A 53019-nucleotide genomic window follows, 5' to 3' on the forward strand; every position below is an offset into this window, starting at 1 on the left:
CGGTTGGTTGATTTTCTCAGTGCCCTTATAAGGGCTGGTCAGTAACAGAGGCTTTCAGCCGAAGAACAAACCACCCGTTCACACGGGTGGTTTTGATTATCATTTAGGCTGTTTTTTTATTAGGTGTGAGATTGTGATGAAGCAGTTGTGACATATTTGTGATTAATTTCACAAAAGTATTGTAAAACACAAAATATTGACTTATGATAAATTCGAATAAAACGAAACGCGTTTCATTTTGAGAGGATGAAGGAAAATGAATAAAGTCAGTATTATTGGTGCAGGTGCAGTTGGTGCGACAACGGCCTATTTATTGTCTAATACAGAATGGATTGACGAAGTGGTTTTAGTCGACTTAGACAAGGCGCGTGCAACGGGGCAAGCCCTCGATATGATGCATGGTGTCGGGGTGTCGACTTCAAGAAAAGTGACGGCAGGGGATTATGCAGATACAGAGGATTCAGATATTGTGGTTATTACGATTGGGGTACCTGAAAAAGTCGGTGAATCCCGACTCGTTCCTATGCAAAAAAATGCAGATATTTTGAAAGACATCGTACCGCAGATTGTGAACTATAGCCCTAAAACCAAAATTATTACTGTGAGCAACCCGGTCGATATATTAGCGTATATGACCTATCAAGTTGCCCCTATCCCAACTGCCAATGTGATAGGTCTAGGGACTTTGCTAGATACTTCAAGATTAAAATATATTTTGAGTGACTATTTCAATATCAGTCCACAAAGTATTACAGCTTCTGTTGTAGGGGAGCATGGTGATGCACAAGTTGTATTGTGGAGTCAAACACGAATTGGTGGCTTGTCCGTTCAAGATTTTGCTCAAACACAAGGTATGACCTTGCCACATGATTTTACTGAAGTCATTGCGCAACGTGTTAAAGAGACAGCTTTTGATGTTTGGCAAATGAAAGGGCCTAATTGTTTTTGTGTTGCAGATGCGATTAAATGCCTAATCGATGCATTATGTCACTCAGAAAGACGTATTTTACCTGTATCTCACTTATATCAAACGCAAACAGGGAAAGAGGTTTATATCAGCCTACCTAGCATTGTCAGTCGCCAAGGTGTGGAACAACGGTTACCACAGTTGTTAAATGAAAAAGAGCATGCACAGTTATATGCTTCATGCGACGTGATGAGAAGCTACATTGATCAGTTAAAATGACTCGGGTTACGATACTAATAATAAGGAAGTTTTGAAGATGAATAAAAAAGCTAATGCAACTTTAAAAGGGACACGTGATATTAAAAATTTAATTAAATTTATTGTTGCTACGTTAATCGGGATTATAATTGTTTTGATTCCATTCTCATTTGCCAATGGTGTAGATACGATTTTGTTCCATTATATCAAGGTCTTTGTAGGTGCATTTCAATTTCCAATCACGCTACTCATCGCACTTATCTTTTGTATCAGTACGATAATGGCTATCATTGATCAAATTTGGAAGCCTGATTTTATTCGACAAAACCGCACATTAAAACCTTTGTTTTCAACGACACCTTTTTATACAGTCAACCGTATATTAGGAACATTGATTACACTCATGTGTTTGTTCCATATTGGACCGACATTTCTTATCTCTGAAGACACAGGTACAACGATGGTGAATTTAGCTGTTCAACTATCAGTGATTGTGCCCATTATGCTGTTATTTCAAACGTTTATTCTAGAATTTGGCGCTATGGAGTTTATTGGAGAGCTGATTGGTTTCCTTATCAAGCCTATCTTTAAAATCTCTGAAATCTGTGCAGTCAGTGCAATCAGTGCTTGGGTTGGACCGGGTAATGCGGCCATCTTAGCTTCGAAAGAGCTTTTTGAAAAAGGTTACTATACGGTTAAAGAAACCGCAATTTTAGGTAGTCAGTTTTCTACGTCGAGTATTGGTTGGGTTGTCCTCGTCTGCAGTGTGTTAGACGTCGTTGATTACTTTGGATATATCTTTCTTGGAATTACAATTATTGGAATGATTGTTGCATTCATATGTGTTCGTATTCCACCGATTTCGCAGTACCCGGACACGTATGTAGATGGTACGATAAAAACAGAGGAATCAACAGCTACACATCATCAAAAGTTTAAAACAGCTACTGTAATGGCTACAAAACGTGCTTCTGAAGTGACTGCGAGTAACTTTATAAATAAAAAAGACAATATGATGTTTTACGTTGTTTGGTTAATGCCGATTATCGTATGTTGGGGCACATTGGCATTAGCGATCTCGGTTTATACACCAGTTTTAGCATGGATTTCTTATCCAATTCAGTGGATTTTACAGATTGCAGGTATTCCTGAAGCCGCAACAACAGCGAGTGCCATCATGTCAGGCTTTGCAGATAATTATTTGCCAGTTATTTTAGGTTCACATATTACAGAAACTTCAAGTAAAGTTGTTATCGCAATGATGAGTATTTTACAATTAATCTTTTTATCTGAAATTGCGACGTTACTGACTTCAGCGAATGCGATCAAAAAATTTTCACATATTGTCATTATTTTCTTGGAAAGAACGTTCATTGCCCTCCCTTTTGTGATATTATTTGTTAAACTTTTATTTTAGTCATTGCGTGAAAAAAGAAGGAAGTGACTTAAGTTGGCAGATTATACCCCGATTAAAACGGTCGTCCAAGCGTTCGAAATTTTAGATTTACTGTCAGACAATCAAAAGATGGGTATCAGTGAAATGGCAAGGGTACTCAGTTTACCTAAAAGCACCATCTACAGAAATCTACGAACGCTTTCTGATTTGGCCATCGTAGAACAAGATATGAATGAAAATTACCATCTCGGTTACAAAATTTTAACTTATCAAAATCAAATTAAAAGTACAGATGCGCTCGTGAATCAACTGAAAACTTTTATGCAAAATTTAGTTCGAACAACTGGCGAATCTGTAAATCTTGGGATATTGCTTGAGGATGAGGTGCTGATTTTACACACCGAATATGGTGATCAGTACACATTACAAACCCATCTGTCACCGACAACGCCGCTTCATTGTTCTGGAATTGGTAAATTATTTCTGCATGCATGGTCTGATGAAAAACTTACAGCTTATTTTTCTAGGGCTGAACGTCGAACAATTCACACGATAACAGAACTGGAACCATTTAAAGCACATATGGCAGCACGTGCGGATGCCCATTTAGCGATAGATAATGAAGAATACGAATATGGTTTAATGTGTATCGCAACGCCGATTTTAGACGCACATCATCAAATCCGTGCAGCGCTGAGTATCTCAGGTCCGGTCAGTCGTTTAGAGCATAAAGGTTTATCCACGATTAAAACAGCGTTGTTAAATGAAGCCCAAGAAGCGACCGATTATCTTCAAAATATTGGTTATTGGAAGTGAAAGCTAGACGATACAATCTTTTGAAAAGTGAAACAAAAAGAAACACACCCATCTAAGCGGGGGTAAGTTTTTTCTGCTTAGTATGGGTGTGATTTTATTTTTTTATATTATAGACGGTGCTATGTTTAATTTAATGAGTTAAGAGGTTCATTTAAGAATGTTGTGTCTTTTTCTGATAGTAATAAATCGGAATGCCTATCATTGTGACCCCGATACCTACGATTGCAAGAAGGGGCTGTGTGAATAGGGTATTAAGCAAGACAAAAGTACCTGCTAAAAGTGCAATCGCTGGTATAACGGGGTACAATGGCACTTTATATGGACGATGTAATTGAGGCTCTCGTTTTCTAAGTATAAATACTGCTAAGAAAGCCATACAATAAAATGTCCATATGACAAATATGAGCATATTTGTAATTGTGTCAAAAGCACCCAAGAGCATCATAATCGATGCAATGATGATTTGGATGATACCACCTAGCCATGGTGTGCGTGATGGTAATAAGTCTAAAAATAAACGCTTAAACGGAAGTTGATCGTGTTCTGCCATGGCATATGGAATACGCATCCCTGTCATCGTATAGCCATTCATCGTGCCATATACAGAAATCAAAATACCGATTGTGACTAATTTTCCGCCACCTGCACCAAATAATATAGAAGACGCTTCGCTTGCGGCATTCAAATTGCCTTCAATTTGGTGAAGTGGGAGAGTCATTAAAAATGTTGCGTTAATGAGTAAATAAACAATCATAACAAGACCGATACCGAGTGCAATCGCACCTGGTAAATCTTTTTTAGGGTTTTTCATTTCCCCGGCAATATTACCGACGTGGATCCAACCATCATATGCAAACATGGTTGCAAGTAGGCCTGCACCAATCGCTTCAAACCAGTTAGAGTCAGTACCATTTACAACGGGAAAGAGCGAAAATGATACATCACTACTATGAAAGAAACCAATGATGACAATCAGCGCAATTGGGATTAACTTGATGACGAGTGTGATAGATTGTAAAGTCCCGCCTGCCTTAGAGCCAAGAAAATTAATGAGTAGTATGGATACTGCACTGATGATAGCAATCGGTAATAACAAAGATGTCGTTAAATGCAATAAATTAATAATTTGAGTTGCAAATATAATCGCAAGTGCGGCGATATTTGCTGGAAAGTAAATAAATGCTTGCGCCCATCCAGACAAAAATCCCCAAAAGTCTCCATATGTGTATTCAATATATTTCGTGAGGCCACCTGTTTCAGGAATCGCTGCTGCGAGTTCAGCGCCGGTCAAACCTGCGCATATCGTCATAATACCACCTAGCAACCATACAAACAGGGCCATACTCGTAGAGCCAGTGACTTCACTTACACTTGATACTTTAAAAAATACACCCGCGCCAATGACTGAGCCCATCACAAGTGAAAGAGATGCGAAAAAGCCGATGTTTTTCTTTAAAGCTGTATCTGTACTCATGCTGTTGCCTCCAATTCTCTTGTTAGGATGGACTAACCTACGACGCCTTTACTTGTGTCTGCAGGTTTTAATAAGTCATCGATAATATGTGAAACGCGAGTGAGGTCAACGTTACCTCCAGAGACTAAAGCGACAATATTTTTACCTTTAATCCAACGTGGATCGATTTTACCACTTAATAAGGCGGCTGTTGGTAATGCACCTGCACCTTCAGTAATGATTTTTGTCCGTTGCATTAAATGACGCATTGCGTTTGCAATTTCATCTTCTGAAACTAAAACGAATTCATCTACTAATTTTTCAACTACAGCATAAGTTTTGTCACCAGGGATTGCAACTTCTGTACCATCTGCAATCGTGTGTGCTGTGAATTGTGAAGTAATCTCTCCTGCCTTAATCGATGTTGCCATACCGTGCACATTTTCAGATTGTACACCAATGATATGAATGGATGGATTGAATGATTTTAAAGCGGTTGCTAGTCCAGAAATCAAACCACCGCCACCAACCGGTACAATGACAGTATCGACATCCCAAATTTGATCTAATATTTCTAGACCGATTGTTCCTTGACCAGCCATAACTTCACAATCATCATAAGGATGCACAATCGTTTTACCTGTTTCTTGTGCCAACTGCTCCATATAAAGCCGGGAATCATTAAAAGTTTCGCCTTTGAGAATGACTTCAGCGCCGTACCCTCGGGTGGCCTCTTGTTTTGAAATAGGTGCTTCTTCGGGCATCACAACAGTTGCATCAATACCGAGGAGTTGCCCAGTGAGCGCAAGACCTTGTGCATGGTTGCCGGCAGAAGCCGTAATAATACCTTTTGCTTTTTGTTCATCTGATAAATGCAAGATTTTATTAAGGGCACCTCTAAATTTGAATGAACCGGTGTATTGCATATTCTCAAGTTTTAAAAAAACGTTACCACCTGTAATATTGTTACTTAGAAACATTGATTTAATGAGGGGTGTTTCGCGAACGTAATCTTGAATTTTCATTTTTGCTTCTTTAACGTCTTGAATATTACAGTATTTTTCAGTTTGTATCATGACAGCATTTGTTGCCATAATCATCAACCTCTTTTCAAATTTATAATGGACGCGCTAGATTAGATCTTCTAATTTTTCATACGGCATATCATGTGATTCGGCCAAGCCTTGATTTGTAATGTGGCCTTGATAAATATTGACGCCGGATGCTAAAACAGGATTTTCTTTAATCGCTTGTTCAATGCCTTTGTTGCTAATTTCAGATAAGAAATCAATGTTACCAGCTGCTAACACCATTGTTGAGGTACGAGGGACAGCGCCAGGTTGGTTAGGTACAGCATAGTGAATAACACCATCTTCAACATATATTGGATCACCAATTGTTGTTGGACGAATGCCTTCAACGGTACCACCTTGATCAATGGCAATATCAACAAGAACGGAGCCTTTTTTCATACGACGTACCATCTCTCTAGTGACAAGTTTAGGTGGTTTTGAGCCTGGGATTAAAATTGTTGAAATAAAGACATCAGCTGTTTGGATTTCACGGGCTAAGTTGGCTTCATTAGATTTCACGACAGTGACGTTATCGTTTTTGAAGTGTGATTCAAGCCAAGCAATACGTTCATCTTTTAATTCAATTATGACGACTTCAGCTTGCAGACCTAAAGCAATTGTCGCTGCATTTAATCCCGCAGAGCCTCCGCCAAAGATAACCACTTTACCAGCAGGAATGCCTGAAATGGCATCAATTCCAGAAATTAAAATACCTTCACCTTGGTGTTGTGCTTCTAAATAATAAGCACCCATTAACATTGAACGACGACCTGCAATGGCACTCATAGGCTCTAATAAAATGGCTTTTCCATCTTGTTCAATGGTTTCTCCACCAATCGCAGTAACTCCTGCTTGTTGCATCTTTTCAACTGTTTTTTTAGATGATGCAAGGTGTTGAAAGCCCCAAATCACTTGTCCTTTTTTGAAATATTGGAATTCTTTTTCATGAGGCTCTTTAACTTTAATAATTAAATCAGCTTCCCAACATTTTTCATGTGAAGCAATTATTGCACCTGCAGCTTCATAAGCTTCGTTTGTAAAACCAGAACCTGCGCCTGCATCATGCTCAACATAGACTTCATGTCCCTGATCTTTAAGAATTTGAGCATTTTCAGGTGTACAGCCGACACGACCTTCGCCAGCTTTTAATTCTTTGACAATACCAATTTTCATGCAAACCACTCCTAGTGAGGAAATTGAAATTGAATTTTGATTGAAATAATAAATAAATACCATTTTTAATATTAAAAATAACGTTATAAAGTGTCTATAGCTATAGAGCATGTGAATTAATTCACGTAAATAGTAAATGCAAAGTTGTACAATGTCAAATAATAATACGATAAATTTAAAATGAAAATATAATCGGAATCATCTGAATGTTCAAATATTTTATTTAACCCTTGATAAGATTGCTTACAAAATGTTTCACGACAAAATATTTAAAAGAATAATATTTCTATATAACTGTCTTTTTAAAAGATATTGTAGGATATTAAAAAGTTTTATGACTATTATATTTGTCATTTTGACAATGATAATGTATATTAAAAAGAAGCATGTGACGATGAGCAATAGATTAAAAGCATTAAGAGCGAGAAAGGGCTATAACCAAACACAATTAGTGAAACGGGCAGGTATCCCAAGACAAACAGTTTTTTTAATAGAGCGGAACGAATTTACACCCTCGATTTTGACAGCAGTTAAAATCTCCCGTGTAATTAAAGAACGTGTCGAAGATGTATTTATTATCGAGGAGGAAGAATGATGAAAGTGAAACGATATATATTATTAATCCTTTTAGGAGCCGTTATAGGTGGGATAATTGGAGTATCAAGTGACTGGATTGATTTAAAAGGGTGGATGAATGCCGATCAATTCGCAACGACTTCCTTTATCATATGGATGACCCTCATTTTTTCAGCACTTATTTTGCTATTGACACTTATTCAGGCCAAAGTACAACATGAAGCGATACGCTATAAAAACCAATTTTCTAGTCATATGGGCGGGGACCAAACCGACCAGATAGAAAGAAAAGCAAACATTAAGTTTCTCACTGCATCAGTCATTGTTTATGGACAATATGTATTAAGTTTTATCAGTTTATTACTTTTAGTAATTGGAGGTGCTGATAGTGAGGGTTTACTTATAGGCATGATTCCGTTTTTACTTGTATCGGTGTCAGCGGTGATGGTCGGGGTGTTTCAACATCGTTTTGACGCTAGAATGCCGAAGTTAGGGGAAGCAAATTATGTTGAAAAAAGTATGCAGATAATGGATGAAGGTGAGCGTCACATTGCGATTGTATCGATGTTTAAAGTGTATCACTTTAATATCTCTTTACTGCTTCTCGGTATCTTAGTGTTAGTGTGGATTTCAATTGTTGGAAATTATAATCAAGCACCAGGCATCATTGCTTTGATCATCCTTTTCGGATACAATGCTTTTGGTTATTTATGGAAGGTGAGTCGCTTTTATCGTGAATAGCAGGAAGTGTGCCGGGGGACTGACCGAACACTGAAGTCACTCTAAAATAGTATGATAAATAGGGCTAGGACGCGTTGGCATCCTAGCCCTAAAAATCCTGATTATTAATCAATTCAATAAAAGTCAATCTGTGATGTAGTAGCTTAATGACTCGAGAGGATAACCTTTAACGTGCCTTCTTTGGCAGCATTGCTGAATACATCATAAGCCTTCAACATTTCATCGAGTTTAAAGCGATGTGTGATGAGTTTTTCAGGTTGGACTTTACCTGATTCTACAGTTTTTAATAATAAAGGTGTTGAATAGGCACTGACAAGACCTGTAGTAATAGAAATATTTTTAATCCACAGCTCTTCTAGGTGGAGGTCGACTTTTGTACCATGTACGCCAATGTTAGCGATGCGACCGCCTGGACTAATAATCTCTTGGCAAAGCTCAAATGTGGCTGGAATTCCTACTGCTTCCATTGCGACATCGACGCCGCGGCCTTCAGTTACCGCTTTGATTTTTTTCCATCACATTTTCTGTTGTGCTGTTGATCAATTGTGTTGCACCTAAATCTTTGGCAGCTTGCAGACGATTGTCATCTAAATCGATCATAATAATTTCTGCTGGAGAATAAAATTGAGCCGTAAGCACGGCTGATAAACCAATCGGACCTGCGCCGACAATAGCAACCGTGTCGCCTGGGTTAACTTTAGCGCTTAAAGTGCCAATTTCAAAACTTGTTGGCAAAATATCGCTTAACATGACTAAAGCTTCCTCACTTACACCATCTGGTACGCGATGCAAACTATTGTCAGCATGTGGAATACGAACATATTCCGCTTGTGTGCCGTCAATCAGGTGGCCTAAAATCCAACCGCCATCTTCACAGTGTGCATAAAGTTGCTTTTTGCAATAGTAACAAGAACCGCATGCTGTTACTGCCGAAATAATGACTTTATCCCCTTTTTTGAATTGTGTCACAGAGTCTCCCACTTCTTCCACAACACCGACACCTTCATGACCTAAAATACGACCATCAGTCACCGCTGGGACGTCGCCTTTTAAAATGTGTAAATCTGTTCCACAAATCGTTGTTTTTAAAATCTTAACAATCACATCCGTTGGCTTCTGCAATGTAGGCTTTTCGACTTCAATCCATTCCTTTTGGCCGGGTCCACGATATACAAGTGCTTTCATTATGGAATCACCTCTTCATAGATTTGCCTTCATTCTGTCATATTTTCAGAAAATTTTCAACTTTTAATTGTATCGGGTTAAATATAAATTAATGCATATTTTAATTATAAAATCAATTAATCTCTATTCAATCAAGCTCTATTTATGGGGGTTTCCCGCTCTACAATATGGATGCTCGATTTCGATGATGATTTGTCGAATTGAAAACAGATTACCCCACATAAGATTAAAAATTTGTCTAATTTTTAAATTTTTTTCGACTCGCTAAATATTAGTGTAGAAAAGTAATCCGTTGATCATGGATGAGTGAAAAGAGCCGCCAGTTATCACAGTGAGATGAGATAAAACGTCAGATAAAAACGGGCGGTCCAATGCGATATCCTAAATATAGTGCAGAGAAATAAGGTTGGACACAGTTAAAAATATTAGGAATGAATGTAATATTCCAAAAAGAAGCGTCAATACGGATTGCTAACAAGTGGTTTTTAAAAGATGTATTTGTGAAAAAATGAATTAAAAGTTTATTTAAAATAGTAAAAAAGTAAAATGAGTGAACAATGCTTTTATTTAAGCTTAAAAATTTGTTTGCAATATAGTATAAAAACGCTTACAATTCTATCGATATAGTCATCTAGTCATTAGATGTCTATTTAAGGAGAAAGAGATATGAGGGGGATCCAAAAATGAATACCTTATTAATGATTGTGGCGTTAAGTGCTGTCATTGCGCCATTTATATGTTTGGTATTATTACGTATGTCTGCACTTGTGGGGATGACGATTAGTGCCATAGTTGTCACTGTATTAGGGTTCTTTGTGTGGGGAATCGATGCAGGTGTCATTGGTGCTTCGCTATTACAAGGGACACATAAAACATTAACGATTATATTAATTTTATTCGGTGCATTAACTTTATTAAATACATTAAGAGAAACAAACGCTGTCGCACGTATTAATGCGAGTTTTCAAAGTATCTCAAGTGATATGCGCATTCAAGTGATTATCGTTGCTTTTTTATTTGGTTCACTCATTGAAGGAGCATCAGGATTTGGGACACCTGCAATGGTGACGGCGCCGTTAATGGTGGCTTTAGGCTTTAGACCTATTGTCAGTGTCACAACGGCATTGATTGCGGATAGTATTTCCGTTTCATTTGGTGCTGTAGGGACGCCAATATTAGTCGGTTTAAGTACACTTAAAAATGCGGATGATACATTGTTTTCACAAACTGCGATTCACATTACACTTATCGATTTATTAAGTGGTGTCTTTATTCCATTGATGATTGTAGCGACAATGGTTATCTTTTTTGGTCAATCTCATAAGTTAAAGGCGATTTTAGAAATGGTACCTTGGACGTTAATTGTAGGGGTGGCTTATGCTGTTTCTGCATGGGGATATGCAACTTTAATCGGTCCAGAATTTGTATCGATTTTAGGTTCATTAACTGCTTTAGTTGTCGCAGTACTTTTGACTAAAAAAGGTTGGTTCGTACCTAAAAATGAATGGAAAGACGCATTAGTGGAGGATCATATCGAAGCGGATTTATCTAAACCACATGAAATGAATTTGTTTTCAGCATGGTCACCGTACTTAATTGTGGTCGCTTTATTACTCTTAACACGTATCGTAGAACCAATTAAAGCTTTTACAACGAAGACGCTCGATTTATCATGGAACCATATTTTAGGTTATGATACGATCTCGTCTAGTTGGCAATTATTGTATTCACCAGGGACCATTTTATTTATAGCTGCAATCTTTGCGGTGATTATTCAACGTAAATCATTTAAAAGCTTAGGGAAGGCGTGTAAAGATTCTGCCAAAACGATTCGCACAACAGGTGTTACACTTGTCGCAACTTTGGCGATGGTCCACGTCTTTAGTAACTCAGGCTTAAATACGAAAGAATTGATTAGTATGCCGGAATACATAGCAAATGGTATGGCGCATACATTTGGTGATATGTGGCTCTTTGTTGCTCCGTTTTTAGGCGCACTGGGTTCATTCATTACAGGAAGTGCAACAGTTTCGACACTTACCTTTGCGCCAGTTCAAGCAAATATTGCGCATACGATTGGTGCAGATCTCTATACCGTTTTAGCCGCGCAAGTCATTGGTGGTGCAGCAGGGAATATGATCTGTGTTCATAACGTTGTGGCCGTATGTGCGGTTGTCAACATGGCAGGTAAAGAAGGTGGCGTCATTCGTAAAACTTTAGGACCTGCACTCCTTTATTGTGCACTCGTTGGATTGAGTGCTTACATTTTCGTTACATTTTTCTTTTAAATTATGAGTGGAATATATGAAAGTCACAGTAGCTCAAATAGAGTCGTCTACATAGACGTCATGACGTAAAACAATAGAATAGCCTTTTTCAAGTGGCTGTGCAGATGCTGTTCAGTTTGCACATCACTTAGGCGGGACAATGAAATCAAATCGATTTCTGTCTCGTCTTTTTTTATATCTTTCAAAAATGATTAGCGCTTAATTGTAAACTTGAATATATAATAAGTTTACAATTAAAAGTGGAATGATTAAGATATGGTTTGTAAAGATTTTTTTAAAGAGGTGAATGAATTTGAAACTTTTTGTGACTGGAACGGCCACAGATATTGGAAAAACATATGTGACAAAGCATTTATTTCATTTTTTACAACAACAGGGGTGGCGTACGACAATCTTCAAGCCTTTTCAGACAGAGGTGCTAGCTGATGGCACTTACCCCGACTTAGAAAGTTACAAAAGGGACTGTGGTTTGAGTTATGAAAGAACGTCACTTTATACATTTAAAGATCCGGTTTCTCCACATTTAGCTTTTAAACGTGAGCCACAACAGCATTTTGATCTTCACTCCGTTATTGATCGTATCCAAACGTTAGACGCACAGTTTGATATTGTCATTATTGAAGGTGCAGGTGGCATTGCTGTTCCGATATATGAAGGAGAAACAGAATTTTATATGACGACAGACTTGATTCGTGAAACAGCAGATTTAGTTCTGACGATTTTACCTGCGCAATTAGGTGCTATTAGTGATGCTGTCGTTCATCATCATTTTATCCAGTCGATGGCCTTACCACCGACGCTATTCATGCTCAATCGCTATCAATATCGTCCATTAGAACAAGACAATTTTGAAACGATAGAAAAATTAACAGGTCAATCTCTTGAAGTGTTCCCAGAAAATGGGACGGCATTAGACTTCTCAGAATCTTTCTTATCAAAAATTAAAGGAGCGGTTAATGATGAAACATAAGGCACTAGTTCAAAAAGATTTAGAGTACGTATGGCACCCTTTTACGCAAATGGGGGTGTATGCTGAAAAAGAACCAATAATTATCGAAAGCGGCAAAGGGAGTTATTTATATGATACGAAAGGACGGCGTTATTTAGATGGCTATGCCTCTCTATGGGTTAATGTACATGGCCATCAAGATCAGCAGTTAAATCGCGCAATTCAAAAGCAGTTAAAGTCCATTGCGCATTCAACCCTTTTAGGTTCATCAAATATTCCTTCCATCAAGCTTGCGGAAAAGTTAGTTCAAATCACACCTGAACGGTTGAAAAAAGTGTTCTATTCAGACACAGGGAGTGCAGCTGTTGAAATCGCCATTAAAATTGCATATCAATATTGGAAAAATAAAGACCCTGAAAAGTATGCGAAGAAAAATAAATTTTTGACCTTACATCAAGCTTATCATGGCGATACAATTGGGTCGGTGAGTGTCGGTGGAATCGATACATTTCATCGCATTTTTAATGACTTAATCTTTGAAAATATCCAAGTGCCATGCCCTTCTTATTATCACAGTGATGCTGAATCAGAAGAAGAGATGATAGCGCACATACTCGACCAAATTGAAAAGCTATTACAAACGCGCGGTGATGAAATTGTAGGGTTTGTTATTGAGCCATTAATTCAAGGCGCAACAGGTTTGTTTGTACATCCTAAAGGCTTTTTGAAAGCTGTGGAACAATTATGTAGAAAGTATAACGTGTTACTGATTGTTGACGAAGTGGCAGTTGGTTTTGGTCGTACTGGTAAGATGTTTGCATGTGAGCATGAAGATGTGCAACCTGATTTGATGTGCTTAGGCAAAGCCATCACAGGAGGCTATGTTCCGCTTGCTGCAACGTTAACGTCACAAGAAATATATGATGCCTTTTTAAGTCATACGCATGCCGAAAAGACATTTTTTCACGGTCATACGTATACAGGAAACCAAGTCGTATGTGCCGTAGCATTAGAAAATATTAAATTATTTAAAAAACGTCATCTTATATCGCAAATTCAAAAAACATCACAAACGCTTGCACAACAATTACATACGCTATCCACTCATCCTTATGTAGGGGATATTCGAGGTAGAGGTTTGATGTATGGTGTAGAGCTCGTCGCAAATCAAGAACAAAAGACGCCGTTAGCAATAGAAAGTGTGGAAGCCATTATTGATCAGTGTAAACAAGAGGGGCTTATGATTCGAAATTTAGAAAATGTCATTACATTTGTGCCCGTTTTGAGTATGTCGAACAAGGAAATTAAAAAAATGGTGCGTATTTTTAAAAAAGTGCTTTTAAATCAGTACCGTGTTGAATCGGTGGGAGGCGCCTCTCGATGAACTTAGAACATAAGCTAGCCAAAATTAAGGCTCAAGGTCATTTTAGAGAACTCAAACCCGTTGAACGGTTAGAAGGAAAATGGCTGACAATGGACGGACAAAAGTTACTTAATTTTACTTCGAATGATTATTTAGGCTTAGGTCAAGCGCCGTTTTCTCTAAATGTCACAGATGAAGAACATTTAGCTGTCTTTGAAAATTTGGCGAGTTCAAGGTGGGTAAGTGGCAACGCTGAAATATATGAAGCAATCGAAACGACAATGTGCCAACATTTTGGTTTTGAAGCAGCGCTCATAACGAATAGTGGTTATGATGCCAATTTAGCTGTATTTCAAGCTTTTCAAGATGAATCTGTTGTTGTCTTTTCTGATGCAGAGAATCATGCGAGTTTGATTGATGGTATTCGCTTGAGTCGTATTGACAAAGAAATCTATCGACATCGAGATGTGCAACATTTGGAAAATTTGTTGGCACAATATCCAAAATCAAAGACTAAAATCATTGTGACAGACAGTGTGTTTTCAACGAACGGTGGACTTGCGGATTTACAACAGCTTGTTCAACTAAAAAAGCACTATCCGAATACATGGCTTTTTGTAGATGACGCCCATGCATTTGGATTAAGGTTACATCCATATTATGAAGATATTGATATTTTAACGACCAGCTTATCGAAAGCAGTAGGTGCACATGGAGGCGCGATATTATGTTCCGCATTGTTTAAAACAGTATTGATTAACACCGCACGGGCACTCATCTATTCAAGTGCACTGCCACTCTTTAATTTATATCGCATTCAAAACAATCTAAGCTTGATGTTGAAAGATACAGAGCGAAGTCAAAAGCTACAACAGTTAAGTCAAAGTTTTAATGAATTATATGCTGAATATACGCAAAAGTGCTATCCAGAGATGGCTTTGTCTCCAATTAAACAAATTACATTTACTGATAATACAAAGGCTGTAAAGGCACAAGAACAATTGAGCGCACAGGGTATATTACTGAGCCTTTTTCGATATCCAACGGTCCAACAGCCAATTTTACGCATTTCACTTTCTTGGTTACACCATAAACATGACATTGAGCGACTTTTTGAAGTCATGGAAGAAATTCAGTAAAGGAGGCCGAGTATGTACAGTGTAAAAATGAGAGCGAATCAAAATGAGCAACATACAAGCGGTGCAGAAACGATTTGTGAAAAAGAGCAGATTGTTGATGTGATTCAAGCATTTTTTGAAAAAGGGTTTCATCATGAAAATGGAGAAGCAGATTTTTTAAATTTAAAAATTGAAAAAGTGACTCAACCGTTACTGCGTTTACCAGCACTACCAATCATCGATCGTCCGGACGATAAGGTTGCGCAATTATGTAATGATAATGGTATTACGCATGAGGCGTTAAATAAAGGGATGGCATATATTTTTAATTCGATTCAATATTCGGGGGCTTTGATTTTAAGTGCAAAAACGGGTGAACGATTAGATAGAAGTGGTGACAGAGGTATACGTGTCACACAATTTTGCTTTGATGACCAAACATCTCAAACCTACACAGCTCGCGTCAAAGATGCACTGGCTATTGCCAGTTGTACGACTGCTTCGCCCTTTGTAAAAGGGGAGCTCTGCGTGTCCGATGATTTGAACTATACAACGGGTTATTTCGCAACACGTCGAACAGGCTATCATCGTATTCATCAAATCAAGGCAGCAGGGACGCGTCAAGGTGGACGTATTATTTTTGTGGATGACCATATTCACCTTGATCACTATGTCACTTTTTTAGAACAGCAGCCAAAACAAATTACGACAATGGATTGCTCAAAGGAAAAATAGGAAGCGGAATAGATAGCCGTTGTTCTTGATTTTCTTAAAGGCACTTTTCAGTTTCAAAGTGAATCATACAATCTATATCACTGCGTCACTATTGATACTGATACACCTTATTATTCTAAAAATCGACGTCTTACTCTCATACCTAAAAACAGGCCTAAAAGAGAGAGTAATACTGTGACACCTTGTGTTTGCCAATGAGCAGTAATATGGAGTGCTGGTAAAAGAACAAAGAGCACGATATAAACAAAAATCATATAAGAAATAATAAATAGGAAAGCGAGTTTTTTCATTTTAATCTCCTTCATTAGATAATTATTTCCCATTTTACCTGAATGATTTGGATGATATCATAAGGCAAAAATAAAGTTACTTTAAGTATATTTTAAAAAATATAGGATGAAAATAAAAGATGCGCGTAAGTAGAAAGGTTCATACTTATAGCGCATCTTTTTAGCTTATTTTATTATACTTTATTCTTATTTAGTCGCACGACGTTTAAGAAGAAGTAAACCGCTACCTAAAGCGAATAAAACGCCGCCAATGATTGCAGGTGTAGCAGAAGTCGTTTCACCTGTTGCTGGTAATACTTTTTGTCCTTGAGATTTGTTCATACCCATAGCCATGTCTGCTTTAGTCGGTTGAACGAATCCACGGTCGTTTGCTGGAGAGTAGTCTTTCTTCATTTCGTCTTTAGTTGGTTGAACAAAGCCGTTGTCATTTTCAGCTAAATAACCTTTTTTCAACTCATCATTCGTCGGTTGAACGAAGCCATGATCATTTTCAGGTGTATAGGCTTGGTATAACTCATCATTTGTAGGTTGAACAAAGCCGTTGTCATTTTCAGCTAAGTAGCCTTTTTTCAATTCATCTTTCGTAGGTTGAACGAAACCGTGATCATTTTCAGGTGTGTAATCTTTGTTAGCACTGTATTGAGTCGGTTGAACGAAGCCGTGGTCATTTTCAGCTAAGTAGCCTTTTTTCAACTCATCATTTGTAGGTTGTACAAACCCATGATCATTTTCAGGTGTATAGGCTTGATATAGTTCGTCATTTGTAGGTTGAACAAAGCCGTGATCGTTTTCAGCTAAATAGCCTTCTTTTAACTCATCATTCGTAGGTTGAACGAAACCGAAATCATTTTCAGGTGTGTAGTCTTGATATAGTTCATCATTTGTAGGTTGAACAAAGCCGTGATCGTTTTCAGCTAAATAGCCTTCTTTTAACTCATCATTTGTCGGTTGAACAAAACCTGGATCGATGACATGTGCCGCTTGATTGTTTTGTGATGAAGCATCTGTTGTTGATGCTTCTGCTGAACTAGGTTGCCCTGCAAGCACTAACGTTGATAATAAAGCTGTTGAACCGAGTAAATATTTCATTTTCATTTTTCATAACTCCTTTATATTAACTTACAATGTTATGGGAATAGTGATGCTATTAAATATTGAAGTGGTGTAGGCTTAAGTATAAAAAGAATGGTATAACTATGAGAGTTTTTAAAATAACTAAATTAATAACATTCTATCCTCTTGTTTGCAATATAACACAGTATATATAAGAATTCATTTATTTGAGTGGTGTTTAATGAAAAGTTAAGAAATATGTTATTTTCAAAAAGGGATTCTGAATCAATTATTAAAAATTTTATGTTTTAAATCATCATAAAAAGTCCCTTTTAGCCGAAAGATTTCGAGCTAAAAGGGTGAGGTAAATCAGGTCATTTCATACTAAATTAGAATGTTTGAGCAACTTCTTCTGCTTTTTGGATTGCAGCGTTTTTGATTTCTTCGCTACGTTCTGGTTCAGCGTTGTGACCTTCGATGATCACTGTTTCATAAGAAGGTACACCATAGAATCCCATCATTGTTCTTACATAGCGATCACCAAGTTCTAATTCTGCACCAGGACCTTCAGAATAGTAGCCACCACGTGCTTGAATGTGTAATGCTTTTTTGTCAGTTAATAAACCAACTGGACCTTCTGAAGTGTATTTGAATGTTTTACCTGCAACAGAAACGGCGTCTAAATATGCTTTAAGTACAGGTGGAATAGACAAGTTCCACATTGGAGAAACAAAAACATATTTATCCGCATTGATAAATGTTTCTACAATGTCATTTAAGCGATTTACTTTACGACTTTCGTCTTCAGTTAATTGTTCGCCATTTTGTAATTTACCCCAACCAGAGAAAACATCTGCATCAATTTGTGGAATATCTTCTTTAAATAAGTCAATGTGTACAACTTCATCTTCAGGGTGTGCTTGTTCGTAAGCTTCTTTGAATGCTTTCCCTGCTGCCATAGATGATGATACAAGTTCATTTAATGGATGTGCTGTAATATAAAGTAATTTAGTCATATTTAATACTTCCCTTTCTTTATCGAATTCATAGTCTTATTATAACAGGTATAAAAAATATATCAATAATAAAATCTCGAATTCGTAATATTTTTTTTGGCTGTTCATCAAAAAGTTCTGTTTCAAGCCTGATATGATGGTGTTTTAATTTAAATATAAACTTTTGTTAGGCGTTGAATTTGAATGCTATACCTACAATTCGTCAGTGAAATGTGCTTATTCAAAAGGGGATTTAAATGTGAACCAACAATGTTTGCATTTTTTTACAATCTGGCTCTATAATGGACACGATTCAAAGTGTAATAAGAAATAAGGGGGTCTTCGAAATGAAGGTTGGAATTATTGGTGCAACAGGAAAGTCAGGTCGCTTGATTACAGAAGAAGCGTTGAAAAGAGGGTTAGACGTTACGGCAATCGTTAGGAATGCATCAAAGTTAGAAGAATCCAAAACCAAAGTGGTTGAGAAGGATATTTTTGATTTGACGACTGAGGATCTATCTGTTTTTGATGTTGTGGTGAATGCTTTTGGCACACCGATTGGACAAACTCAGCCCCATATTGATGCAGGACGTGTATTGATTGAAGCTTTGAGCGGAACAGAAACGCGTTTAGTCGTATTAGGTGGCGCAGGAAGTTTATATGTAGATGCCTCACGCAAGCAAAATGGCTTTTCAGCAGGCACTGTTCCAGATTTTGCATATGAAATTGCAATAGGACAAGCTAAAAATTTAGAAGATTTACAAGCAACTTCGGATTTAAATTGGACATTTGTGAGTCCATCAGCATTTTATGATCCAGAAGGACCACGTACAGGTCGATATCGTATCGGTGGGGACGTCATGTTATATAATTCAGATGGTGAAAGTTATTTAAGCTACCCTGATATGGCGCTTGCAATTGTAGATGAAGTTGAAAGTGGCAATCACAATCGACAACAAATGACTGTAGTAAGCGAAAAACATATTTAGCATAAATGTGAAGTTGGAATTCAATCTTAAAATAAATAGCGCTAAGATGATTATGAATAGAAAATCGTCTTAGCGCTTCTTTTTTATGATTGAGATGTTGTGTATTTTCTTTCTACTATAAAAAACTGATATAGCTGAAATATTACGATTAAGCCCATTGTAATTGTGATCACGATGATATAAGGGATAAAGCTATGTTCACCTTGTAAGCCGACAAGCGGTGTGGCAATTGCACCGATAAAATATTGCATGAGACCGACTAAACTGGATGCACTCCCAATCCCTTTTTGTTGGCCTTCCATCGCAATCGCAAAACCTAAAGTACCAATGCCTGCGACTGGTGCCACAATAAGTAAAAATGACGGTAACAGAATCCATAGGCTGAGATGATTAAGAAGTGCAACAATCGCAATACCAGTTCCAATCAATTGAATCATTGAATAAATGCGAAACATTGTGTGCTGATTGATATGTTCAACGAGATGGCTTGTTAACTGTGCTGTTCCAATTAACCCAATGCCTGTTAGTGCAAAAATGTAGCTATACTGCTGTGCAGTGAGATGATAGATATTTTGCATAATAAATGGAGAAGCTGCTAAATAACCGAAAAACATCGCAAACGTAAAACCTTGGATTAACATTGGAACAACGAAAGAACGCCGTGTTAACAGTATTTTAAAGTCAGTGATGACACTTTTGAAATTACCTTGTCGACGTAACTCAGGTGGTAAGGTTTCATCAATTTTAAAGTGTGCCCCTATCAACATGAAAAGGGTCAAGGTCGCGAGTATCCAAAAAAGAATACGAAAATTACCAAAGCTTAGAATAGCACCACCAAACATCGGTGCTAAAACGGGTGCAGCTCCATTGACAAGCATGAGCATAGCTAAAAATTGTGTTAGTACTTTTCCTTTATATAAATCAGTCGCGATCGCTCTTGCTAAAACAATCCCTGCGCCTCCAGAGACGCCTTGAATAAAGCGGAAAATGATAAGCACTGTAATATTGGGTGTTAGTGCAATCGCTATAGAAGATAAAATATAAATGATTAAGCTCACCATCAAAGGTTTTTTACGTCCAGTACTGTCGGAAAGTGTCCCCAGTACAACATTCCCTACAGCAAGGCCCACCATAAAAAATGTCAGTGTTAATTGCACATGTGCTGTAGTCGTATTCAACATCGATTTAACTTCAGGTAATGCAGGTAAATACATATCAATTGAAAGCGGACCAAATGCAGACAGTCCTGCCATAATTAAGATGAATAAAGGTGACATACGTTTTTCTTTCATCATTGTTTCTCCTTTTTCTATTTAAGATTTGACGCCTTTAGTGTTAAAAAGAACACGGAAATCAAAGGGGAGACTTCCGTGCTAACATTTTCTATATAATGATGACTGTTATTTTTCAGCTTGTAGTAATTGAATGGCTTCTTCGGTTGTCACGATTTGTCCCATGTAAGGAAATGTATGCTCAATAGAAAATTGATGTAATGTGGCCTCTGGTGCAGCCATCATGTCTGAAACAAAGTATTGATTATAGGCATTTTGGTAAGCGTCACGCGCTGTCGTGTCTACGCCCATATGGGTAGAGATACCGCCGATGACTATATTTTTAATACCACGACGGCGAAGTTGTAAATCTAAATCTGTACCAAAAAAACCACTGAAACCTCGTTTGTCTACGATGTAATCATGTGAATCAGCGCCAAGTTCTTCCGCCAACTCAGCAAAGTCAGAATCAGGTGGACCGCCAGGAAGCGGTCGCATTGCATTCGGTTGTAAAGCGTCTTTTCCATCTACAAAATTGACACGAATAAATGCAATAAATCCACTGTTTTCTTTGAAAAGTTGAACCATTTGACTCGCATTATTTAAGACTGAATCAACACTATGTGGTGCCGTTTGCATGTGATTAGCAATACCTTTTTGTAAGTCTACTAAAACTAAAGCTGTATTTTCAAAATTCATTACGAATCTTCCTTTCTTTTTATCTAAATATGAAGTTTTATTTGGATTGCACACCCCGAACGAAAATTTTTAAAATACGATCAACAAATTGTTCTGACGGTATTTTCTTAACGTAATGTTGATATTCAAATACATCTGCCGAAAAAGAATTGAGTAATATATCTGCGTGAAAATCAGGATCCGTCACAATATCGAGTTGGGTAATACAAGATATGACCTCTTCTTTAAGCTTGAGATAAAATGGTGTTTGCATCATCACTCGATTTTGTTTATCTGTACGTTCTACTTCTTTTATCAAGTTGACATGGTCTTCCATTATTGCAATGAGGGATAAAAAGATATAACGTAGGCGCTCTTGTGGATCCTTTTGTTGTCGCTGAACTTTAATTTTTTCGAACATTTGTCGAATATGCTGACCTAACAAAGCAGAACAAATTTCTGACTTATTAGAGAAATGGCGATAAAGGGTCCCCGTTCCAATTTGAGCTGTTTGGGCTATTTTCTTCATGCTGACACTTTCAACATCGTTAGCGTTAAAAAGGTCGTGTGCTGTTTTCATGATATGCTGCTCATTTTTGATGGCATCACTTCGTTTTGACATGGCAGTCATCTCCACTTCATTTAAGAATAATTATATTATAAATGAGAGGGGTGTCCGTTTTCAAGTTTTAAATCTTCAATGTGTTTTCAAGTATTTCAAAGGTATTTAAAAAGAAGGCGGAGGGATAAAAGGGGACATTCTTGTTTAAGATCATAAAGAGGTAATTCCTAACATGTGCTATAAAATGGTGGAGATATAGGAAAGTTTCACAAATTTATGTATTAGATATGAAAGAGAGACAAAAACAGCTAAAGGCAATGTTTAAGCCTTTAGCTGTTGTGAGAAAGATGTGCTATTCAGATTCTGCAATGTTGACTAAAATCTTAGCCTGTGATTTATCATTAACTAATTGTTCGAACCCTTTTTTGACAATATCGTCAAGTTGGATGTGGTCAGTTACGACACCTTTAACATTTAAATTTCCTGCAGCCATAAGATCAATTGTTTGTTGGAAAGTCGTAGGTGTATAGGCAATAGTAGAAGTGAGTTTAACACCGGAATTTGTTAATTGCATCGGATGCCATTCTACAGGTTTACCAAAAATAGAAACGATAACGACTGTTCCACGTGGACGCGTAATATTGATTGAATCTTTTAAGGTTTGTCCAACACCTGCAACTTCAAATGTCACGTCAACACCATTGTCAGTATGTTCAGCAACGTAAGCTTCTACATTTTCTTTACCAGAATTAACAGCGTGCGTTGCACCTAATTCTTTCGCTTTGGCTAAACGCTCTTCGGATAAATCAAAGACAAAGATTTGGCTTGCACCTGCTGCTTTAGCTGCAATGATGTTTAATAATCCGATAGGTCCCGCACCAATAATGGCAACCGTATCTCCGAAGAGAAGACCACTTTCTTTAACGGCTTGTACTGCGACAGCTGTCGGCTCAACAAGTGCACCTTCTTCATCGGATACATTGTCAGGTAAACGATAAATGTTTTCTGCAGGAACATTTGTATATCTTGCAAATCCACCGTCAGCCCCTAATCCAACAAAAGTGTAGCCATCATATAAATCAACATTTTCCTCTTTTTCGTGTTTTGAAACAGTAGGGTTTACGACAACGCGTTCACCAATTTTAAAGTCTTTTACATCTGAACCTAATTCATAAATAACGCCGGCAAATTCATGTCCCAATGTCACTGGGGCAGTTTGTCCTAAAAAAGGATCGGGTTGATCAGTCGAAATAAAAATGGGTCCCTCTAAATATTCATGGAGATCTGTACCACAAATACCTGCCCAATTGACCTGAACTCTTACTTCGTCTTTACCCAATGGACGAAGTTCACGTTCCTCAACACGTACATCTTTTTGTCCGTACCAAACTGCTGCTTTCATCTTAAGCACCTTCTTCTATAATATTTACACTTTTATTATATGCCTATTTTGGGATGAAAACAATGGTTATAAATTGAAATGTTAAAATTATATAAAAAATAATCAATTGTTAGAAATTAAAAAGATAGTTCAATTGAGTTGTGCTGATGGCAATGAGTGTTTGAGATGATTTATGAAGAATCGCATATGAAATAAAGAAATGGAAAACAAAAAGACTGCCCAACACGTTTGAAACGTTTTGGACAGTCTCCGGGCTAGCAAACATAGCAATGATTGTTAACCTCGAGCGTTAGATATATAGAAATGTTAGATTAAATGATCGTATTTAGATGTGTCGAGCCCGTCAGCTTTTGCTTTTTTAATAATGTCGCTCACACTGTGTAAGCCTTGTTTATCAAAATAAGCTTTCACGCGTTGTTTTGAATCAGCACTTGCGTTGTCATCAATTAAGATATCAACGTAAGAAAGTTCATGTTCTAAAAGTTTTGAGTCGTCATGTAAGATGATACCATTTTGTGCTGTTACTTTCGCGTCTGCTTCATGACTTAATGCAAAAGCACCTGTTGATAAAATACCAACTGCTAAAGTTGAAACTAATAATTTCTTCATATTATGCAACTCCTTTATTTTTCTGACACCAATATAACATATTATTTTGGTAAATATTGCGTTAGTAAGTATATTTAATAATAGTTAATAACTATTTAATAATTGAGCAAAATACTTGCATTGTTTTATATTAATAAGTTATGTAAAGCAATTAAGTCAATTTTAAAATATAAATCATCACCCGAATAATACGATATTGACGCCACTCATTTAATATGAAAAGCATGGGTAAGTATTTAAATTTAAAAAAGAAATTACCAAATTATTTTTGAATGAAAATAAATTAAAGTCTAAATCTTAATGAAAAATACATCGACAAATAAAGAAATAGACAAAGGGAAACAAAAAAGAATTGATTTCGTCATCTCTGCTATATATTTTGAAAAGATATGAAAAAAACGAATATTTCACAAATAGCTATGCGTTTATGAGTAAATATAAAAATGAATCACACTATTGAACAATTAACGCTTAATATATTTGAACCCTCTGACAAAAATGGATACTAAAATAAGAACACCAATAGTAAATATGATATCCCAAGGCATTCTTCCCCAGATTAATCCAGCTACAAGTGGATTTTCATAAAAAGTAGCGAGTCTAGAATGCCAATAACCATAATTAAGCGCATCTTTTAATTGGATATAGCCAACAGGAAGAAGGGTAAATAAGACCATTCCAGCTAACCCAATATTTAATGTCCAACATGAAATTTTAATCCATTTCTCAACTTTATGGGACCAAAATGCTTTTTGAGTGATGTTTCTAAAAACGTATAAAGCAATAGCAATAGAAAACATCCCATAGACGCCTGCCATTGAGCCGTGTGCGTGTGCAGCTGTCCATTGGGTGCCATGTTCAAAATAATTGACTGCGGGTGTATTAATCAAAAAGCCTAGGGCCCCCGCACCAATAGCATTCCATAAGCCTGTAGAAGCTAAGAAAATGAATGTACCTTTATATGGAAAAGCCATATCACTTTTTTTGTATAAACGATAATGTGTATATGCTTCCCAAATGAGTAAACAAAGTGGCACCACTTCTAAGGCAGAGAAACAAGAACCTAACGCTAACCAAATGGAATGATCACCCTGCCAGTAATAGTGATGGCCCATACCTACCACGCCTGTACCAAGTAATAGAATGAGTTGAAAATATAAAGCACGAATGGTTGATTGAATAGTTGTAAGTTTCATATTGACCATTAAAAAGCCTATCAGTACAACTGCGAATGCTTCGAATATCCCCTCAACCCATAAGTGCACTATCCACCAACGCCAATAATCAGCAAAAGTAACATGCGTGTTAGGCATGATAAAAAGAGAAGCTAAATAAAATAATGGGATTGCAATCGCACCGATAAAGAGTAGTGAAAGCAAATGTTTCTTATCATAATTGGTTTGTATTTTATTACGAATTGCTGGAATAAAACCACGATATAATATGATAATCCATAGCACCATGCCGATGATGAATAAGATTTGCCAGAATTTCCCCATTTCGATATATTCCCATCCAAAATGACCGAATAACCACCAATGTTGATTAATCACACCTAAAATATTTCCCCATTCACCTAGCATACTACCAATAACTACTACTAATAATGCGTAGAATAAAATATCTACGAGTAAACTTTGATGTTTAGGTTCTGAACCTAAAACTTTAGGAACAATATATATCCCTGCTGCCAACCAAGCTGTGGCAATCCAGAAAATTGCTAATTGTAAGTGCCAAGTTTTAGCAAGATTAAATGGTAAAAACTGTTGTATAGGGATGCCAAAGAAGCTGTTTTCTACATAATAATGAGCCATAAGCTCGCCTAATAAGATTTGAATTAAGAATAAAAGCATCACAATAACAAGATATTTACCTACCTTTTGTTGACTTCGTGTGATGATAGAATCCACTTCGATTTTAGGGAGATATTTTTCAGATTGATAGGTGGCCTTCATATCGAATTCGTAACGTCTTTGAATATAAATAATGAATGCGAGTCCGCCAATTAATAAAGTTACTGAAATGGCTGTCCAAAGCACACCTGAGCTCGGTAACATATTGCCCGCATCAGGATCATATGGCCAATTATTAGTGTATGAAAAATTTTGACTTGGTCTATCAGTGGATGAGAGCCAAGCCCCCCAAAAGAAGAATTGACTTAAATGTTCGATTTTATTTCCAGAAACCATATAGTCATCATTCTTAAATTGTTTAATCATATTTTCAGTAAGGCCTGCTTGTTTAGGATTGTTGATAAATATTTTTTTATAATACTTTTGGATATAATTCAAACCGTATACTTGCGCATCTGTAAGTACAAGTTGATCCTTTTGTTGATCATAGCGATTTACCCGTATTTCTTTAGTTACTTTATCTTTGACAGCAGCGCGTTCCGCCTCATCCAAACGGTTCAATGGTTTATGATACAATGTGTGCGCATAATAAGTCCGCATCCCTCTAATATAATGATGTAGTGTTTCTGCTGTATAATCAGGACCAAGATATGAACCATTACCTAAATATGACCCATAATCAGTAAGGCCATATTTCTCATAAATGGCTTGTCCGCTGATTAACTCAGATTTTGTCACTATTGTGTTTCCGTGTGTATCCACAATTTTTGCGGGACGAGGTGCTTCATTTTGAAATATAAACCACCCTCCTATTAGCAAAATAGAAAACACTAAAGCGAGTATCGTCAATAAAACTCTATTTAAACGTTTATACATATTTCTTTGGAGTGACATGTATAGAATACCTCCTCTTTTCTTAGTTTATCTCCATCATAATCTCTTTTTTATAAAAATAAATATATACATTATTTGTTTCAATATTTCGTAACAAATAAATATTTTTTACTTTAAAATATTAGGGAAAATACTATAAAAATATAGTAAAAAAGGAAGGTTAAGGTATAAAGTGTTTGATGATTTCGTTTATAGAAAGGATGAAGTGTCGTTCATTATGGCAATCATATTGCCATAATGAAAATATAGAAGATAACCCTGTGATATGAGAAAAGTATGTATAGAAAAGCGAGTATCAAAAATTTGAGAAGTCCGTCAAATGGAGTGTCTTTTCAATAAATGTGAATAATTTATCTTTAAATTATTAAGATAAGAGATGAGATATTAACTAGCCCAAATAGATAGGGGGTAAAAATCATCATATTCATACGTACTCACCCGCGCTTGACTAGCGGTCTCGTCTAGATTGATAATCACGAGATTGAAGCTATGGTGCTTGGTCGACTGTTGGTGATTGAATGCGATATCTATTTCTTTGGATGAATGATTAAAAGTTATAGGTACTGATTTTTATAATTTATTTCAAGGCTATTCTAAACGGTACCCAATCAAATAAGGAGGCAGACTTCAACGTCTTGCCTCCTTATTTTAAACAGTTATCCACCGATGTTCCAGACTACATGTCAGTTCTCTTGGTTTACGCTCATTTTAATCATGTAGTTTTCATCATTGTTTATTTTTTAGTTACTAATCGATAGGGATATTTTTATCAGTTTGATTATTACGCATATCTTTAGGAAGTTTTACATTAAGCATGCCATTTTGATAAGCCGCTTTAATTTGAGTAGCATCCACATGATCAAAACTAAATTGACGTTGAACATTGCGATAGCTTCGTTCTTTATGGATGATGCGTCCTTCATCATCTTCATTGTTATTTTCACCCGTATTTTGTGCAGCAATTGTTAAGATATTGTTTTCAAACTGCACACGAATATTTTCTTTGTCCATACCAGGAAGTTCAGCTTCAACGATGTAGGCATCATCTAATTCTTTAATATCAGTCGTAATGGCAGCTTGAGCAAAATTGTCGTCGAAAAAATGACGGCCAAAGTCTTTAAAAAAGTCACTGGGTTCCATATTGAAAAAAGAATTATTGAATGGTTTCATTTCAAATGCCATAATCCATCTCTCCTTGTATTATTAATAATGATTTGAGAAAGGTACTTAGTGAAGATATATTAAGCACCTTTGACTTTATAGTTACAGTATACACCTAAGGTCAAAGATAGTCAAGGTCAAAGTTTGATTAAAAATATTTCTATATTTCTCTGTTTAAAAATAAAAACAATGGAGATACTAATTGATTTGGGTTGAACCGGTATTTACATGCTAAATTCAAGATGAAATGATAAGATGAAAGTAACTACAAATGGATGGAGGGGTCGTTATGAACTTAAGATATCCAATTGGTCAGTTAGAAATACCTGAATCGATTACATTGAAGCATATTCATCAATGGTTAGACGAGATTGAAAGTTATGTACAAAATTTAAAGAAAGTTGTCATACCCCTTAACGAAATAGCATATAACCAAACATATCGTGAGGGCAGCTTTACAGTTAGACAACTTGTCCATCATATCGCAGATTCACAAATCAATCTGTATCAGCGTTTAAAACTAGCATTGACGGATGAACAGCCAAAAATTGCAGAGTTTAAACAAGATGCGTGGGCTCAATTACCAGATTCTCAACTCCCTGTAGAAATCTCTATACAGCTTTTAGAAATGATTAACAGACGTATTACAACGATTGGTCGACAGTTATCAAAAAGTGATTTGTCTCGTACTTTCTTATTAGAAGGTACAGGTGAAATTTCAGTAGGAGAAACAATCGCAAAGTTATCTTGGCACGAGCGTCATCATTTAGCACATATTCAACTAGCTCTCGGCAAGAGTGAGGAATTTTTATAACATTGTAGCTTCTTTAATTAAGAAGAAAGCGATTTTATGACACGATATTCTATCAAAATTAAGAGGAATAATTGAAAATATTTAGCCTATTTTATTAATTAGTTAAAGGCTAAAAATAGGTGTTTAAATCAAGGCATTGTCACAAATTGTTTTTATTTTGGGGTATAATTACTTTGTAATTAATTTAAAGTAATGGTATACTAGATTAAAATAATTCTAAACTAGAGGTGTGAATAACATGAGCAATAACAACGAATCGAAATTGACGGGCTTATTCGGTCATCCTGTGGGTGATCGTGAGAATTCTATGACTGCTGGACCAAGGGGACCTTTATTAATGCAAGACTGGTACTTCTTAGAACAAATGGCACACTTTGATCGCGAAGTCATTCCAGAACGACGTATGCATGCGAAAGGTTCTGGTGCGTTTGGTACATTTACAGTTACGAACGACATCACACAATATACAAGTGCTAAAATTTTCTCAGAGGTTGGGAAACAGACAGAAATGTTTGCACGTTTTTCAACGGTAGCAGGGGAACGTGGTGCAGCTGATGCTGAACGCGATATTCGCGGTTTTGCTTTGAAATTCTATACTGAGGAAGGAAACTGGGATTTAGTGGGGAATAATACACCTGTTTTCTTCTTCCGTGACCCTAAATTATTTGCAAGTTTAAACCATGCTGTTAAACGTGATCCTCGTACAAACATGAGAAGTGCTCAAAATAACTGGGATTTCTGGACATCATTACCTGAGGCATTACACCAAGTAACGATTTTAATGACTGACCGTGGTATTCCTAAAGGATTCAGACATATGCATGGATTCGGTTCACATACTTATGCCATGATTAATGCGCAAAATGAACGTGTTTGGGTGAAATTCCACTTTAGAACACAACAAGGTATTGAAAACTTATTAGATGAAGAAGCAGCACAAATTATCGCTAAAGACCGTGAATCTTCACAACGTGATTTGTTCAATGCGATTGAAGAAGGCAACTTCCCGAAATGGAAAATGTACATCCAAGTGATGACTGAAGAACAAGCCAGAAATCATAAAGATAATCCATTTGACCTCACAAAAGTGTGGTACAAAGGGGAATATCCATTAATTGAAGTCGGTGAATTTGAATTAAACCGCAACCCTGAAAACTATTTCATGGATGTAGAACAAGCTGCTTTTGCACCAACAAACATTGTACCGGGTATTGATTTTTCACCTGACAAAATGTTACAAGGGCGTTTATTCTCTTACGGCGATGCACAACGCTATCGTTTAGGTGTGAACCACTGGCAAATTCCAGTCAACCAACCTAAAGGTGTAGGCATAGAAAACATTTGTCCATTTAGCCGTGATGGTGCAATGCGTTTCTTAGATGGTAACCAAGGTGGTAAAACACATTACTATCCAAATAGCTACGGTGCGCATGAAAGCCAACCTGAATACAAACGTGCACCATTAGAATTGAATGGTACGGCTTATGAGCACGACTTTAGAGAAGATGATGACAATTACTTCGAACAACCGGGTAAATTGTTCCGTCTCCAATCACCAGAGCAACAAGAGCGTATGTTTAAAACAACAGCAAGTGAAATGGAAGGCACAACAGACGAAGTGAAACGTCGTCACATTAAACATTGTTACCAAGCAGATGTTAACTATGGTACAGGTGTAGCGAAAGCACTTGGCATGGAAGATCAATTGGAAAGCATTATTGCTGAAATAGAAGCTTAAGTCTGTCCGATTAAGGACGATGAAAGTAAACCTGGTCAAGAGTTGATCGGTTTGCGTACGCCTTTGTATCTAGGCTTTTGCAAGCCGATTCTTCTTGACCGTTAAGTAATTTTCACATGATTTTAAGATGAGGCAGCGGGCACTTCATTTAAGATGATGGCACGTTGGTAGATTTAGAGGTTTGAGTGAGGGACTTTTAATGCCACTTCACTTTTGTAAGCTATTTTTTAATGAGAGGTTATGACATGATATTAGATAAGATTAATCCTGATGATTTGTTTCCTACTGAACGTGTTGAAACTTCTGTATTAGGTAAAATGCCATACACAGTTAAAGATATGACAAAAATTTATGATGCGGCATATGTGGCAACGAATGAAAGATTAATATTGAATGTGGATATGGATGGGCAATTTTATTATCGTAATATTCAGTTCAATGAAATTAAAGAGATTGAATCGGACGAACATGAATTAAAAATTACATTTGATTATGGCGTATTTACTTTAAAAGAATGTAACGCTGATGATGTCAAAGCAATGTCAGATTATTTACACACGAAAATATCCTAGAACGATGAATGACAAAGTCATGAACTTTGGACGGACGATGTTTAAACCGTATAATAAAGGTTATTTAAATAAGTGAGTGATTTTATAAAAAACTAAACTAAAACGAGAAAGGTGCTGTTTTTCAATGGCTCAAGACAAAAAACAAGTAGTTGAAGACTTAAACTTACAATTATCAAACTTCACTGTATTATGGACTAAAATTCACAACTATCACTGGTATGTAAAAGGACATAACTTCTTCGCATTGCACGAAAAGTTTGAAGAACTTTATAATAAAGTTGCAGTTTATGTGGACGAAATTGCAGAACGTGCATTGGCATTAGAAGGTAACCCAGTGGGTAAAATGAGCGAAGTTTTAGAAGTATCTAGTATTGAAGAAGCTGAGTACGGAATTAGCGCAGAAAAAATGGTAGCGCAATTAGCAACAGACTTCGAAACAATTGTAAAAGAATTGAAAGTCGCACAACGTAACGCAGAAGAAGCTGGCGACGATCGTTCAGCGGATATGTTTATTGAAATTGCGACTGAATTAGAACACAACATTTGGATGTTAAAAGCATATATCGGTTAAAAGTAATTTGAATTGCACGCATGAGAAGTGCAGTGAAAGAGAGAGCCAAACTTCCCTGATAATAGGAGGTTTGGCTCTTATTGTATTTGTGATGTATTTGTGATGTATTTGAGAAACACCTTAAAACTGGAGAGGATAATGAAGTTCGATAGAGGTAAGTGGTTTCTAAGTTTCATGCTTATCGGAAAGTGTTTTTTTATAATGTTATAAGCGATTCTTATGGCAAAGATGACCATAATCACAAATGTAGCAAAGGATTCTTGAATTAACGACCACTCACCGACTTGGACCAAGAGATAAGATTTATAATCTATAACCGAATACTTTAAAAAGTCAAAAGGACGCCTATTTTTTAAATTTACTTTAATTGCTTTAAAGGCGCTATTTGATAGATGATGCCTTGTTATCTAGGGGGAAGAAGGTAAAGTCTATCAATAATCAAACATAGAAGTTAGCATTAACGATAATGAATGATGTGAGATAAATGATTTATCGTATTAAATAAGTAGCGTCACAATAATAGGAAATGTTATCAATACTGCTCAAAAAGCTTAATATGATTCCAATAAGGGAAAGGATAAATAACAGGGCGAGCTGAGGGATCAAATGATGAGTTATCATTTGAGACTGATTGCCGTGTTTAAGGCATAGCTATCAAAATGTTAATGACATGTAGGTAGGATTCTTAAAAGTAAAATAGAACCTTTAAATATTCAGAATCTTCAAATCATTATATTGTTCACTTTGAAAAGTGCGTGATTTAAGAGAGAAGCCTATTCTATTTCAAAGGTTCTCTGCTATTTTGCTTGTTTAGACTGCCACATGTTGTCATTAAAACAAAGAGAGTTGAAAAAGATGGGGACAATTGATTTTATAGTATTTATTGTATATTTTGCTGCATTGATTACGATAGGTATTTTAGGAGTATTAAAAGCGAAATCCTCTGAAAAGTATATGGTTGCTGACCGTAATTTAGGTTTGTTTATGTTGTTTGGTTGTTTGACGGCAGTCTTTTTAGGAGGCTCTTCAACAATTGGTTCGTCACAACTTGGTTATGAAGTCGGTTTGTCGGGGTTTTGGTTTGTTTTTGCTTTAGGTGTTGGGATTACCATTTTTGGTCTATTTTTATTGGATCGTATTATGGATTTGCGTGTGATTACAATCAGTGAATTATTGTACAAGTTGTTTGGTCATCGTGTACGAATTATTGGTGCTGTTGTAACAGCGATGTATACTTTAATGATTTGCGTGACGCAAGTGATTGCGATGGGGTCTGTCGTTTCTCAAATCTTTCATTGGAGTCTGTTTACTTCCATTCTCGTTGGAGGAAGCATTGTATTTGTCTATACGATTTTAGGTGGTATGTGGACATTATCAATTACTGATGTGATTCAATTTCTTGTGATGACTATCGGTATGTTTTTAATCATGTTACCTATGAGTTTATACAGTGTCGGTGGTTTCTCTTCATTATTTGAAAATATGCCCGCTTCACATTTGAGCTTTTTTAATATTGGTTTCGGTGAAATTGCGAACTATTTTATTACGTATACATTAGGGGTAATGGTAGGACAAGATATTTGGCAGCGTTTCTTTACGGGGAAGACGAAACGTATTTCTAAAACATCGGGCCTTTTAGTTGGTGTATATAGTGCGCTCTATTCTATTGTGATGGTCATTATCGGTATGTGTGCGTACGTTTTATTTCCACATATTCAAAATACACAAAATGTTTTTGCGCATATGGCTTTCGAAACATTGCCAGCAGGTCTGTTAGGGATTGTGTTTGCGGCACTCATTGCAGCAATCATGTCCACAGCATCAGGAACTTTATTAGCGTCAGCCACGATTATTTCAAATGATTTGTTGAAACCGTATGTATTTAAAAATTTGGAAGATCATCAATTTTTAGGATTAACAAGGGTAACCACACTTTGTTTAGCTGTCATTGCGATTGTTATATCCATATGGGTTAAAGAAGTGCTTGTTGCCATTGATATCGCTTATGCGATTTTGACAGGAGGCATGTTTATGCCGGTCGTGTTAGGCTTATTTATTAAGTGGCTAACGCCAAAAGCTGCTTTCTCAGCCATTATTGCGAGTGTGGTGTTCATTTTACTTTCAATTTTCATTGTGGGTCCACAATCCACGGCGACGATATTTTACGCCATAGTCATCAATGCTATAATATTGATAGTTGTATCATATTTTGATTCGAAAAAAGGTCGATATGATAGAGGAAAAAACGGACGTCAAGCAACATGATAGATTGATAACGTAAGGGGCGTGTGGCAATGTATTTATTAAATAATCATATTCAAGATATTGAAGTACCGGGAACGAGACAATTTGCGAATAGGGTAGATCAGTATCCGAATTGTTTAGATTTAACACTTGGACAATCTGATTTTCCTGTTGCTTCCTATGTGCAAGAAGCGATGGTGGAAGCGATACAGGCGGGGCAACTCAAATATACACATAACAAAGGATTAATCGAGCTGAGAAAGGCGATATCCGAATACAACGCGTCACGATTTGGTGTAAAGTATAATCCTGAGACAGAAATCGTCGTTACAAACGGTGCATCAGAAGGTATTGACGATGTACTTAGAACAATATTGAATCCCGGAGATGAAGTAATCTTGCCTGGGCCGACTTATTTAGGGTACGAACCGATTGTTAAACTGCAAGGGGCAGAGGTCAAATGGATTGACACGTCTCACACAGGATTTGTACCGACGGCAGAGGCAATCAAAGCAGCTATTACACCGAAAACAAAAGCGGTTATGTTTAACTATCCGACGAATCCTACGGGTATGACATTGAGTTATGCGCAAATCCGTGCACTCGTTGAGGTATTAAAAGAGACATCTGTTTTTATTATTACAGATGAGATATACAGTGAAAATGTGTTTGAGGGCCGTCACCATTCGTTTATGGAATTTCCTGAAATTAGGGAACAGCTTTTTGTTGTTAATGGTTTATCTAAGTCGCATGCGATGACAGGTGCACGTGTTGGTTATGTGTTATCGACACCTGAGTTGATTGAAGAAGTAACTACAGTACATTTGTATAATTCGATTTGTGTTGCAACGCCGAGTCAATATGGTGCGATTCGTGCTTTAAAAGAAGGGGATAAAGATATACAGAAAATGAACGCAGCCTATCGTGAGCGACGTGATTATATTTATGCACGCTTAGTTGATATGGGATTACCTGTAACGCTTCCACAAGGGACATTTTATATTTTCCCTGATGTTTCTGCTTATGATTCAGATTCCTTCCGTTTTTGTAATCAATTGTTAGAAATGGAGCAACTGGCCATTGTACCTGGGAAATCATTTTCTGATTATGCGGAAGGATACGTTAGACTTTCCTTTGCGTGTGATATGGAGACCATTAAAGAAGCGTGTGATCGATTAGAGCACTTTATAAGTCATTATGAGAAGTAAGTCTATTCAACTAAGGTTTTGCACCCTTTTTCGAAAGGGCAATTGCAAAGCCTTTTTTATGTTCAAGCTGAACTCTGCTACGACAGGGTGAATCATGTCAGGTTGTTCACATTGCATTCTCATTAAAGAAGAGATATAATTATAAATCGTAATTATTTCGATTTGAAAAGAAGGATTGTGATGAGCAAACAACATCGACGTGTGATCATCATTGGTGCAGGTGCAGCAGGTATAGGTATGGCTGTAACGATGAAAACATTTCAATTGGATGATGTCTGTGTCATAGAGAGTGGTACAATCGGACATTCATTTAAAAACTGGCCAAAATCAACGCGTACGATTACACCTTCATTTACAACAAATGGCTTTGGCATGCCTGATATGAATGCGATAGGTAAAGATACTTCTCCGGCCTTTACATTTAATGAAGAACATCTATCAGGCGAAACATATGCAGAATATTTAGAAGTAGTGGCTCGGCATTATGAGATTGAGGTTCAAACAGAGACACATGTGCATGCGGTGAATCTGGTCGATGGTGTCTATGAACTCGAAACCTCTCAAGGTACGTTTACTGCAGATTATTTATTTATCGCCACAGGAGACTTTGCTTTTCCAAATCAACCATTTGAACATGGGATTCATTATAGCGAAGTGACAGATTTTACAGAATTACCCGGAAAAGCCTTTACGATTATCGGTGGGAACGAAAGCGCCTTTGATGCAGCCATTCACTTGGCACAACAAGGGGCGGAAGTTACGATTTATACGCACTCAACAGGATTTAACGCAGAAGAAGCAGATCCGAGTATTCGACTTTCTCCATATACACAACAGCGGTTAAGAAAAGCGGTCCAAGAAGGTGCTTCTATTACAATGAAGGTGCATTACCAAGCGGATGCTATTGATTTCCGAGACGGTCAATATGCGATTCTCTTTACGAATGGAGAGGTTGTCTATAGTCAAACAGAACCTATTATCGCGACAGGATTTGATGTTACACGCAACCCACTGATTCAACAACTGTTTACTGTGAATGAGGGTGAAGTCAGCCTCACTGATTTAGATGAATCAACGCGCTATCCTAATGTTTTTTTAATTGGCGCAACAGTTCGTCATGCGGATGCAATTTTATGCTATATTTACAAATTCAGAGCGCGTTTTGCTGTTTTAACTCATGCCATCATGCAACGTGAAGGATTGCACGTGAATCCAGACATCGTTGAAGAATATAAAGCGAATCAAATGTATTTAGATGATTATAGCTGTTGTGGTGTGGATTGCACATGCTAACCGTTGTTTATGATTTTAAGAAAAATCAAATGCCAGAGATTCCTGAGGCGACACATGCGTTTGTCGTTAAAGGTTTTAATCATCTTGGACGATTAGACCAACAACAATTGAGACAGTATATTGTAAAGCATAAATTAAATCTCTCTTTGAACGAAAGTGTCATGCATACGTCTGATGAGACGAAGCATGTGGTCACACATTTGCAAGAATTTATGCAAGCCCGTGAAAATCGACGCCCACAATGGTATCAAAGTCTGATAGGTTGGCTCGCTATCTTTTTCATGTTTGCATTTCCAGTTTATATCGCCTATCATTTTTCAGATTGGCTTCAAAATGAGTATATTGCACCATGGATTGAGCGCGTCTCTCAACATGATCTCTTTCAACAAAGTATTGTGCAAGCGTTGTTATTTGGAGACTATGGTGTTTTATCTTTAGGGACATATTCGCTCGTGTGGGCATTGCCTGTCGTGATTTTGTTGAGTTTTTCTACAGCACTTATTGAACAGAGTCATATTAAACAGTATATGATTTGGTCGATTTCACCGACGATGGAAAAAATGGGTTTAGATGGTACAGATATCATTCCTGTTTTAGAAGGATTCGGCTGTAATGCAGCGGCAATCGTTCAAGCCGGTCATCAATGTCGTGCATGTACGCGATCAAAATGTATGAGTCTGATTAGTTTTGGTTCCTCATGTAGTTATCAAATCGGTGCGACATTATCGATATTCAATGTTTCACATCACTCGTGGTTGTTTGCGCCATACTTAATGCTCGTATTTATCGGAGGTGTCATCCACAACAAAATTTGGTATCGAGATGAAACACCGTTTATTCCTTATAGTGTAGCAGTAGGTCAAAAAATACGATGGCCAGATTTTAAAAATGTAGGTTCGCAAATGTGGGAAACGGTAAAAATGTTTATTTTCCAAGCGATGCCGATATTTATTGGGATTTGTTTAATCGCAAGTACACTAGCACTTACACCTATTTTGACAATGGTCTCAAAAATATTTGTACCGATCTTAATGTTATTACATATTCCGCATGACTTATCGGTTGGTATATTATTTTCGATGATCCGTAAAGATGGAATGCTCCTCTTTAACATGGGTGGCGGTAGTGTGATACAAAGTCTTTCCGCATGGCAAGTGCTATTACTCGTCTTTTTCAGTTCAACATTTACGGCTTGTTCTGTAACAATGACTATGGTAATGCGCCAACTGGGTCTTCGAGAAGGTGGCAAGATGATTTTGAGACAAATGGCAACATCGGTATGTTGTATTGCTTTATTAGGGATTATCACTTTTGTAGTTTTACAATGGACATCCATTTTATAATATAGGCATAGAGAACAAAAGTCGTCATCCGAATCTTCATGGATGTCGCTTTTGTTCTTTTTTATTGCGATATCACTTTTGACTTGTAGTCAGTGAAGATTGACGGTGTGAGCGGCTGCATCATAAAATGAAAGCGTAATGCAATGAACAAATGAGGTGATTTGATGGTGGATACAGACATTCGTGAAGCGATAGAGAAAGGCGACATCACAGTAGGAATCGAACTCGGTTCAACCCGTATCAAAGCAGTTGCGATTGATAATTCGACAAGGTCAATCGCAAAGGGAAGTTATGAATGGACGCAACAGTTGAATGCAGGCTACTGGTCTTTATCGCTCGATGAAGTATGGCGTGGCTTGCAAGAAAGTTATCACCGTATGTCCCAGGAAATATATGATCGGTATCGTATCCGTTTGAAAAAGCTTGCGGCTCTTGGCATCAGTGGGATGATGCACGGTTACTTAGCTTTTGATCAAGAGGGGGAATTATTAGTTCCTTTTCGTACGTGGCAAAATAATTATGCACGAGAAGCAGGTGCAAAGTTAACACATCAATTTCAGTTCAATGTTCCAGAACGTTGGAGTATTGCACAATACTATCAGTGTGTCTGCAATGGAGAAGCGCATGTGAAAAATGTGGCCTATCTGACAACGTTATCCGGTTATGTCCATTGGCAATTAACAGGTGAAAAAGCATTAGGGATAGGCGATGCATCTGGTATGTTTCCCATCGATGCGCAACAACATACATATCGAAAAGATTTAATGGCACAATTTGATACATTGATGGAGGGACAAGGTTTTTCTCAGTCTATTGAGTCGATTTTACCGAAAGTCTATCAAGCGGGTGAGCGTGCGGGTCTATTAACCGCTACAGGTGCCAAACGATTGGATCCTGATGGTTTTTTAGAAGCGGGATGTGTGATGTGTCCGCCTGAAGGTGATGCAGGAACAGGGATGATTGCGACAAATAGCATCGCACCTAAGACTGGAAATGTGTCGGCAGGAACGAGTATATTTTCTATGATTGTCCTCGAACAACCATTAAAGCAAGTAGATCCAGATGTGGATATTGTAATGACACCAGCTGGAGACGAGGTCGCGATGATTCATGCGAATAATTGTACGTCAGATATCAATCAATGGATGCATCTATTTGAAGAAGTTTTCCAAGTTATGGGTGTCTCGTATGATAAAGAAACCCTGTGGACGCGACTGTTTGAACAGGCGACACAAGGGGATGACGATTTAGGTCAGTTGTTATCGTACGGTTATGTTTCAGGTGAATTTATTACTGATATCAAGCAAGGCTTTCCACTGTTTATGCGTTTAGAAGAACGTGAATTGACGCTTGCTAATTTTATGAAAACACATATCTATAGCGCGCTCAGTACGTTGAAAATCGGGGTGGATCGATTAAAAAAACATGAAAATATTGCGCTTGATCGTATGACCGGTCATGGGGGTATTTTTAAAACTAAAAATGTTGTTCAACGCTATTTAGCTGCTGCTTTAGAAACGCCAATCACTGTTATGGAGACAGCCAATGAGGGTGGCGCGTGGGGAATCGCAGTTTTAGCGCGTTACGTATTAGAAAACCACATGACCTTAGATGATTATTTAAACACGATTTTTACAGATAACTTGCATACTTCTACGTGGTCACCGCAACCTCAAGATATTGAAAGTTTTAAAGCGTATATTCAGCGCTTTGAAAAATATTTAACACTTGAACGAGATCTCAATAAAAAGCATTCTAAAACAAAATTTAATAACCATTAAATCGATCGCGTTGGTCCAGAAAAGGACGGTCTCTTTCAACAATTTAAAACGAACACACCTCATTGGATGAAACAACAAAGATAAGGTTGGGATTCTGATAAGTGTGGTATTTAGGAAATATATTTAATTTAGATAGAATATTTTTTGAAATCGCGTTTATTGAGAGTATTCAACAAGATTTTTGTTGTTTTCTATAGAAAGTTATATCAATCAATATGAAATTGGAGTGATTTTCATGAATAACTACGATTTAATCATTATTGGCTTTGGTAAAGGCGGTAAAACTTTAGCGAAGTTTGCTGCACAACAAGGACAAAAAGTGGCAGTCGTTGAGCAATCTTCTGAAATGTACGGAGGGACTTGTATTAATGTCGGTTGCATCCCTTCAAAAGTTCTAGTACATGACGGCTTAACATCTGCTTCATTTGTAGAAAGTATGCATCGTAAACAAAATGTCGTAGAAGGGCTGAACCAAAAAAATTATCATATGCTAGCAGATGAGCCAACAATTGATGTGATTAATTTAAAGGCCAAGTTTGAAACAGATAAAGAAATTAATTTGTTGGATACAGAAGGAAGAACCGTTCAGCGTGTAACAGGCACAAATATTGTTGTAAATACAGGGGCAACACCCATCATGCCACCAATTGAAGGTATCCATACTTCTGAACGTGTGTTTGACTCTAAAGGGATCATGAACCTTACGACTCAGCCCAAACGCCTTGTTATTATAGGTGGTGGTTATATCTCACTTGAATTTGCATCGATTTTTGCTAATTTCGGGACTGAAGTAACCGTATTAGCAAAAGAACATCATATTTTAGGTCGAGAAGATTCAGAAGTTGCAGCACAAGTAGAGCATGATTTGACACAAAAAGGGATTCATTTTGTTTATCAAGTTGAGACAGAAGCAATCGTTGACCAAGACAAAACAACAATCGTAAAAACAAATCAGGGTGACTTTGAAGCAGAAGCTGTGTTAATTGCGACAGGTCGAAAACCGAATACGGCGCATTTAAACCTTGAAGCTGTCGGCGTACAATTGGGAGAACGTGGTGAGATTGTAGTGAATGAGAAGCGACAAACTACGATTGATCACATATACGCAATTGGTGATGTCAATGGCGATATGCAATTTACTTATATTTCGTTAGACGATTTTAGAATTTTAAAGTCTCAACTCTTTGGCGATGGTTCGCGCACAACGGCACAGCGTGGTAATGTGCCTTATACTGTTTTTATCGATCCGCCTCTTGCTCGTGTGGGAATGACGGCTGAACAAGCGCGCCAAAAAGGGAAAGAGATTCTGGAAAACACTGTTGCGGTTAATACGCTGCCTCGTCATAAGATTAATAATGACGCACGAGGCATATTTAAGACCGTTGTAGATAAACAAAGTCAACAAATTTTAGGAGCCACATTATATGGCTTACAGTCAGAAGAGTTAATCAATCTTATTAAATTAGCTATGGATCAAAAACTCCCTTACACCGTTTTGAGAGATCAAATTTATACGCATCCAACAATGGCTGAAGCATTGAATGACTTGTTTAATCTGTAATTCAGTTCAATGATAGAAAATAAATATAAAAAAGAAGCGCTAAGACGATTTTCTAGTAAAAATCATCTTAGCGCTATATTTATTTTGGGGTTTATCTCCCAGTTTCCTTATTATGAGATGATAAGAAAAGTAGCGATTTCGTGTTATACTTTAAAATTGTTTATTCTTGACGATTGATTTCAAAGAATTCTACTGCATTTCCACGTAGAATGCCATCAATTTTATCAGCTTCAATACCGCTGTTTTTAATATATTCAACCGCACGTGTATATTTTTTATCTTGGAAATATGGAAAGTCGCTTCCCATCATTAAGCGCTCAGCACCAAAGGTTTCAATCGTGTTGATTAATGAAGGCCCATGAAAATTGGCTGTATCAAAGTAAAATTGACGATTTAAGATTTCCCAAGGACTTGTTTCAAAAGCATTCCAGTCTTCGTAGTTATCTTCAATACGTTGCATAAAGAAAGGCAACGCCCCTCCTAAATGTGAAATATGAAATTTAATGTTAGGATATTTTTGTGGAATATTGTTTTTGAGTAAATGCAATGCCACAAAAGTCGCTTCTAAAGGAGCACCGATGACCCAATGTAATTGGAAATCATTGACCATTGGTGATTGAGCACCGCAACCCGTAGGATGAACGTAAAGTGTCGCATGTTGGTCATTCATTGCTTTGAAAAAAGGTTCGAATTGTAAATCAGCAACTGACACTTTATCTTTGACGAGTGTCGGAATGGCAATGCCTATAAATTCATCTTTAGCTAATAGCGCTTTAGCTTCTTCAATGGCTTGATTGATATAGGGAAGTGACACGGCGCCATATGCTAAAAAACGTTCTGGATATTTTTGTACGAGTGATTCATACAATCCATTAATCATTTCTGCCGAAACTTTGGCTTCTTCTTGATTTCCCCACTGTGGCGATTGCGGTGTGGCTGAAATGATTTGTTTTTCAACTCCCGCATCATCCATCATTTTAAAACGTTTTTTTAAGTCTTCTTCTGAGTCGGATTGGTTAATCCCTTTTGCAACCTCTGTACCTTGACTGCCGAGTTTGCCTAAACGCTCTAAGTAAGCTTCACTCCATAAGTGTGCATGCGTATCAATTGCTTTTATATTAGTCATGCTCACAATCATCTCCATTTCAAATTTACAATGTATCGTTGAGAATCGAATTTCTCAAAACGATTGTCGAAGCGTCAGTGTCTTATTTTACATGGCTTCTTAGACGTCATGTATACTAACTAAGGTGTAAGGTATTGTAATTATACCCACATAACATACATTTACCCAATAAAGTAGAATAACAATCGCATATTTTACTTTTTGAAAGTATCAATCAGTGTTAACGTATTTAATAGGAAATATTTACCAGCAGATTGTGTTGCTTTATAACCGTGACCGGCTTTAATGTGTTGGTACATTGCAACGCTCATAATGAGATTAATCATTACAGCACCGAGACGTACAAACTTCACACCTGCTTTGCCAAATGTAGAAGTTAATAATAAGATAGAACCTACAATTTCAAATACCCCAGCAATTTGCATCAAGTTTTTGTTTATATTAAATGCTTCTTTAAATTGTGTTGCCATTACTTCATCATTTCTCACTTTTGGCAAACCACTTTTAATAATATCCTTTGCAACGTAAGCGTTAATCGCATGATTTAATAACATCATACAACCTCCTAATTTTTTAATTTGATGATTCTTTTTTTGATACACGAAGGGCAATGAGTGTCCCAATTAAGCTTAGAAATGCAACTACTTTATACGTCCATTGCAATCCAAAAATGTGACTGGCAACAGTGCTACCTCCATGTCCCATAGCGAGTTGTGTTAGTAACGTAACCAGTAACCCCGTTCCAATCGCAGCAGAAATTTGACGTAACGTGTTATTCATTGCAGTCCCATGCGGGATGAGTTTTCTTGGTAGAGCATTAAGTGCTTCAGTTGTCATCGGCACCATAATGCCAGAGTTACCCAACATCATCACTAAAAATGATAAGACGATATAAGTGATAGATGATTCTGCATTTAAAAATGAGAGAAGCAATGTGCCGATAAAAATAAGCGTCATCCCACTCACTGCGAGAATGCGTCCGCCAATGATGTCATACAATTTACCTGTCACAGGTGAAAGGAGCCCCATCACAAGACCACCCGGGAGTAAAATGAGACCGGATTGAAGCGGCGTTAAGCCACGCATCGTCTGCATATAGATTGGAAGTATTGTCAATGTCCCGATAAATATCAAAAACATCAGAATGACTAAACTAATTGGTATCGTAAAAGCCCGATATTGAAACACACGTATTTCAAGCATAGGTGTTTCTAATTTAAGCTGTCTCATAACAAAAGTGACCAATGTCACGACGGCTACGAGAAGTGTTAAATAAATGATAGGATTGCCCCATCCAAATTGACTGGCTGAACTAAAGCCGAATAATAAACCGCCAAATCCAACCGTTGATAATATCACAGATAAAATATCAAGTTTCGGTTTGGATAATTCAGTCAGATTCATCATTTTAAAATAACCGAATAATAAATCAATCACTGAAATGATGAGTATGATTAAAAATAAATAGCGCCAATCAAATGCAGTAACAAACCAACCTGCAGCAGTAGGACCGATTGCTGGCGCAAAACCAATGACTAATCCGAAAAGTCCCATGGCCATACCGCGTTTTTCTAATGGAAAGACAAGGAATAAAAACATTTGTGTCAGTGGCATCAAAATCCCTGCACCCATTGCTTGAATCGCCCGACCTACTAAAAGTAATGTGAAGTTAGGCGCGAGCATACATAATAAGGAACCCACGACGAATAACAGCATAGCTGTAAAGAATAACCGTCTTAATGAAAAACGCTGTGTAAGATAAGCGGTTATCGGAATCATAATCCCGTTTACAAGCATGAAGATGGTCGTTAACCATTGTGCAGTGCCACTTGTAAGACGAAATTCCTCCATTATTTTAGGAATCACAGTCGTCATTAAAGTTTGATTGAGTACTGCGATAAAAGCACCAATCATCATCATTGCGATTGCAGGAATATGATGTTGCATCGAATCGTTCGAAGTAGCCCTATCCGACATATATGTCACCTCTTTCTAAACGGAATTGACTATCACTTATTTTAAGCGGAATGTATTCCATTTGTCAAATTTGCAAATTCCATTTAATATTAGAGGCATAAAAAATAAGGAGGCCATTATGGATATACAAAATATAGAGAAGAAATTAGAAATCAATGAACAAAAACAATTCAAAGGTCGTGTTGAAGCGCTCAATTACTATACACGACAATTTATGTATCATGTCCCGTTTGAAAATTTGGATGTCCAAAATGGTGTTCGTATTTCAACAGAATTGGACGATTTGTATGACAAGCTCATCAAGCGTAATCGTGGTGGGTATTGTTATGAAAACAATACATTCTTTGGTGCTTATCTCGAAGAAAAAGGCTTTGATACGCATTTTGTAGGTGCAACGATTCATACACCTAATGGCGGTCGGAGTCGATTTGGGACGCATATGTCATTGATTGTAGAAATAGAAGGTGAAAGTTACGTTGCTGATGTAGGCTTTGGAGATTTACCTGCAGATGCCCTTCATGTCACACATGACGGTTCAGATATTGTGGAAGATATTGGAGGTACTTATCGTGCAGTATATATTGATGACACTATTCATGTTCAAAAATGGGTCGATGAAGAATGGCAAACGAAATACGAAGCAGAGCCACAAGCACGCGATTTAGACTATTTTTCTGACAACATCGAATACAATCAAACCAATCCTAATTCTGTATTCGTCAAACGACTTATTGTCACAATGCCTAAGCCATACGGTAGAGCAACAATGTCTCACGAAAATTTAACGATTTCAAAAGAAGGCAAGAAAGAAAAACACGATGTGACATCCGAAAATTACAAAGCAATTTTGAAAAAATACTTTGGATTAGACGTTACTGTATCACGTTTGGAGCAAGATACAGAAGAATAAGACAAAGGTGTGTTGCATATGACAAGCAAAGAGACGACAAAACGTTTAGACGCACGTAGAAACGAGAAAATGATATTAGAAACAGCAACAAAAATGATTGGCGAAAATGATGATATCAAATCTATCAGTATGTCGGCGATTGCAAAAGAAGCAAACGTAGGCGTAGGGACATTATATCGTCATTTTGATAGTAAATCGATGCTGTGTCGCGCAGTGATCGATGACCAAATCGATGATATGTTCATAGAAATTGAACATTTTTTGTCACAAAATGAAGATGCACCATTGCATAAAAGGATTTATGGTGCACTAGCCATTTTTTTAGAATTGAAAGAGCGCAATTTAAAATTACTGAGCTTTATTGAAAAGAACGGCTTAAAAGCGAATGCGACAAATGCTGCGCCTTTTTATGGTGACTTGTACCGCATTATACAACAAGAGATTGAAAAATCTAGAAATATTGAAAACATAGAATTGAAGTTGGATATGTTATTCAACGCTTTTTCTTCAGACATTTATATGTATGAACGATTTACACGCGGTTATACAAGAGAAGCGTATTTAGAGAAATTACTCAAAATATATTTAAAATAAATGGAGGCTTTTAAATGATAGACTTTAAAAAAACAGCGTTAATTTTAGTAGATATACAAAAAGGGATTGTCGCTTTAGACGGTGCACCGCATTCAACTGAATCGGTAGTGAACCATGCGAATCAAGTGATTGAACAATTCCGTGCGCATAATGGCTTTATTGCTTTTGTACATGTGGCTTTTTACGATGGTAAAGACAAACTTCAACCGAATGCGATGGTGCAACTGCCTGACGAATCTGATCCTACTTTTTCTGATTTTCCAGAGCAATTGGATTATCGTGAAGGAGATTACGTCGTAACGAAAAGACATTTCAGCGGCTTTTTCGGTACGGACTTAGACTTACAATTACGACGTCGCGGCATTGATACGGTAGTCATTGGAGGCATTTCTACGCATATGGGTGTTGATACAACAGCACGAGACGCTTATCAGTACGGTTATAATCAATACTTTTTAACAGATATGATGACAGCACCTGCTGAACATCTACATGATTTTTCTGTGAATTATACGTTCCCAACAATGGGACAAACAATGACAACCCAAGCTTTTTTGGATCAGTTGTCTTAAACAAACATATAGTTGTGTTTCATATGTCATAGGACTGTAGATAGGTGAATCAGTGTTGTTTCGTGCACTAATCAATGAGAGATAAAGAGAGGTTTTGTCAATGAATTTTGAAGCATTGGAATCGCACATTGGACTCACAGCCTCAGAAAAAGAAGGGAACACCCTTGAAGATTTAACATCATATATCCGAAAATTTTTATATACAATTCCGTTTGAAGCGATTGATATTTATAATGGAAGAACGATTTCAACAGATGTGCAAACGAATATTGATAAATTTACAAAAAAATATCGTGGCGGTTTATGTTATGAAAATAATGTCGTCACAAACGCTTATCTGACAGCACGAGGCTTTGATACGATAATGGTTGCTGGGTATGTGAAACCCCCTAAACGAGATTGGAAGAAGCGGGCGACGCATTTAACAAATATCGTTACTATCGATCATCAGCATTATTTGGCAGATACCGGATTTGGTCATTTTCCGAGTCAGCCTATTCCATTGACTGGTGAAGTGGTTGAAGATGAAGACGACTTTTATCGTATTATTTACGATGGTGATTCTCAAAGTTATTACGTTCAGACAACAAAGCAAGCTAAAGAAAATTGGATTGACCTATTGAATTTTAAGCGTGAGCCACGAGCTTTAATCGATTTTATGAGAGATTTTGATTATACGGTTTTTAATCCACAATATAATTTTAAACATCATTTGCTCATTAATAAAAAAACAGATAACGGTCATATTACAATGACAGAAAATCATGTCAATATAATCAACAATGGGCAAAAACAACAAATTGATGTCACACCTATCAACTATCAAGCGTTATTAAAACAATACTTTAATATTGAGACTACCATTCCAGCCTTAGAACAATAAAGGATGTCGTCACTTCTATCTTAGATAAGAGGTGACGGCTTTTTTTAATACGTCATTTGCTAACGTGACTAAATGGGGAGACATTGCGCTTCATTGTACAAATGTACAGTACAATCTACGGGTGATTTTGAGTAGAAAATGAATTTGATTGTAAATGTAATAGGTTGTACTTCAAAAAATAAACGCTAAAATCGTTGTCATTTTCAGCTTTTACAGGTATCTATGGATATTTTAAGAAGCGTTTCATTTAAGGTTGATACATATCATCTTATGCTTTTGAAGTATAGGTTGTACTTATAAAGTATTAGGCAAATGCATATTTAAGGAGAAGCTTTCTCAGTTGAAAAGAGGAACTGAGAACCTGAAACGTTCAAGGCTTTTCTTATAAAATTACAATTTTTAATCATACAACAAATTGAAATACACTTTTAAACTGAAATATAAAAGATTGAAAAAATTTTAAGACCATAATAAAATAATCCGCATACTCAAATTGTTTAGTTTTTTATTTTGAAAAAATTATATACTAAAGGAGTAAAAATAATTTTGTCTAAGTTTGTTGTTCGTTGTCATAGCAGTATTAATAAGAACAGGATCGATATAAAAAGATTGAAATACTTTTCAATTTGAATTTGTTTTCTCTATGGCAGTATGAAGTTTGAAGCGATACTTTACTATTATACGAATGCAAATTTAAAAATAATGAGGAATTGGGGAGGTGTTTATTTTGGTGAATGAGAAATTTTTTGACAGGCCAAATAAACGCAATCAAAATCATATCGGTAGAAAAACTTTTGCAATGACAACATTATGCATGGGTTCAATATTATTGTTCGGACTACATACACATGATGCTGAAGCTGCAGAAATGCCCAACGTGCCAGTTGAACGTGAAACACAAATAGCATCTACTGGCGACCAAACTAAAGAAAATAGTGATTCAATACCAGAAAATCAGAAGCAAACATTGCCAAATGCGGAAACACGCCCACCCAGAGCAACATCGCTAAAACAAGGCGATGTGTCGGGTAAACAAGCAAGTGATAATCAAAAGGCACAAATCTCAAAGCCTCAATCTCAAGTGCTTCAAGCACCTATATCAGCACCACAAATGTCCGAAGCAACGAATCATAGGCAACCCGAAATGCGCCAGCCTGATTCGTTAGTGACACAACATCAGCCTCAAGATGTTGAACAAAAATATACGAATCATTTCCCTTCAGCACGCACTGCATCACAAATGTCTAAAACCAATGTTAATCCGATTGGTCAGCGTGCAAAGAGCGCTATCAATAAAAGTGGGAGTCGAGATGACGCTGTACAAGGTCAACCGTACCGAATCGGTAATCAACTTTGGGAAGATCTTAACCGTAATGGTAAGCAAGATAAGGGTGAGCCGGGCGTTGCCAACGTAAAAGTAAGATTAACAGATAAAAATAAAGAGACATTAAAAGAAACATATACAGATTCTAATGGTCGTTATGTATTTACAGACATGCCAAACGGCCGTTATTATATCTTTTTTGACATTCCTAAAGGTTATACACCGACAATCGCATTTGCGAGAGGAACCACAACTGAAAATGACTCGAATACGCGAATCGACCTTGTGGATATTAACAATAAAGATGACTTAAGTTTTGATTTTGCGCTCTATAAAGATCCAACTTTATCTGAATCTAATACAGATACCAAAAATGAAAAGCCAAATCAGCAAGTTCCACCAGTGCTAAAGCCACAAACGCCGGAGAATCCAACACCACAAGAGCGGGAAATGCCTAATAAACCAAAGGCATCGACATCACAAGAATCAGAAGTGCCAAAACACCCAGAGAGTCCAACAGAAACAGAAGCGCCCAAACAACCAGAGAATCCAACACCACAAGAACAAGAGACACCACAACAAACAGAAAGCTCAAAAACTAAAAATCCGGAATCTCACAAGGGTGTGACACCTGAAGAAATAGATACAGCGCACGTTTCGTATAGACTTATGAATATGTCTGTACAAGAACCATCATCTAAAAATTCGTATGTGATCCCTTCGGAAAAAGATGCACGTACATTCGTAAAAGAGTTAGAGTCTACAGCAGAGAAACATAAGAATAAACATCAAAAGGATAGTCATCAACATAAGGACAATCATAAGCACCCACACAAAAGTGCTCTACCTGAAACCGGCATGAAACGGACACCGAAATCATTTTGGGGATTACTATTACTTGCGATTGGTATTCTTTTTACAATTGGACAACGTTCGGGAAGAAAATAAATATAGAGAAAGCAGGTAACTAACGTTGCCTGTTTTTTGATGAAGAAATAAGAGTAGGTTTTTTCATATTTAGATTAATGTGAGTTTTTTAAGTGATGTATGACAGTAGATGACTCAACTGAGGGGGAACACTTACTTGTCCTCAATTCGAATCATCCATGTTAAGCGAACGTATTGATTAGATCCGTGTGTAAGTATAAGTATAGGGTATTAGTAATGACTTTTTAATTGATAATGAATTAGTTTGACTTTCTTTGGCGGCTAACCAAATAACCTCCAAGAGCAATGCTTAATCCTCCTAATAAAGTTGTACCGAAAAGTGATTCATTTTCACCTGTTTGAGGTAAAGCTTTGATTGTTGAAGTTTCACTTGAATGTTTTTCAGCTGATTAATGACCTATTTGAGAATTGTTTCACTTACATCATTTGATTGTGATGATAAAAATGGTGCTTCATCGGCTAAGCATGCTCTGACGTCAATAACGTGCTTGTTAAAACGATAGAGCCTACCCCAATGCTGAACTTTCGAATACTAAATGATTGAATCTTTTCCATATCTATTAAACTCCTTTTAATGATGGTGTTTACCTATTTCAAAATACAATATAGGTATTAAATATATGCATTTTATATGTAATAGCATTTTAAAATAGAATGTTCCTAATCTAATAAAATAAATCTATATGATAAAAATGTCTATTATAATTTAACACTTTTATCATCATATTCCACTTTGTAATTATTAACTTTAAGTTAATATTTTCGTTGATATGACAATAAAAACGAGCAAAAACAAGCCTCCTCAATGGCACCAAATTATAAGAATCTTAACTTTTTATTATTCTAATGAAATATCAAAAATAGAATGTATAATTAAATTATCGTAAATAAAATTATTCTTAAATTGACCAATCATATTTATTTAAATGAAATGAATTTCGCCATTAATTATTAGGAGGCAGTGATATCAGTGGAAAACAAAATGCGTATCAAAAGTAAACATCTAGAAAGTAAACACAACCGATATGGTATTCGCAAAAGTACAGTAGGCACAGCGTCACTCATTGTAGGTGCACTATTAGTTTTTGGTGCACAAAATGATGCACAAGCAGCTGAAAGCGAAAAGAAAGAAGCGGTACAGCATGTCGCTGTAGAAAATACGGATACATCAAAAGTAGAAGAAAACTCTCAAGTAGTAGTAGCATCTCAACAATTAGAAAAGGATGCACCATCACAATTCGTTTCAGAAATAAAGCCACAAGCACAACAAATTGATCAAAAACAAGCAGACGCGACTTCAAATGAAGTTCAATCACAAAATCAAGCTAAAAATCGTGTAATTGAGTCAGAAAAAGAACATGCAGTTGTTGATAACAATGTGGTTTCTCAATCTAACAGCCAAGTCGTTGCACATCAACCATCTACAAACACACATGAAAAAGAAGCGCATTCTTCAAAACCTGAAGTAGAAAAAGCTGAAAACTTCCGTATTGGTGATCGAGTTTGGCAAGACGTCAATAAAAACGGTAAGCAGGATACAGGTGAGCCAGGTGTCGCAAATGTGAAAGTAGAGTTGAGAGACAAGAATCGACAATTATTACAAACCGTTCACACAAATGGCAACGGCGAATATATTTTTACTGGTGTCAAAAAAGATGCGTATTTTATACAATTCCACACACCTGAAGGCTATACACCTACAGTAACGCATGCTACTTCTTCAACAATGGAAAATGACTCTAACGGAAGACTAGCATTCGTGGAAATCGTCGATAAAGATGATTTGACTGTTGATTTTGGATTAATCAAAAATACGAACGAAGCTGAAAAAACATACAAAATAGGCGATTTTGTATGGGAAGATATCAATAAAAATGGTAAACAAGATGTAGGCGAACCAGGCATTGCTGGTGTAACTGTTATCATTTTAAATGACAAAGAAGAAGAAGTCGGACGTACAGTAACAGATGTGCAAGGTCACTACGTTTTCAATCATATTAAGAATGGAAGATATTCAGTACTTTTTGAAACACCAAAAGGATACGAACCAACGATTGACCGTGCACCGAATGTCACACAAGATTTAGATTCTAATTACATAAGTTCAGTTGTTGATATCAAAGATGGTGATAATTTAACAATTGATAGTGGTTTCTTCAGAACGCATCCAGCACCACCTGCGCCAGAGGAACCGAAAAAGCCGGAAGAACCTAAAGCACCTGAACAACCAAAACAACCAGAACATCCAGAAAAACCAGCACCAAAAGTACCAGAAAAGCCAATGGAACCTAAAGCGCCTATTCCGGAAAAACCAGAAATGCCAAAACAACCAGAGAAACCAGAGCAACCGACACCGAAAGCACCAGAAAAGCCAATGGATCCAAAAGAACAGGCACCAGAGCAACCAAAAATGCCAAAAGAATTAGTGCCATCTTTACCAAAATCACCAGATGACTCAGCAAAACCGAAAGAGCTTATACCTGCATTACCAGAAGCACCCGGACATAACATACAACAGCCAAGAGATAAAGAAATCGTGATTCCTTCACAACCGCTAGTGCCGAGTGAAACAGAAAAAACTGATAAAAAAGTTAATCCACAATCCACATTACCAAACACAGGTAAGGAAGATGCCGATACAACATTGTGGGGCATGCTTTTAATCAGTTTAGGCGCATTGTTTGCTGTTGTGAGACGCCCAAAAAGAACGAATAAAGAATAATTAAATCAACATCAAAAATCACAAATGGGTTGAGACATTTAAACATCTCAACCCATCCATTTTTGTATATGATATTGTAATCTCAATCGTCCTTGCTCGGGCGAAAGGATGAAATCTAATCACTCACGTGTGATTCATCGTTTACAAATTTTTTAAGTACTTTATTTAATGATGCCTCAGCTTCTTGATCAAAGACGTAATGACCATCCTCAACATAAGAAATATGCTGATCAAGAATAAAACGACCTTTATGAATTGTATCCGCACCTAACTCTTTAATGACAGGATCCAAACTATACTGCATCGCAAGTGTGTGTGCAAATGAGCCACCAACGGCTAGAGGTAAAACGGTTTTACCTGTAAAAGCACCACGTGGTAATAAATCTAAATATGTTTTCAAAATCCCTGAATAAGCTGCTTTAAATACTGGCGAGACGATGACGATACCGTCTGAGTTTTCGATTGATTGATGGGTTACAGTAACCGATTCACTTGTAAAATCAGCTGTGATTAATGCTTTAGCATCTAATTGATGCACTTGAATGACCTCTGTCTCTATTCCTCTTTGATTAAGAAACTGCTCTGTATAGTCAATGACACCTGTCAATCGAGATGCCACCTTATGCCCACCTGCAATAATGGTTACTTTTGACATTTTAAATCCCCCTTTATTTAATTTCACAAAGACTTACTCGCGAAAATTTTATATTAACAACGATTTATAACATTAGTATAACATCCTCAAAGTATGGCCTTAAGTCATACTCATTTGAAATATAAACTGTAGAATTTTTTCAAGCATTCATGAAATTTGAAAGATTAACATTAAGAGAAAATAGAAAATGAATACATAATTAGCAGAATAAAAAAAGTATCTGTTCTAAAAAGATGAAATAATACATTTTTATAAGAGGTTAAAATCTTAATTAAGAAAAACTTAAAACAAAAAATAAATTGAATTTTATAAACAGCCATTATAACATTAATATATTTGCGGTCTCAAATATTAATTTAAAATTTAATAAGTATTACAATATTAATGACATAATA

Annotated in this window: 46 protein-coding genes and 1 pseudogene; 27 read left to right on the forward strand and 20 right to left on the reverse strand. The window is 36.8% G+C overall.

Annotated features, from left to right (window positions below; genetic code table 11):
- The first annotated feature begins 256 nt into the window (after window positions 1–256).
- The 3 genes from CD118_RS06125 to CD118_RS06135 are packed head-to-tail and all read left to right on the forward strand — an operon-like array spanning window position 257 to window position 3377.
- A complete protein-coding gene (locus CD118_RS06125; RefSeq protein WP_103356394.1) occupies window positions 257–1186 on the forward strand; it encodes a lactate/malate family dehydrogenase in 930 nt (309 codons plus the stop codon).
- A gap of 37 nt (window positions 1187–1223) precedes the next feature.
- Window positions 1224–2582, forward strand: a complete 1359-nt coding sequence (locus tag CD118_RS06130; protein ID WP_060829274.1) for a YjiH family protein — start codon at window positions 1224–1226, stop codon at window positions 2580–2582.
- A 33-nt stretch (window positions 2583–2615) separates the two neighbouring features.
- Window positions 2616–3377, forward strand: coding sequence for an IclR family transcriptional regulator (locus CD118_RS06135; RefSeq protein ID WP_103356395.1), 762 nt, complete (start codon window positions 2616–2618; stop codon window positions 3375–3377).
- A gap of 151 nt (window positions 3378–3528) precedes the next feature.
- Here CD118_RS06135 and CD118_RS06140 read toward each other — a convergent pair whose 3' ends face one another.
- The 3 genes from CD118_RS06140 to CD118_RS06150 are packed head-to-tail and all read right to left on the reverse strand — an operon-like array spanning window position 3529 to window position 7076.
- Entirely contained in the window at window positions 3529–4851 is a 1323-nt protein-coding gene (locus CD118_RS06140; protein WP_060829276.1) for an APC family permease, read from the reverse strand.
- A 32-nt stretch (window positions 4852–4883) separates the two neighbouring features.
- Complete coding sequence (gene tdcB / locus CD118_RS06145; protein ID WP_050329771.1) at window positions 4884–5924, reverse strand: bifunctional threonine ammonia-lyase/L-serine ammonia-lyase TdcB; 1041 nt, start codon at window positions 5922–5924, stop codon at window positions 4884–4886.
- A 36-nt stretch (window positions 5925–5960) separates the two neighbouring features.
- Window positions 5961–7076, reverse strand: coding sequence for an alanine dehydrogenase (locus CD118_RS06150; RefSeq protein WP_103356396.1), 1116 nt, complete (start codon window positions 7074–7076; stop codon window positions 5961–5963).
- Window positions 7077–7470: 394 nt separating this feature from the next.
- Between CD118_RS06150 and CD118_RS06155 the strand changes: the two genes are divergently transcribed.
- Both CD118_RS06155 and CD118_RS06160 read left to right on the forward strand, forming a co-directional pair.
- Window positions 7471–7671 carry a helix-turn-helix transcriptional regulator gene (locus CD118_RS06155; RefSeq protein WP_060830490.1) on the forward strand — a complete coding sequence of 67 codons (201 nt, stop codon included), beginning with the start codon at window positions 7471–7473 and terminating at the stop codon, window positions 7669–7671.
- Window positions 7671–8393 carry a DUF3169 family protein gene (locus CD118_RS06160; protein ID WP_169925589.1) on the forward strand — a complete coding sequence of 241 codons (723 nt, stop codon included), beginning with the start codon at window positions 7671–7673 and terminating at the stop codon, window positions 8391–8393. The genes CD118_RS06155 and CD118_RS06160 overlap by 1 nt, the downstream gene beginning before the upstream one ends.
- A 143-nt stretch (window positions 8394–8536) precedes the next feature.
- Here CD118_RS06160 and CD118_RS06165 read toward each other — a convergent pair.
- A pseudogene (locus CD118_RS06165) lies at window positions 8537–9578 on the reverse strand (zinc-dependent alcohol dehydrogenase family protein).
- 683 nt (window positions 9579–10261) lie between these two features.
- Between CD118_RS06165 and CD118_RS06170 the strand changes: the two are divergent.
- From CD118_RS06170 to CD118_RS06190, 5 genes are all read left to right on the forward strand, one after another.
- Window positions 10262–11866 carry an L-lactate permease gene (locus CD118_RS06170; RefSeq protein WP_060829278.1) on the forward strand — a complete coding sequence of 535 codons (1605 nt, stop codon included), beginning with the start codon at window positions 10262–10264 and terminating at the stop codon, window positions 11864–11866.
- 292 nt (window positions 11867–12158) lie between these two features.
- Window positions 12159–12836 carry a dethiobiotin synthase gene (gene bioD / locus CD118_RS06175; protein WP_103356398.1) on the forward strand — a complete coding sequence of 226 codons (678 nt, stop codon included), beginning with the start codon at window positions 12159–12161 and terminating at the stop codon, window positions 12834–12836.
- Entirely contained in the window at window positions 12826–14199 is a 1374-nt protein-coding gene (gene bioA / locus CD118_RS06180; RefSeq protein ID WP_103356399.1) for an adenosylmethionine--8-amino-7-oxononanoate transaminase, read from the forward strand. Before bioD ends, bioA begins: the two co-directional genes overlap by 11 nt.
- Window positions 14196–15317: an aminotransferase class I/II-fold pyridoxal phosphate-dependent enzyme gene (locus tag CD118_RS06185; RefSeq protein ID WP_103356400.1), complete on the forward strand. Its 1122-nt coding sequence runs from the start codon at window positions 14196–14198 to the stop codon at window positions 15315–15317. The genes bioA and CD118_RS06185 overlap by 4 nt, the downstream gene beginning before the upstream one ends.
- A gap of 12 nt (window positions 15318–15329) precedes the next feature.
- On the forward strand, window positions 15330–16031 hold the full coding sequence (locus CD118_RS06190) for a 6-carboxyhexanoate--CoA ligase (RefSeq protein ID WP_060829282.1): 702 nt from the start codon (window positions 15330–15332) through the stop codon (window positions 16029–16031).
- A gap of 110 nt (window positions 16032–16141) precedes the next feature.
- On the opposite strand, the gene CD118_RS06195 is transcribed toward CD118_RS06190, so the two are convergent.
- From CD118_RS06195 to CD118_RS06205, 3 genes are all read right to left on the reverse strand, one after another.
- Window positions 16142–16321, reverse strand: a complete 180-nt coding sequence (locus CD118_RS06195; RefSeq protein ID WP_103356401.1) for a hypothetical protein — start codon at window positions 16319–16321, stop codon at window positions 16142–16144.
- A 186-nt stretch (window positions 16322–16507) separates the two neighbouring features.
- Complete coding sequence (locus CD118_RS06200; protein ID WP_103356402.1) at window positions 16508–17416, reverse strand: LPXTG cell wall anchor domain-containing protein; 909 nt, start codon at window positions 17414–17416, stop codon at window positions 16508–16510.
- Window positions 17417–17763: 347 nt separating this feature from the next.
- The gene (locus tag CD118_RS06205; protein ID WP_060829284.1) at window positions 17764–18390 is read right to left on the reverse strand and encodes an FMN-dependent NADH-azoreductase; all 627 of its coding nucleotides are present in this window, start codon (window positions 18388–18390) and stop codon (window positions 17764–17766) included.
- Between the two features lie 326 nt (window positions 18391–18716).
- Between CD118_RS06205 and CD118_RS06210 the strand changes: the two genes are divergently transcribed.
- The gene (locus CD118_RS06210) at window positions 18717–19358 is read left to right on the forward strand and encodes an NAD(P)-dependent oxidoreductase (RefSeq protein ID WP_050329784.1); all 642 of its coding nucleotides are present in this window, start codon (window positions 18717–18719) and stop codon (window positions 19356–19358) included.
- 83 nt (window positions 19359–19441) lie between these two features.
- Here CD118_RS06210 and tcaB read toward each other — a convergent pair whose 3' ends face one another.
- From tcaB to CD118_RS06245, 7 genes are all read right to left on the reverse strand, one after another.
- A complete protein-coding gene (tcaB, locus tag CD118_RS06215) occupies window positions 19442–20650 on the reverse strand; it encodes a putative multidrug effflux MFS transporter TcaB (protein WP_060829285.1) in 1209 nt (402 codons plus the stop codon).
- Window positions 20651–20758: 108 nt separating this feature from the next.
- The gene (locus CD118_RS06220; RefSeq protein WP_103356403.1) at window positions 20759–21328 is read right to left on the reverse strand and encodes an isochorismatase family protein; all 570 of its coding nucleotides are present in this window, start codon (window positions 21326–21328) and stop codon (window positions 20759–20761) included.
- A 37-nt stretch (window positions 21329–21365) separates the two neighbouring features.
- A complete protein-coding gene (locus tag CD118_RS06225) occupies window positions 21366–21929 on the reverse strand; it encodes a TetR/AcrR family transcriptional regulator (RefSeq protein WP_082165701.1) in 564 nt (187 codons plus the stop codon).
- Between the two features lie 292 nt (window positions 21930–22221).
- Window positions 22222–23271: a 2,3-butanediol dehydrogenase gene (locus tag CD118_RS06230; protein WP_103356404.1), complete on the reverse strand. Its 1050-nt coding sequence runs from the start codon at window positions 23269–23271 to the stop codon at window positions 22222–22224.
- 306 nt (window positions 23272–23577) lie between these two features.
- The gene (spn, locus tag CD118_RS06235; protein WP_060829288.1) at window positions 23578–23880 is read right to left on the reverse strand and encodes an SPIN family peroxidase inhibitor; all 303 of its coding nucleotides are present in this window, start codon (window positions 23878–23880) and stop codon (window positions 23578–23580) included.
- A 464-nt stretch (window positions 23881–24344) separates the two neighbouring features.
- Entirely contained in the window at window positions 24345–26627 is a 2283-nt protein-coding gene (locus tag CD118_RS06240) for a nitric-oxide reductase large subunit (protein WP_060829289.1), read from the reverse strand.
- A gap of 747 nt (window positions 26628–27374) precedes the next feature.
- Complete coding sequence (locus CD118_RS06245; protein WP_103356405.1) at window positions 27375–27809, reverse strand: Hsp20/alpha crystallin family protein; 435 nt, start codon at window positions 27807–27809, stop codon at window positions 27375–27377.
- Window positions 27810–28077: 268 nt separating this feature from the next.
- On the opposite strand from CD118_RS06245, the gene CD118_RS06250 reads away from it, so the two are divergent.
- The 10 genes from CD118_RS06250 (at window position 28078) to merA (ending at window position 40913) form a co-directional block, all read left to right on the forward strand.
- Window positions 28078–28602: a YfiT family bacillithiol transferase gene (locus tag CD118_RS06250; protein ID WP_060829291.1), complete on the forward strand. Its 525-nt coding sequence runs from the start codon at window positions 28078–28080 to the stop codon at window positions 28600–28602.
- A gap of 238 nt (window positions 28603–28840) precedes the next feature.
- Complete coding sequence (locus CD118_RS06255) at window positions 28841–30340, forward strand: catalase (protein ID WP_060829292.1); 1500 nt, start codon at window positions 28841–28843, stop codon at window positions 30338–30340.
- Between the two features lie 245 nt (window positions 30341–30585).
- Window positions 30586–30912: a hypothetical protein gene (locus tag CD118_RS06260; RefSeq protein WP_050345070.1), complete on the forward strand. Its 327-nt coding sequence runs from the start codon at window positions 30586–30588 to the stop codon at window positions 30910–30912.
- Between the two features lie 124 nt (window positions 30913–31036).
- Window positions 31037–31483 carry a Dps family protein gene (locus CD118_RS06265; protein ID WP_050329793.1) on the forward strand — a complete coding sequence of 149 codons (447 nt, stop codon included), beginning with the start codon at window positions 31037–31039 and terminating at the stop codon, window positions 31481–31483.
- A gap of 855 nt (window positions 31484–32338) precedes the next feature.
- Window positions 32339–33748, forward strand: coding sequence for a sodium:solute symporter family protein (locus CD118_RS06270; protein WP_060829294.1), 1410 nt, complete (start codon window positions 32339–32341; stop codon window positions 33746–33748).
- 29 nt (window positions 33749–33777) lie between these two features.
- On the forward strand, window positions 33778–34935 hold the full coding sequence (locus tag CD118_RS06275; protein ID WP_103356406.1) for an aminotransferase class I/II-fold pyridoxal phosphate-dependent enzyme: 1158 nt from the start codon (window positions 33778–33780) through the stop codon (window positions 34933–34935).
- Window positions 34936–35115: 180 nt separating this feature from the next.
- Window positions 35116–36228, forward strand: coding sequence for an NAD(P)/FAD-dependent oxidoreductase (locus tag CD118_RS06280; protein WP_050345073.1), 1113 nt, complete (start codon window positions 35116–35118; stop codon window positions 36226–36228).
- Window positions 36222–37571: a nucleoside recognition domain-containing protein gene (locus CD118_RS06285; protein WP_103356407.1), complete on the forward strand. Its 1350-nt coding sequence runs from the start codon at window positions 36222–36224 to the stop codon at window positions 37569–37571. Before CD118_RS06280 ends, CD118_RS06285 begins: the two co-directional genes overlap by 7 nt.
- 164 nt (window positions 37572–37735) lie before the next feature.
- Window positions 37736–39352 (forward strand): xylulokinase, encoded by a 1617-nt coding sequence (locus CD118_RS06290; RefSeq protein ID WP_103356408.1) that lies wholly within the window; start codon window positions 37736–37738, stop codon window positions 39350–39352.
- A 235-nt stretch (window positions 39353–39587) separates the two neighbouring features.
- Window positions 39588–40913, forward strand: a complete 1326-nt coding sequence (gene merA, locus CD118_RS06295; RefSeq protein ID WP_103356409.1) for a hypothiocyanous acid reductase MerA — start codon at window positions 39588–39590, stop codon at window positions 40911–40913.
- 160 nt (window positions 40914–41073) lie between these two features.
- Here the strand turns inward: merA and CD118_RS06300 are convergent, their stop codons facing one another.
- From CD118_RS06300 to CD118_RS06310, 3 genes are all read right to left on the reverse strand, one after another.
- Window positions 41074–42039, reverse strand: a complete 966-nt coding sequence (locus CD118_RS06300; RefSeq protein ID WP_060829300.1) for an amidohydrolase family protein — start codon at window positions 42037–42039, stop codon at window positions 41074–41076.
- A gap of 194 nt (window positions 42040–42233) precedes the next feature.
- Entirely contained in the window at window positions 42234–42593 is a 360-nt protein-coding gene (locus CD118_RS06305; protein ID WP_169925590.1) for a DoxX family protein, read from the reverse strand.
- Window positions 42594–42612: 19 nt separating this feature from the next.
- A complete protein-coding gene (locus CD118_RS06310) occupies window positions 42613–44016 on the reverse strand; it encodes a DHA2 family efflux MFS transporter permease subunit (RefSeq protein ID WP_060829302.1) in 1404 nt (467 codons plus the stop codon).
- Between the two features lie 118 nt (window positions 44017–44134).
- Here CD118_RS06310 and CD118_RS06315 point away from each other — a divergent pair, with 118 nt between their 5' ends.
- The 5 genes from CD118_RS06315 (at window position 44135) to CD118_RS06335 (ending at window position 49247) form a co-directional block, all read left to right on the forward strand.
- Complete coding sequence (locus CD118_RS06315) at window positions 44135–44926, forward strand: arylamine N-acetyltransferase family protein (RefSeq protein ID WP_050329804.1); 792 nt, start codon at window positions 44135–44137, stop codon at window positions 44924–44926.
- A gap of 18 nt (window positions 44927–44944) precedes the next feature.
- Window positions 44945–45520 (forward strand): TetR/AcrR family transcriptional regulator, encoded by a 576-nt coding sequence (locus tag CD118_RS06320; RefSeq protein WP_103356411.1) that lies wholly within the window; start codon window positions 44945–44947, stop codon window positions 45518–45520.
- A gap of 14 nt (window positions 45521–45534) precedes the next feature.
- Window positions 45535–46092 carry an isochorismatase family protein gene (locus CD118_RS06325; protein WP_103356412.1) on the forward strand — a complete coding sequence of 186 codons (558 nt, stop codon included), beginning with the start codon at window positions 45535–45537 and terminating at the stop codon, window positions 46090–46092.
- A gap of 100 nt (window positions 46093–46192) precedes the next feature.
- The gene (locus tag CD118_RS06330; protein WP_103356413.1) at window positions 46193–46975 is read left to right on the forward strand and encodes an arylamine N-acetyltransferase family protein; all 783 of its coding nucleotides are present in this window, start codon (window positions 46193–46195) and stop codon (window positions 46973–46975) included.
- 730 nt (window positions 46976–47705) lie between these two features.
- Window positions 47706–49247 (forward strand): SdrD B-like domain-containing protein, encoded by a 1542-nt coding sequence (locus tag CD118_RS06335; RefSeq protein ID WP_240621913.1) that lies wholly within the window; start codon window positions 47706–47708, stop codon window positions 49245–49247.
- 239 nt (window positions 49248–49486) lie between these two features.
- On the opposite strand, the gene CD118_RS06340 is transcribed toward CD118_RS06335, so the two are convergent.
- Together CD118_RS06340 and CD118_RS06345 are read right to left on the reverse strand one after the other, a co-directional pair.
- Window positions 49487–49603, reverse strand: a complete 117-nt coding sequence (locus CD118_RS06340) for an LPXTG cell wall anchor domain-containing protein (protein ID WP_082165754.1) — start codon at window positions 49601–49603, stop codon at window positions 49487–49489.
- A gap of 103 nt (window positions 49604–49706) precedes the next feature.
- Window positions 49707–49802, reverse strand: a complete 96-nt coding sequence (locus tag CD118_RS06345; protein ID WP_103356415.1) for a YSIRK-type signal peptide-containing protein — start codon at window positions 49800–49802, stop codon at window positions 49707–49709.
- Window positions 49803–50217: 415 nt separating this feature from the next.
- Here CD118_RS06345 and CD118_RS06350 point away from each other — a divergent pair, with 415 nt between their 5' ends.
- Window positions 50218–51969, forward strand: coding sequence for an SdrD B-like domain-containing protein (locus CD118_RS06350; protein WP_103356416.1), 1752 nt, complete (start codon window positions 50218–50220; stop codon window positions 51967–51969).
- A 115-nt stretch (window positions 51970–52084) separates the two neighbouring features.
- Here CD118_RS06350 and ssuE read toward each other — a convergent pair whose 3' ends face one another.
- Entirely contained in the window at window positions 52085–52624 is a 540-nt protein-coding gene (ssuE, locus tag CD118_RS06355; protein WP_050345085.1) for an NADPH-dependent FMN reductase, read from the reverse strand.
- Window positions 52625–53019: the final 395 nt, after the last annotated feature.

The sequence above is a fragment of the Staphylococcus coagulans genome, assembly GCF_002901995.1.
Lineage (GTDB): Bacteria > Bacillota > Bacilli > Staphylococcales > Staphylococcaceae > Staphylococcus > Staphylococcus coagulans.

Coding starts and splice junctions, on each gene's coding strand:
- CD118_RS06125 (WP_103356394.1), top strand. CDS start 257: ATGAATAAAGTCAGTATTATTGGTGCAGGTGCAGTTGGTGCGACAACG.
- CD118_RS06130 (WP_060829274.1), top strand. CDS start 1,224: ATGAATAAAAAAGCTAATGCAACTTTAAAAGGGACACGTGATATTAAA.
- CD118_RS06140 (WP_060829276.1), bottom strand. CDS start 4,851: ATGAGTACAGATACAGCTTTAAAGAAAAACATCGGCTTTTTCGCATCT.
- tdcB (WP_050329771.1), bottom strand. CDS start 5,924: ATGGCAACAAATGCTGTCATGATACAAACTGAAAAATACTGTAATATT.
- CD118_RS06150 (WP_103356396.1), bottom strand. CDS start 7,076: ATGAAAATTGGTATTGTCAAAGAATTAAAAGCTGGCGAAGGTCGTGTC.
- CD118_RS06155 (WP_060830490.1), top strand. CDS start 7,471: ATGAGCAATAGATTAAAAGCATTAAGAGCGAGAAAGGGCTATAACCAA.
- CD118_RS06160 (WP_169925589.1), top strand. CDS start 7,671: ATGAAAGTGAAACGATATATATTATTAATCCTTTTAGGAGCCGTTATA.
- CD118_RS06170 (WP_060829278.1), top strand. CDS start 10,262: ATGAATACCTTATTAATGATTGTGGCGTTAAGTGCTGTCATTGCGCCA.
- bioA (WP_103356399.1), top strand. CDS start 12,826: ATGAAACATAAGGCACTAGTTCAAAAAGATTTAGAGTACGTATGGCAC.
- CD118_RS06185 (WP_103356400.1), top strand. CDS start 14,196: ATGAACTTAGAACATAAGCTAGCCAAAATTAAGGCTCAAGGTCATTTT.
- CD118_RS06190 (WP_060829282.1), top strand. CDS start 15,330: ATGTACAGTGTAAAAATGAGAGCGAATCAAAATGAGCAACATACAAGC.
- CD118_RS06195 (WP_103356401.1), bottom strand. CDS start 16,321: ATGAAAAAACTCGCTTTCCTATTTATTATTTCTTATATGATTTTTGTT.
- CD118_RS06200 (WP_103356402.1), bottom strand. CDS start 17,416: ATGAAAATGAAATATTTACTCGGTTCAACAGCTTTATTATCAACGTTA.
- CD118_RS06205 (WP_060829284.1), bottom strand. CDS start 18,390: ATGACTAAATTACTTTATATTACAGCACATCCATTAAATGAACTTGTA.
- CD118_RS06210 (WP_050329784.1), top strand. CDS start 18,717: ATGAAGGTTGGAATTATTGGTGCAACAGGAAAGTCAGGTCGCTTGATT.
- tcaB (WP_060829285.1), bottom strand. CDS start 20,650: ATGAAAGAAAAACGTATGTCACCTTTATTCATCTTAATTATGGCAGGA.
- CD118_RS06220 (WP_103356403.1), bottom strand. CDS start 21,328: ATGAATTTTGAAAATACAGCTTTAGTTTTAGTAGACTTACAAAAAGGT.
- CD118_RS06225 (WP_082165701.1), bottom strand. CDS start 21,929: ATGTCAAAACGAAGTGATGCCATCAAAAATGAGCAGCATATCATGAAA.
- CD118_RS06230 (WP_103356404.1), bottom strand. CDS start 23,271: ATGAAAGCAGCAGTTTGGTACGGACAAAAAGATGTACGTGTTGAGGAA.
- spn (WP_060829288.1), bottom strand. CDS start 23,880: ATGAAGAAATTATTAGTTTCAACTTTAGCAGTTGGTATTTTATCAACA.
- CD118_RS06240 (WP_060829289.1), bottom strand. CDS start 26,627: ATGTCACTCCAAAGAAATATGTATAAACGTTTAAATAGAGTTTTATTG.
- CD118_RS06245 (WP_103356405.1), bottom strand. CDS start 27,809: ATGGCATTTGAAATGAAACCATTCAATAATTCTTTTTTCAATATGGAA.
- CD118_RS06250 (WP_060829291.1), top strand. CDS start 28,078: ATGAACTTAAGATATCCAATTGGTCAGTTAGAAATACCTGAATCGATT.
- CD118_RS06255 (WP_060829292.1), top strand. CDS start 28,841: ATGAGCAATAACAACGAATCGAAATTGACGGGCTTATTCGGTCATCCT.
- CD118_RS06260 (WP_050345070.1), top strand. CDS start 30,586: ATGATATTAGATAAGATTAATCCTGATGATTTGTTTCCTACTGAACGT.
- CD118_RS06265 (WP_050329793.1), top strand. CDS start 31,037: ATGGCTCAAGACAAAAAACAAGTAGTTGAAGACTTAAACTTACAATTA.
- CD118_RS06270 (WP_060829294.1), top strand. CDS start 32,339: ATGGGGACAATTGATTTTATAGTATTTATTGTATATTTTGCTGCATTG.
- CD118_RS06275 (WP_103356406.1), top strand. CDS start 33,778: ATGTATTTATTAAATAATCATATTCAAGATATTGAAGTACCGGGAACG.
- CD118_RS06280 (WP_050345073.1), top strand. CDS start 35,116: ATGAGCAAACAACATCGACGTGTGATCATCATTGGTGCAGGTGCAGCA.
- CD118_RS06285 (WP_103356407.1), top strand. CDS start 36,222: ATGCTAACCGTTGTTTATGATTTTAAGAAAAATCAAATGCCAGAGATT.
- CD118_RS06290 (WP_103356408.1), top strand. CDS start 37,736: ATGGTGGATACAGACATTCGTGAAGCGATAGAGAAAGGCGACATCACA.
- merA (WP_103356409.1), top strand. CDS start 39,588: ATGAATAACTACGATTTAATCATTATTGGCTTTGGTAAAGGCGGTAAA.
- CD118_RS06300 (WP_060829300.1), bottom strand. CDS start 42,039: ATGACTAATATAAAAGCAATTGATACGCATGCACACTTATGGAGTGAA.
- CD118_RS06305 (WP_169925590.1), bottom strand. CDS start 42,593: ATGTTATTAAATCATGCGATTAACGCTTACGTTGCAAAGGATATTATT.
- CD118_RS06310 (WP_060829302.1), bottom strand. CDS start 44,016: ATGTCGGATAGGGCTACTTCGAACGATTCGATGCAACATCATATTCCT.
- CD118_RS06315 (WP_050329804.1), top strand. CDS start 44,135: ATGGATATACAAAATATAGAGAAGAAATTAGAAATCAATGAACAAAAA.
- CD118_RS06320 (WP_103356411.1), top strand. CDS start 44,945: ATGACAAGCAAAGAGACGACAAAACGTTTAGACGCACGTAGAAACGAG.
- CD118_RS06325 (WP_103356412.1), top strand. CDS start 45,535: ATGATAGACTTTAAAAAAACAGCGTTAATTTTAGTAGATATACAAAAA.
- CD118_RS06330 (WP_103356413.1), top strand. CDS start 46,193: ATGAATTTTGAAGCATTGGAATCGCACATTGGACTCACAGCCTCAGAA.
- CD118_RS06345 (WP_103356415.1), bottom strand. CDS start 49,802: ATGGAAAAGATTCAATCATTTAGTATTCGAAAGTTCAGCATTGGGGTA.
- ssuE (WP_050345085.1), bottom strand. CDS start 52,624: ATGTCAAAAGTAACCATTATTGCAGGTGGGCATAAGGTGGCATCTCGA.